Source organism: Xanthomonas vasicola, from assembly GCF_000772705.2.
Taxonomy (GTDB): Bacteria; Pseudomonadota; Gammaproteobacteria; order Xanthomonadales; family Xanthomonadaceae; genus Xanthomonas; species Xanthomonas vasicola.
Window position 1 is genome coordinate 1 of sequence record NZ_JSBW02000039.1, and the last position, 57,671, is coordinate 57,671.

The window sequence follows — 57,671 nt, forward strand, 5'->3', positions numbered from 1 at the left end:
AACACCTCACGCCGCGTCCGCTTGCGCTTGCCGTTGTACTCCGCATCGCCGAAGGTCAGTTGCATCGTCGTTGTCCGTTGCGTCTGTGTGATTGTCGCAGGATCAAGGGGAGTTGTTCAGAGTTTCCCTAGACGAAGCCACCAGCCATCTGGATGTCACCCGCGAACGCCTGGTCAACGAGGCGGTGAAGCACTTGCAACTGACCAAGGTGATCGTGGCGCACCGCCCTGAAACCATTGCCAGCGCCGACCGCATCCTGGTGATGGAGCATGGACGGATCGTGCAAGAAGTGAAGTTGCAGCAATCGCCCGAAATACCACATCCTGAAGATCACGTCTTGAGTGCGTGAGGACAGCCACACTCGTTGGCGCGCGATGTTCCAGCCGCTGTACGCCGTGCGCACCTGCGCGGTTCACCATCAGACCCGCCCATCATGCAACAGGCGCCGACTGAGACAGCCGACGCCTGTTGGGTGTCACGCAGTCACAGGCATCACTTGGGCAACGGCGAGCGCCCCTGGATCGAAAACGGCGCTGCACTGCCAGCGGCGCCGGTACCCGGCTGCCCGCCGCCGACGAACAACGTGTAGTTGCCGGCTTCTACCGCGCGCTGCCCGCTGCGATCCACGTCGCTCAACGCGCGTGCATCCAGATTGAAGGTCAGCGTGCGTTGCTCGCCCGCTGCAAGATGCACGCGCTGAAAACCGACCAGGCTGCGCAACGGCGACTGCGGGCGGTCCGGATATTGCAGATACACCTGCGCCACTTCGTCGCCGGCACGCGTGCCGGTGTTGCGCACGGTAGTGGTCACCTGCAGTGGATTGCCGGCTTGCAGCGCGGTGGTGGACAGCTGCGGTGCGTCGTAGGCAAAGCGGGTGTAGCTCAGGCCATAGCCGAACGGAAACAACGGCTCGCCCTTGAAATAGCGGTAGGTGCGGCCCTTCATGTCGTAACTGACGTAGGCGGGCAAATCCTTGGTGGAGCGATAGAACGTCACCGGCAGGCGACCGCCGGGGTTGTCATCGCCGGCCAGCATGCGCGCGATCGCGGTGCCGCCGGACTGGCCCGGGTACCACGCGGCCACGATCGCATCGGCATGCGTCTTGGCCCAGTTCAGGGCCACCGCGCTGCCGCTCATCAGCACCACCACCAGCGGCTTGCCCGAGGCCTTTGCCCGTTCGAGCAGTGCTTGCTGCGGGGCGGGCAGGGCGATGTCGTTGCGGTCGCCGCCGTCGAAGCCAGGCACATCGATCCGCAACTCCTCGCCTTCCACATCTGGCGACAACCCGACGAAGGCAACCACTGCATCGGATTGCGCCACAGCCTGCTCGGCTTCGGCTAATTGCGCTGCCGCAGGCGCCAGCCATTCCAGACGCACGCCCTGGTCCTGGCCGCGGTGTTCCATTTCCAGGCGAATCTTGCGCGGGCGGGTATCGTCAAAATGCAGCACAGTTTCCACGCTGCGGCCGTCGGCGTTGTGCATGCCGGCCGGCACGTGCTTGTCTTCGGCGTTCCCGGCAACCACCAGCTTGTCGTCGATATACAGCCGCACCGGATCGTGCCCGCTGCAATCGAAGCAACGCGCCACGCGCACCGCCAGGGTGTAATCGCCAGCGCTGGGTGGCAGCAGTTCGCCGCTCCAGCGCACCGCATAACGGTCGGCCGGTATGCCCTTTGCCGGGGCGACCTGATCCCAGTTGAAGCTCACCGTGCGATCCTGCCGCACCATGCGCGCAGCACCGCGCATATCGACGTTGTCGAAATACTCGCCACGCAAGCCCGGCTTGCCATCGCCGCGCAATGCCGTTTCCGGGATCATGCCGGGCACGCCGGCAGCCAACGGTGCGCCTTGTGCGTAGCGCACCTGCTGCGCACCGAAGCGCTGACGCAGGCCCAGCAACGGCGTCACCGGCGCGGACGAGGTGCCCTGGTAATTGGCCTCCAACGCCGCCAGTGCGTCCGCATTCGGGCCGATCACCGCCAGCCGCGTGCCGGCGTTGAGCGGCAACGTGTTGGCATCGTTCTTCAGCAGCACGATCGACTCTGCAGCCGCCTGCAAGGCCAGCGCACGGTGCGCCGCGTTGTCCACGTCCTTCGCGCCAAGGCGCGCGTACGGATCCTTGCGTGGCGCTTCCAGCTCGCCCAGGCGATAGCGGGCGGCAAACAGGCGCACCAGCGATTGGTCGAGCAAGGCTTCGTCCACTTCGCCGCGCGCGATCGCCGTGCCGAGTTCGCGATAGGCATGCCCGCAGTTGAGATCGTGCCCGGCCTTCAGCGCGGCAGCGGACGAGCCGGCGTTGTCCGGGCGGAAATAATGGAACTGGGTTATGTCGTCCACTGCATCGCAGTCGGACACCACAAAGCCCTTGAAGCCCCAGTCGCCACGCACGCGGCCGTTGAGCAACCAGTCGGCGGCGCACGCCGGCGTGCCGTGCAGCGAGTTGTACGCACACATCACCGAGCCGGCCTGGCCCTGGACCAGCGCGGCGCGGAACGCCGGCGTATAGGTCGCTTCCACATCGTGCGGCGACACATCGACATCGAAGCCATGCCGGCCCGGCTCGGGGCCGCTGTGCACGGCGAGGTGCTTGGGCGTGGCGATCGTGCGTGGATGGTTGAGATCCTCGCCCTGCAGGCCGCGGATAAACCCCACTGCCATCTGTCCGGTGAGGAACGGATCTTCGCCGTAGGTTTCCATGCCACGGCCCCAACGCGGGTCGCGGAAGATGTTGATGTTGGGCGACCAGATGGTGAGACCGGCGTAGCGCTTGTGGTCCTTGCCCGGACCGCCGGCCTGGTTGAACTTGGCGCGCGCTTCGGTAGAGACCACCGTGCCCACTTGCTGCATCAGGTTGGTATTCCAGCTCGCCGCCAGGCCAATGGCCTGCGGAAACACCGTGGCGTGACCGTTGCGGGCGATGCCGTGCAGGCCTTCGCTCCACCACTCGTAGGCGGGGATGCCCAGGCGCGGAATTGCCGGCGCATCGTTCATGGCCTGCGCCACTTTTTCCTCGCGGCTCATGTGCGCCACCAGGGCAGCGGCACGTTGTTCGGGCGTTGCATCGGTGTTTCTTGCGGCCACTGCCGGTGCAGCGATGAGCGGCAGGGCCAGGCCCACACTGAGTGCAGCGGCAAGACGGCACGGAAAGACGGACAACGACATCGGTGTACTCCTGCGCGGCGGCCATGGCCGTTACGCGTTGCGCTTGGGTCGCCCGCAGGGATGCTGCAGGCAGTGGTCATTACGAATCGCTGACTGGTTTGTGTGCGACGCATTGCATGAAGCCGTCAGCGCTACATGCGGTGTTCGCGGATGACGCAGCATGCTTACGTGCGTGCTGTGTCATCTTCTGAGACCTGTTGCCGGCGGTTTTACTTTGCTTCGGCCGGCTCCGGCGGTGCGCCAGCCAGCGTGGCAGCCAGATCGCGCACCTGCAGCGTGGATTGCAACTGCGCCAGCGCCGCCTTGCTGCTCACGTGCACGGTCAGCGGCTCGCCCGGTAGCAGATCGAAGGCGTTGTCCGACAGCGTGGCATCCACCTCGCCGAACGATAGCCACACCTCGCGCGCCAGCGTGTTGCTGGTCAGGGTGAGCGCGTAGCCATCGCCATCGGCGCGCCACTTGCTGTCGATCTTCGCGGCCGGCAAGGCAAGTTGCTTGGCCGGCGCGAAGAACACCACTTCACGCGACAGCAGTGTGTTGCCGTCGAGCAGCTCGAACACCGCATAGGTGCGCTTTGGGTCGGCGCTGCCCAGCAATTGCCTGTCGCTGAAGTTGCCCACCTGCAGGCTGCTCAATGCTTTGACGCTGGCTTTTTCTTCGCGCTTGCTGAGCACCTTGCCATCCATGTCCATCACCCGCATGCGCCAGCGTGCGGCCAGTGGGGTGGTTCGGTCGGACACCAGCGACACTTCGGTTTGCCCCTTGTCGTTGCGTAACGCGGCGACCATTTCCGGCGCATAGAAGCGGCGTGCGTGGTAATGCAGTGCCTTCCAGCGGCCGTAGTAGTCCACGCTGGACCACGACGCACCCGGCCACACATCGTTGAGCTGCCAGTACAGCGAGCCCATCGATTGCGGACGCGAGGCACGCAGATGCGAAGCCGCGATGTTGATCCCTTCAGCCTGCATCAGCTGGCTCAGGTAGACGAAGCTTTCAAAATCCTTGGGCTCACCGAATTGGCGGCGGATGTACAGCATCAGCCGCTTGTTGCCGTTGCCCTTGTCGAACTTCTGATGCACGCGCATCACCGGCGATTCCGGATCCATGTCGCCGGGCTCGGCGAACGCGCGCACGGTGCGCATGTCCGGGAACGACTGCAGCCCGTATTCGGACATGAAGCGCGGGGTGACGTTGAGATATTCGGTGACCGGCAGGGCAGGGCCGCCCCAGACCTTCCAGTAATGCATATCGCCATCATTGGCCTGGTCAGCGGCGCCGTCGAAATCGGTGCCCGGCGAGGTGGCCCAGTACGGCACGTCGCTATCGTAGGTGGCCACCACTTCGCGGAACACGGTGCCGAACAAGGTGGTCATGCCGCGCTCGATGCGGGCGCGTTCTTCCGGGTCCACCGACTGCTTGAACTTGACCCGGTCGCCCCAGTTTTCCCAGCCGGTCTGCACTTCGTTGTTGCCGCACCACAGCACAATGCTGGGGTGGTCGCGCAGTCGCTTGACCTGTTCGATCGCCTCCTGCCGCGTGTTCTCGCGGAACTCCACGTCATACGGCGGCACCGCGCCACCGAACATGAAGTCCTGCCAGATCATGATGCCCAGCTCGTCGGCCACGTCGTAGAAGTAGTCGTCCTGGTAATGCCCGCCGCCCCACATGCGCAGCATGTTCATGTTGGCATCGCGCGCGTCTTGCAAGGTGCTGCGCATGCGCTCGTGCGTCACGCGCGCGGGGAAGGCATCCAGCGGAATGAGATTGGCGCCCTTGGCGAAGATCGGGATGCCGTTGACCACGATCTCCATGCTCTTGCCGAACTTATCTTTTTCGCGGCGCAGCTCCACCGAACGCAGGCCGGTGACACGCTTGATCTGCTGGCTGTCGCCATCGGCGTCGCGCACGCTGGCTACGAAGGTGTAGCGGTCTTGCGCGCCATAACCGGCCGGAAACCAGCGCTTGGGCTTGGCGATGCGCACGGCCAGATCGATGCGGTTCTGGCCGGGGTCGACTACCGCATTCTGAGTGAACTGGCCCACCTTCTGCCCATCCGGGCTCAGCACATCCAGCGTCACCTGCACCGGGCCGCTGCGGCCGGCCTGCAGTTCCAACTGCGCCTGCAATTGCGCGCTTTCGACATCCACGCGCTGCTGGGCAATATGCAGCCCGTCCACACGCACGGCGTCCCACGCTTCCACGCGTACATCCTTCCAGATGCCGGCGTTGACCATGCGCGGGCCCCAGTCCCAGCCGAAGTTGTACGGCGCCTTGCGCACATAGGTAGAGCTGTGGCGTGCCTCGGGTTCGTCGCCGAAGGCCGAATCATAAGCGCCGGGCAATGCGTACGGCTGCTTGGCCAGCCACGGCTGGATCTTCTTGATCGGCGAGTACAGCGTGACCTCCAGCACGTTGTCGCCGCGTTTGAGCAAGGACTTCGCATCCACGCGCCACTGCCGGAACATGTTGTCGGCGCTGAGCAGTTTTTTGCCGTTGAGGGTGACCTCGGCAAACGTGTCCAGACCGTCGAACACCAGTTGCACATGTTCGCGCTTGAGCGTGGCCGCATCCACGTTGAAGTGGGTCTGGTACTGCCAATCGCTCAGGCCGGCCCACTGGATCTTGCCTTCGTTATCGCGATAGAACGGGTCAGGCACGATCTTGGCGGCGATCAGATCGGTCTGCACCGCACCTGGCACCTGCGCCGGCAACCACGTCGCTGCTTTCGGATACGTCTTGCCCTGCTCCTGGCCCGGCACCAGCCGAACCTGCCAGCCGGTGTCCAGCGTCACGGCCGAAGGCGGCGCGGCCCAGGCCTGCGAGATGGCAAAGGCCAGGGCAAGCCCGAGATGGGCGGGGGCGGGAACAAAACGATGACGGGACAGGGGCATGCGTCACTCTCCTAGGATGGCTCAGCGCGTGGCGGCGGGGGGCGCCTGCGCGGTGGTTTCAATCAATTGCACGGCGCCGATTGCATACAAGGGCCCGCGGATCGGCGCGGTGAAGCGTAAGCAGAGATCGTGGATGCCGGTGCGTGCAGGCAGTGCGGTTTCCAGGGTGAATTGCTCGCCCAGGGTGTCGCTGCGCGGCAGCTGCACGCTGGCGATCACCTCGCCATCGCAGCCCTGACGCACGTCCAGCTCACCGCCACGGGTTTTGGCCGGGTACTGCGCGACCTTGGATTGCTCGTGCGCCAGACCGAAGTTGTTGGGCAGGCGTGCGGCTTCGATGCGGATGGCGCCGATGCCGTCCAGGCGCGCCTGCGGATACATGCGGCAGGCATGGAACAGGTCCACGTTGTACACCGGCGTGTCGGCGCCGGTCATCTCCGGCAACAGCGGCAGACGCAAGCCGAGCGCGCCGGTTTCCACGCAGTGCTGCAAGCCTTGCGTGTCCACGCGCAGCAAGCCGGCGCGATCGAAGGTGCGGCCGCGTGTGGCCGCCAGCGGCGTGCCGTTGTCATCGAACGCAGTGGCCTTGACCGTGGTCGGCAATTGAATCGTAAACGGCGCGTTGTAGCGCGGCGATGCCGGCGTGGGCTCGCTACCGTCGATGGTGTAGTGCAGGGTGCCAGCGCCGGCTTGCGTGCTTAGCACCACCTTGGCCGGGCCGCCGGCGAGCACCGGGTTGGGGCCGCTTTCCAGAGCGATATCGGCGGCAAATGCGCCGTCGCTGTAGTCGATGCCCAGCGCCTTGTAGCGCTGCAGCTGTGCCGGCATGCGTGCCAAAAAACTGTTCCAGTTGCGTACTGCCGGTGCCGACCAGGTCACTTCTGCCACCGCAGACAGCCGCGGGAACAGCGCGTGATCCACATGCCAGCGTGACGGGATGTATTCGGACCACAACGCGCCTTGTGCGCCCAGCACGTGCTTGGCCTGGTCGGCACTGAGCTCGGCCGGCACCGGGTCGAATGCGTAGACCTTGGACAGCGGCAACACCGTCAGGCGACCGTTCGGTTCGTCACTGCGCGTGGTCTGCAGATTGTCCAGATACAGCCAGTCGCCCGGCGCCAGCACCACGTCGTGGCCTTGCTTGGCAGCGGTCACCGCACCTTCGACGCCACGCCACGACATCACCGACGCACTCGCCGGTACGCCGCCTTCCAGAATTTCATCCCAGCCGATCATGCGCCGGCCGTGTTGGGTGAGGTAGGCCGCCAGCTGTTCGTTGAACCAGCCTTGCATCGCATGCGCGTCCTTGATCCCGAGCTTGCGCATCTGTGCGCGCACCGCCGGCGAGGCTTCCCATTGATCCTTGACCGCCTCATCGCCACCGATGTGGATGTAGGTCGACGGGAACAAGGTCAGCACTTCATCCAGCACATTGGTGATGAAGCTCAGGCTGCGTTCGCTGGTGTTGAACAGATACGGGTTGACGCCCCAGTCAACGCCTACTTGCGTGCGAGCGCCTGGCACGCCCACTTCTTCCGGATAGGCGGCAACGGCTGCCTGCGCATGCCCGGGCATGTCCAGTTCGGGCAGCACGGTGATATGCAGGCGCGCTGCATAGGCGACGATCTCGCTGATCTGTTCCTGGGTGTAGAAGCCGCCATACCGCTGCGGCGTGCCGTGCTGGCCGGCGCCGGGCGGTGTGCGCCATGCGCCTACCTCGGTGAGCTTGGGATAGCGCTTGATCTCGATACGCCAGCCCTGGTCGTCGGTGAGATGCCAATGAAGCACGTTGAGCTTGTGCAGCGCCATCGTGTCGAGCACATGTTTGACCGTGGGCACATCATGAAAATGGCGGGCCACATCCAGATGCTGACCGCGCCAACTGAAACGCGGCCAGTCGCGGATCGCCACCGACGGCAGCTGGACCTCGCCCTTGCGCGCATCCGGTGTCATCAATTGCCAGGCGCTGATCGCGCCGTACAACAAACCGGCACCATCGCGCGCGGCAATGCGCACGCCCTTGGCATCGACATCCAGGCTGTAGCCTTCCTTGTGCGCCACCGGCGCCTGCGCGCTGCGCTCCAGGCGGATGCTGCCCGGGGATGCGCTGGTTTCGGCGCGCACTTCCAATCGCAGCCCGCGGGTGCGCTGCAGCAGGTCGGCCAGATGTTCGGCACTGCGGCGTGCATCGGCATCGCCGGGCACGATCGAGATCACCGTACCGGTGCCCACAGTGAAGCTGCCGCTGCCGCGTTTGACTTCGGCGGCTTCAGGAATCAGCGGCAACGGTGGACTCGCGGTGTTTGCTGTTGCAGCGGCAGGTGCGCTCGCCGTGGCAACGGCCAAAGCAGTGCCTGGTGCACGTTGACCACAGCCGGCCAGCGACGCTGCTGCGAACACGAGCGTAAGCAGGCGCGAGGACAGTGGCGCGACGGGTGTCAGGCGTGCGGTGGGTGCGGAGGTCGACATCATGCAATCACATCCCGAAGTGGCAGCGGTACACGGCAGCCACGCACAGTAGCAAAGCCGTGTCGGAAGACGCAGGGACGGGCGCACGCTTCGTCCCGGTGCGCAGCGTAGCGGCTACGTTGTAGAGCGACCAACACGACGTCATCGGTCACCGCAACACGGGCGCGGATAGCGCAGGAGCCGGGTGCAGTACCTGCAGTCCGATTTCACCACTGTCCGCACCCATGCGTGTGTGCAGTGGTACGTCATCTTGCTTGGAGCGGCGACCAAAACCTCGCGCGCAGTTGTCAGCTGGGCGTGGACGACGTGCTTAGAACCGGAATGTACGAGAGGTGCACACCGATTCCGAGCACCGGCCGCGCCCGCCTAACGGGTGCGCAGCCGTCTCGCTGGCTGCGCTTAGCGCTGCGCAGTCGGCAGCTCGTCCCATACCTTCGGGTCTTCGGCGCCCAGCACCCAGCAGCTGAAACCTTCCAGGCCGTACTGCTTGGTCAGTTCGTAACGCGCCTTGAAGCTGCGTGCGTCCGGGCGGAACACCCACTCGCGCATGTCGTCGCGATAGAAGTAGAACCACGATTCCTGCTCGACCGGATCCCACTGCACGGTGGCGTTCTGTTCCTGCGCCAGCGGGAACGACTCGTCTGCATCGATATACGTCGCGGTAATATTCGACGCCTCGGTGCCGTCTTCCTTCACCGGGTTGCCGGTATACCAGCGATAGCCGTAGGTGGCGATGCCCAGCGACAGTTTTTCTTTCGGTACCTGGGTGATGGCGTAATCCAGATGCTTCTTCATCCACACCATGCCATCGACCGGGCCGGGCGTGGTCCAGCGGGTGTGCTGGTCGTAGGTCATCAGGCTGACCAGATCCACCGCCTGGCCCAGGGCCTTCAGGTCATACGCGCCGCGCCAGTATTCCCACATCCACTTGGAGAACTGACCGCCTTCGGCATAGCCCGGTGCATTAGGCACCACGGCGACCGACATCTTGAAACCGGCTTTATGCAACGCGTCTGCGGTCTGCTTGACCATCAGCGTGTAAGCGTCGCGGTCGGTCCAGGCAATGTTTTCGAAATCGAACTGGAAGCCGTAGTACTTGTGCTGCTTGCCGTGAATCAGCAGCGATTCGATCATGCGCTTCTTGGCAGCTTCGTCATGCATCAGCTTGTGGAATCCTTCGCGACCGGTTGTCATCGACAGGATCGGCATCACCCGCAGCTTGTGCTGCTTGGCGATGTCGTACAGATACATGTTGGGGGTGCCATTGACCAGGCCGTTCTGGTCCACGCCGTACCAGGTGGGCACCACCACATCGATCTTGTCGACGTTGGCGATGAACGCGTTGGTCGATTTCTGCGTGTTCATCAGATAGAACAACGCAGTGGGATTTTTGGCCAGGGCCAGGGCCGGGGCGCAGGCAAATGCCAGCGCAAGCAACATCCAGGTCAATCGCTTACTCATGAAAGACAACATCCGTCAGGGAGTGGGAGAAGAAAGGTCGATGCGGAACACATAGGCGCTCTCGCCAACCGGCTTGACCGGCAGTCGCAGATGCAGGCCATCGGCGCGTTGCTCGAACGGGATCTTCTTGCCGTTGGCCAGCAAGGTCACCGCGCGCACGCCATCGGCGGCGTTGAGCGAGCGGATCACCGCTTCGCCATGACTTGGCCAACCGAGTTCGATCGCATACAGCGCGCCATCGCGCGTGGTGAAGCGAAAATCCTCGGCTGTGTACGGCTTGGTCTTGATGTCCTGGAAGGTGCCGCCCACCACTTCGGTGGGGCCTTCGCCATACACGCGCCACGGCTTACTGTCGTAAATCGCGCCGCCGTTGGTCTTAAGCCACTTGCCGATCGCCAGCAGGATGCCGCGCTCGGTGTCCGGGATCGAGCCATCCGCACGCGGGCCGATGTTGAGCATCAGGTTGCCATTCTTGGCCACCACGTCGACCAGCATGTGGATGATGAACGTGGGCGATTTGTAGGTGTCGTTTTCGATGTAACCCCACGAGGCGTTGCTTACCGAGGTGTCGGTCTGCCAATGCGTGGGATGGATGCCGGTGAGCTGGCCGCGCTCGATATCCAGCGTGCCGGCGCCTTCGGGAAATGCGCCGAGCTTGTAGTTCACCACCACGCCGCGGTCGGCGTCGGTACGCGCCGCGCCCTGGTTGTAGTAATACGCCAGCATCGTCGGCAGGCTGCGACGAAAAGTGGGGTGTGCAATCCACCAGTCGAAATAGATCAGGTCCGGTTGATATGTGTCGATCAACTCGGTGGTGCGCGCCAACCAATCGTCCAGCCAAGCCTGCGATACCGGCGTCCAGTCGTTGGCCACATCGGCATCGTCCTTGCCCGGCAAACGCACTTGCGCCGGGCCATATAGCGCTGCGTAACGCGGGTCGTTGACGTCCGAATCGAACTTGCGCCCGCCGTCGAAGAACCAGTTGTGTTCGGCGCGGTGCGACGACAACCCGAAGTGCAATCCCTGCGCGCGAATCGCCTTGGACAACTCGCCCAACAGGTCGCGCTTGGGCCCCATCTTCATCGCGGTCCAGTCGGACAACTTGGAGTCGTACAGCGCGAAGCCGTCGTGGTGCTCGGCCACAGGCACCACATAGCGCGCGCCGGATTCGCGGAACAGTTTGGCCCAGCCATTCGGGTCGAACTTGGGCGCGGTGAACTTGGGAATCAGATCCTTGTAGCCGAAGCTCGCCTGCGGCCCATAGGTTGCCACGTGGTGGGCGAATTCCTTGGAACCTTCCAGGTACATGTTGCGCGAATACCACTCGCTGCCGAACGCTGGCACCGAGAACACGCCCCAATGGATGAAGATGCCGAACTTGGCGTTGTCGTACCACGCCGGCGACTGATACGCCTTCAGTGCCGCCCAATCGGGACGGAACGGACCGGTGCGTGCGCCGGCTTCGGCTTCGCGCACCAGACGCTGGCGCTCGGGTGCATAAGCGGCGGTGGCATCGAGCCACTGCTGGTCGATGACTTCGGGGCTGAGCGTGGTGGCGGTCGGAGCGGTGGGCGATTGCGCTGCATTGACCTGCAGCGCGGGCAGCGCGAGCAGTAGAGCGAACGCAAGCGTTCCACTCCTGGGTGCAGCTCCGGCGTGGCGGCGGGATGGAGCCGCGAGCGGGCGGCTATCGGTCGTCATGGGAACTGCACTCCTGTAAGCGAAACGCGTTGGTCATGCTGCGGCCGCGCGTGGATGGCAAAGCGGACCTGGCCATGCTCCCTCAGCGGCGAAGGGGCGTGGCCAGTACCACTCCTTGGTGCGACATCGACCTGCCGCTGCGGTCAGCGACAGGTCCCAAAAAAAGCGCGCCACCGTGGAGGGTCGGTGGCGCGCCGGTACTACATCAGAACTTGAAGTTCAGCTGGGCCTGATAGCCGCGGCCGTTCTTGTAGAACGCCGTCGGGGTGTCCCTGGTTCCGCTGTACAAGCGGTAGGTGGAATCCAGCAGGTTGGTGGCGCCGAAGGTGAGGCCCATGTAGTCGGTGATCTGATACGAGGCGGTCAGATCCAGCTGCTTGTAGCTGTCTGCAAAGTCTTCCGAGCCCAGGCGTCCGATCTGGGTGAAGTACTTGGAGCGGTAGCTGTAGTTCACACGCACCGTCCAGTCGCCGTGTTCCCAATACGGGATCACGTTGTAGGTGTCGCGCGACAGGTAGGGCAGGTTCAAGCCGGAGCTCGCATCGGATTTGGCAAACGTGTAGTTCGCCTGCAATCCGAAGCCCAGGCCGAAGGTCTGCTGGTAGTTGATCGATGCGCCCTTGACCTTGGCATCGGACGCGTTGGTGGGGGTCGTGATCTGATATATGCCTTCCTCGTTCCTCCCGTCCCTCGGCCGGAACTCAGCGACCGTCGTGCTCACGATGTAGGAGCTGATATCCCGATAGAACACCTCGCCAGACAACATGCTCGATGGGGCGAAGTACCACTCGGCCGCCAGGTCGTAGTTGGTGGACTCGTAAGGCTTCAGGTCCGGATTACCGCCGCTGGCAGTCAGATTGCCGTTGCCGCTGTTGACGGTGAACGACCCGGCAAGATCGGCATAACGTGGACGCGCCAGGACCTTGGCGGCCGAGAAGCGCAGCACAGCGTCGTCGGTCACGTCGTAGGCGATGTTGAAGCTCGGCAACGCCTTGCGGTACTCATGCGTCTGCGCAACGCGAGAGAAGTTGTCGCCATTGTCGGCACTTTGCCAATATTCGGACTTGTCGGTCGTATCGAGCAGGCGCACACCCACGTTACCGCGCCACTGGCCTGACTCGAAGTTCAACTGCGTGTAGACGTTCTGGGTGATTTCCTTCACGTCGAACGAGGCGCCGTGGTCGATGCTGTATGGCCCCTGCGGCTGCGAGAGCAGATAACGACGCACAGCACCAAGATCGGCAGTCGGCCATGTGGTCAGATCGCCACTGGCGCCCAGACCGTCGTACAGGCTGCTCCGCGTGCTGCCGGGGTTGAACTGCGTCAACGAAACCGGATCGGTGGTGTTGATGCGGTTGCCGCGCGCGTCCACGCCGTTGTCGTGATTGATGTACTTGTAGCCGAACTGCAGCTTGTTGAACGGACCCCAGGTCAGGTCACGCGCCGCATCCCACTGGAAGTATTTTTCTTCGTCCTTGCTCTTCTGGTAATAGATGCCGCCCGCCTGCATCACGCCGTCCGCCGTCGAACCTGCAGGCAGTCCTGCGGTATTGCCCGGAAGTGTCCAGTTGGAAGCACCACCGTTATCGTAGTTCACCGCGGTGTGCGAGCCGTCGAAGGCGTAGTTATAGCCACCATCGGCCATCAGGAACTTCATCAGGTATTCGGGGTTCTTGCCGCCCGTTGCCTGGGTGTCGCCAACCTGGGTGGTGAACACCCACTTTTCGCCAGACCAGTCGTGACGCAGGTTCAGGCTCTTGGTGGTGACGGTGCTCTCGCGGTAGTTGGTGTCCATCTGCGCATACGGCTGATCGTTGACGCCGCCTTGCGTGTTGTCGGACACGGTGGCCGAGGTGACCACGCCGTTCTCTACATTGGCGCGGGTCACCTTTTCCAGATCGTCGTTGCAGCCCGGGCACACATAACGCGCTTGGCTGAAGTTGTTGTACTTGCCCTTGATATAGACGCCGGTGAGGTTGAACTCGTTCTGCTCGTCGGGCTTCCACTGCAACGCACCCTGCAGGCCGCTGCGCTCGCGGGTCTGCTGGAAGAAGGCGCTGCTGATACCTGCCGGCACACGCGCGGTGGCCACATCGCTGCCGTCGCCGGTGATGGTGGCAGTCGGCGGAATGCCCTCGCCTTTATCGTTTCGGCCAGTGGTGTAGCCGAAGTATTCGATACCGGCGCGCGCCAGGTCCTGCTTGTCGTGCGTAGCGGAGATCAACGCACCGAAGGTTTCGTCGTCGTTCTTCCAGCTCCACAGCGCCGAACCACGCGGATTACCTTCTTCGGAGCGGTCGTTGTAGTTGTAGCCAACCGAGCCGCGGATGGTGTTCTTGGGTAGGTCCAGCGGCTTGCGGGTGTGTACGATCACGGTGCCGCCGATCGAGCCTTCGTCGATGCGCGCTTCGGGGGTCTTGTAGACCTCCATCAGGCCGATGATTTCCGGCGACAGCAGCGTGTAGTTGAAGGTACGGCCGCTGGTGTCGGTCGGGTTGCCGCCCCAGTCGCCCGAGGCGATGGTCTGCCCGTTCAGCAGCACGCGGTTCAACGCCGGGTCGGTGCCGTTGATGCTGACCTTTTCGCCTTCGCCAAACTGGCGGTCGACGCTGATGCCCGGAATATGCGCCAGCGATTCGGCCGCATTGGTATCCGGGAACTTGCCGATGTCTTCGGCGCTGATCGCATCGACGATGGAGTTGGCCGAGCGCTTGACCGCCTGGCTCTTCTCCAGCGACGCGCGGTAGCCCGTGACGGTGATGGTATCGAGCTCGGTCGTGCTCGAGGCCGTGGTGGTCGGGGCTTGTTGTTCTTGTCCGGCAGCCATTGCAGAGCCGGAGCAGTACAGAGCGGCGGTGATACAGAGTGCTAACGTCGTGGTGCGGCTGTGCATGGCTAAACCTCATTGGTTAGTGCTGTGGGCGCGCTGCCCTGCAGTAGGACGCAACGCGCTCGGCGTGGCCGGCAAAACAACACGCCCTGACCGATCGCGGTGATTCCGCTGGCACGCTTCTCTAGAAGCAGGTGCATGCGATTCGCGTGGTAAAGGAGGTGTCCCCCGTGTGGTGAAGCGGTGGAGCTAAACGCACATCAGCGAGTGGAAACGTCTGGTGACGCGCAACTCGCGAATCCGGAACGCCAGGCGAGGGAATGCCCGTTCTTCAGTACCGAACAGTCCATGGCCCCTCCTGCCAGAACCCCGATTTGAATCGAGTCTCGCGTAGCGCTGACAGCGTTGTCAACACGTCGTAACAGATCTCTGATGCGGCTGCGATTGCGCTGCAATGCAGCATTTTCAGGGAGAAGTCGCTTTTTTGCCGCAGCGCCTGCGCAGTGTTCTTGCGGGCGCGACTGCTGCCATCGGCTAGTTCTATCGTAAACGCCACGACAGCACCCGGACTTGACGAATTTATGCAGAAATCGCCATTGCGCGCGCGGATTTTTGGCAAATGATGCGCATCGCTGTATTTGCGCCGAATCCCGGTTGCCACAGTTGCGTTACGAGACGATTGCTGACAACGTTGTCTACCCGTTTGCCGTTCGTCGGGCAATGGGCGACAACGCCAGCCGCCGCCACTGATGAGGAGAATGCGTGAGCGCAAGCAGTCCAATGGAAGCGGTGGCTTTTCCGCGCTCCGAAACCTTCGTTGCCGCAGATGTGGGCGGGACGCACGTGCGCCTGGCGCTGGTGCGCGAAAGCAATGACGCGGGTAAGCCGGTCACCGTGCTGGACTACCGCAAGTATCGCTGCGCCGAGTATCCGGGCCTTGCCGACATCATGGCCGCGTTCTTCGCGGAGGTGGGCTGCGCACCGGTGCGCCGGGGCGTGATCGCCAGCGCCGGCTATGCATTGGAAGACGGCAGCGTGATCACCGCCAATCTGCCCTGGGTGCTGGCGCCCGAGCAGATTCGCCGCCAGCTCGGTATGCAGGCCTTGCATCTGGTTAACGATTTCGAAGCAGTCGCCTACGCGGCCAATTACATGATCGGCAACCAGGTCATGCAGTTGTCCGGCCCCGCGCAAGGTGCCGCGGGCCCGGCATTAGTACTTGGTCCGGGGACCGGCCTGGGCGCAGCGCTGTGGATACCCAACGGTGCGCACCCGGTGGTGCTGCCGACCGAGGCTGGCCATGCCGCACTGGCGCCAGCCAGCGATCTGGAAATAGCACTGCTGCAGGAACTGCGGCGCACGCGTACCCACGTGGGCACCGAAACGCTGCTGTCTGGCCCGGGACTATTGAATCTGTACACCGCGCTGGCCGCACTGCGCGGCGATACGGTGGTGCATGCCAACCCAGTCGAGATCACCGCTGCCGCATTGGCCGGCAACGATGCACTGGCGCACGATGCCTTGCAGGCGTTCTGCGGGTTCATGGGCAGCGTGGTCGGCGACCTGATGTTGCTGTATGGCGTGCGCAGCGGCGTCTATCTGGCTGGCGGCTTCCTGCCGCAGATCGCCAGCTTTATTGCCGACAGCGATTTCGTCGCACGCCTGCTCGACAAGGGTGCCTTGCGCCCGGCGCTGGAACAGGTACCGGTGAGCATCGTTGAGCACGGCCAGCTCGGCGTCATTGGTGCAGCCAGCTGGTTTCTGCAGCACGGCCGCTGAGTGCACACATATCGGCAGGTGCGCAAGCCGGCTGCACAAACCGATCACCTCCACATCCGGTAGGAGCGCACCTGGGCGCGATGAGGCGTTACCGATAAGGCCCTGTTGCGCCCAGGTGCGCTCCTACGATGTCATGGCGCTATAGATCCCCGAACCGCGACTGCAACGCCGCGATGGCCGCGAGGCCGGCGGTTTCCGTGCGCAGGATGCGTGGCCCCAATTGCAGGCCAGTGAAGCCGGCATCGGCAAGCAGGGCGCGATCGCGTGGCGACCAGCCACCTTCTGGCCCGATCGCCACCACAATGTGTTGCTGGACGCTCGATGCCAGCGTGCCCAGACGGTGCTCGCCCTGCGGGTCCAGGGTCAGTCGTAGCGCATGCGCGTCACTGGCCTGCGCTGCTTCCTGCAGACCCAGCGGCGCGGCAACAGTGGGAATGCGTGCGCGGCCAGACTGCTCGCAGGCCGACACCACCACGCTGCGCCAATGGGCAATGCGCTTTTCGGTGCGCGCCGCATCGAGCTTCACCTCGGTGCGCTCGGCAATCACCGGCACGATCGCCGCAACGCCCAACTCGGTGGCCTTCTGCAGGATCAGATCCATCTTCTCGCCGCGCGCGATGCCCTGCATCAAGGTGATCCGCAGCGGCGATTCGTTGGAGAGCGGCTCGACGCATTCGACCAGCGCACGTGCGTCGCGCTTGCCCGCCAAGGTGATGCGCGCGTGGTAATCGCTGCCGTCGCCGTTGAACAGGATGCAGGCATCGCCCTCGCGCAGCCGCAGCACGCGCAGCAGGTGGTTGGCCGACTCTTCCGGCAGCGCCACTTCCTGGTCGCAGTGCAGTGGCAGTGCGACATGCGAGCGGGTCAGGCGCATGCGACGGCCTCGGTGATGGCGTGGCGGGTGGTCTCGGCCAACAACACAAGTTGCGCCTCGTCCACGCAATACGGCGGCATCCAGTACAGCACGTCGCCGAGCGGGCGCAGCACCACACCTTTATCTAGCGCCGCGCGATACGCCTTCAAGCCAACGCGCGCGGCAGATGCAAACGGTGTGCGCTTGTCGCCGCCCTGGGTCAGTTCGAATGCCACAATCATGCCGGCCTGGCGTACGTCCGCCACCGCCGGGTGTTCGCCGATTTGCGCAGCGAGCTCGCGCATGCGCGCTGCGACGGGCTGGTTGCGCGCAATCACGTTGTCGTCAGCGAAGATTTTTAATGTCGCCAGCGCCGCCGCACATGCCAGCGGGTTGCCGGTGTAGCTGTGCGAATGCAGGAACGCACGCTCGCGCGAATCGTCCAAAAAGGCGTCGTATAACTGCTGCGTGGCCAACACTGCCGACAATGGCATGAAACCGCCGGTCAGTCCCTTCGACAGGCACAACAGGTCTGGCATGATCCCGGCCTGTTCGCAGGCAAACAAGGTGCCGGTGCGGCCAAAGCCGACGGCGATTTCGTCGGCGATCAAGAACGCGCCATGAGCATCGCACAGCTCGCGTGCGCGGCGCAGATACGCCGGGTGGTACATGCGCATGCCGCCTGCACACTGCACCCGCGGCTCCAGGATCAGTGCGCAGATTTCGCCAGGCGAGCGTTCGAACAATGCCTGCAGCGCATCGGCCGCCTGCAGTGCGTAGTCTTCGGCGCTCTGCCCGGGCTCGGCCAGATACGCATCGGGCGAGGGGGCGAACATCGACTCCAGCAACAGCGGCGCATACACGCGCCGGTACAACGGAATATCGCCAACCGACAGCGCGCCGATGGTTTCGCCGTGGTAACCGTTCTCCAGCGCAATGAAGCGCGTGCGCCGGTGCTCGCCACGATTGTGGAAGTAGTGGAAGGCCATCTTCAGCGCCACTTCCACGCCGGCCGATCCGTTGTCGGCATAGAACACCTTCGATAACGGCGCGCGCCCGGCCTGGCGTGGTGCGATGTCCAGGAGCTGCTCGGCCAGTTGCACGGCTGGCGCATGCGTGAAGCCGGCCAGCATCACCTGCTCCAGTTCGCCGGCCTGGCGCGCGATCGCCGCACCGATGCGCGATTCGGTATGGCCGAACAGGTTGGTCCACCAACTGCTCACCGCATCCAGATAACGGCGGCCGTCATGGCCCACCAGCCATGCGCCTTCGCCACGTGCGATCGGCACCAGCGGCAGCGTGTGCGGGTGCTCACGCATCTGCGTGCAGGGGTGCCACACCACAGCAAGATCGCGTTGCCGCCAATGTTCGGCAGTTTGTGCGGCTGCAGGGTCTGCTAGGATTTCGGGTTCATGAATATGTCGATGCATCTGCCCATTCTATCGGCTCGCTCCGCGGCTGCGTGCGACGCATGAGCTCGCGCCTGCCGATCATCCACAAGATCACCGATCTGGGCGACGGGCCGTTCCGTCGCCAGCAACTGGATCTGGAATTTTCCAACGGCGAGCGCCGCATCTACGAACGTCAACTCAGCCAGGGTCATGGGGCCGTGGTGGTGGTGCCGATGCTCGATGCGCAAACCGTGCTGCTGGTGCGCGAATATGCCGCCGGCGTGCATCGCTACGAGCTGGGTCTGGTCAAGGGCCGCATCGACGCCGGCGAAACCCCTGAGCACGCCGCCGACCGCGAGCTCAAGGAAGAAGCCGGCTACGGCGCGCGCCAGGTCCAGGTGCTGCGTGCGATGACGCTTGCTCCTACTTATATGAGTCACCAATCCTGGTTGGTGCTGGCACGCGACCTCTACCCCGAGCGCCTGGTCGGCGACGAGCCGGAAGAGATGGACGTGGTGCCGTGGCCGATCGCTCGTCTGGACGAATTGATGCTGCGCGAAGATTTCTCCGAAGGCCGCTCGCTGGCCGCCTTGTTCATTGCGCGCGAGTGGCTGGAGCGCAACCCATGATCCGCATCCCGATGGAACTGCGCGAAACCGTGATCGCCATCGCGCGCGATGCCGGCGCCGCAATCATGGAGGTCTACGCGCAGGACTTCGCGGTGGAGATCAAGGACGACGCCAGCCCGCTGACCCAGGCCGACCTTGCCGCCAACCGCGTCATCGTTGAAGGCCTGCGCCGGGTCACCCCGGACGTGCCGGTGCTCTCGGAAGAATCCGCGCACGTGGCCTGGGAAGAACGCCAGTACTGGACCAGTTACTGGCTGGTGGACCCGCTCGATGGCACCCGCGAGTTCGTCAAGCGCAATGGCGAGTTCAGCGTCAACATCGCACTCATTCATATGGGCGCGCCGGTGCTCGGGGTGGTGCAGGCGCCGGTCGATGGGCGGGTGTGGTACGCCGCACGCGGCGAGAACGCCTTCCGCCGCGATGGCGACCGCGACGAGATGCTGCACACGCGCACCCCGGCGGCCACGCCGTTGCGGGTGGCGGCCAGCCGGTCGCACCGCGACGCGCGCACCGCCGCCGCGCTGGAGCGCATGGGCGAGATCGACGTGGTTGCGCAAGGCTCGTCGTTAAAATTCTGCCGCATCGCCGAAGGCGACCTGGACGTGTACCCACGCTTTGGCCCCACCTCCGAATGGGATACCGCCGCTGGCCAGTGCGTGCTGCATGCGGCCGGCGGCGTATTGCTTGCCGGCGGCAGCGGCAAACCGTTCCGCTACAACCGCCGCGACACCTTGCTCAATGGCGACTTCATCGCACTGGGCGATCCCAATCTGCCCTGGCGCGATTGGTTGGCGTGAGCGGTGTGGGTGGAGGAAGGCGCGAAACCGTGCTGGCGTGCTGCGCTGCCACGCATGCGTTGGTTTGCTGTGGCCACGCCGTGCTGCGCGAGATGCGGATGACCTGAAAGGTACACTTCGGTACCGGCGCTCAGCTGCATGCCGGGTCGCGCTGCAGCAGGCGATGACATCGTCTCGCGTGCGACATGTCGCCGCGAGCGCACTCATTTTTAAAGGTTCCAGGAACACACGATGTCTCAGACACCGCCGACCGGCGACATCCAGCAGCTGTTGCAGTTGATGGCGCGCCTGCGCGATCGCGAACACGGCTGCCCGTGGGATGTGCAGCAGACCTTCGCCAGCATCGCACCGTACACCATCGAAGAAGCCTACGAAGTGGCCGATGCGATCGACCGCAACGACTTGACTGGCCTGCGCGACGAATTGGGCGACCTGTTGCTGCAGGTGGTCTTCCATTCGCAAATGGCGGCCGAGCAGGGGGCGTTCGGCTTCGCCGACGTGGTCGCCACGCTCAGCGACAAACTGGTGCGTCGCCACCCGCATGTGTTCGCTGCGCAACAGGCGCCCGATGCACTGGCGGTGAGCGCCAACTGGGAGCAGATCAAACGCGAAGAACGTCGCGCTGCTGGCAGCCAGGACGACTCCGCACTTGCCGGCATCGCGCGTGGGCTGCCCGAATGGCAGCGTTCCACCAAACTGCAGTCGCGTGCGGCGCGGGTCGGTTTCGATTGGCCTGGCCCGGTGCCGGTACTGGAAAAACTGCAGGAAGAAATCGAAGAGCTGCGGGTGGAATTCGCACGTGGCCCGGTGGCCGACAACCAGGCCCGGCTGGAAGACGAACTGGGCGATGTGTTGTTCGTCTGCGCCAATGTGGCGCGGCATGCCAAGGTCGATGTCGGCGCCGCGCTGCGACACGCCAATCTCAAATTCGAACGTCGCTTCCGTGCGATGGAGGTGCAGGCGCATGCGGCCGGCACCACGTTGAACGCGTTGTCGCTGAGCGAGCAGGAAGCGCTGTGGCAACAGGTCAAGCGTAACGAGCGTAGCGGTGAGGCGTCGGCCATCAACAGTTCGGCAGTCAAGAGTTCCGCGAGCGAGGCACCGGCCATGCATGCGCCGGCTTCCCAAGTGCAGCCTGCGGACAACGCTGGCGCCGGTATGTCCGCCGTCGGCAAGTCAACTGCCGATAGCGCAGACGCGCATCCGGCTTCGCTCGATACTCCGGACACCGACACACCACCTCCCGCATGAACCTCGCGCCGGCCACGCTGCTGCTGTTTGCCGCGACGGCGCTCGCCGAGCTGGTCGGTTGCTACCTTCCTTATCTATGGCTGCGCAAGGGTGGCAGCGTGTGGTTGCTGCTGCCCACCGCGCTGAGCCTTGCCATCTTCGTGTGGCTGTTGAGCTTGCATCCGGAAGCCAGCGGTCGCGTGTATGCGGCCTATGGCGGCGTCTACATCGCCAGCGCGCTGCTGTGGTTGTGGTGGGTGGATGGCGTCACGCCGACGCGCTGGGATCTGCTCGGCGCCGCCTGTTGTCTGTGTGGCATGGCGATCATCATGTTTGCACCGCGTAGCGCCTGACTGCACTCGCGCAAACGCGCGCATGTTGCCGGTGTTGCCACAGCCGCCGCCCACAGTGGCTGCGCCTGTTACGCATGGCTGGAATCAGAGCGGCTAACAAAACGTTCGTGCTGATGCCGAAGAGTCCAGCGGCATCATCGGCTCGATTGCCGGTATCGCCGAGTTGGCCAAGGAAGCGATCGGCAAGCCCGACGCACCTGCCGTGCGCGTGCTGCCGATACCGCCGTGCGCAGGAGCCTGAGCGGTGCGCTGGGATGTGGCGATCTGGCCAGTGCTGGCGCTGTTGCCGATTGCGGCCGAACTCTAGTGCCGGGTGCCTTCCTGCTGTGGATGGGGATCGCGGCCCGCAGCGGTGTGCGTGTTGATGCTGGTGTTGCCGGACATCGCGTTGCTGGTGCAGATCGTGGCCTTCGTGGTGCTCAGCTTCGTGTCGGTGCAGGTGTATCGCACTTGGTTTCGCGGCAACGGCCACGAGAGCGATTTCCCGTTGCTCAATCGACGCGCCGAGCAGTTGATCGGCCGTCGCGTGCTGCTCGATCAGGGCATCCACGATGGTCGCGGGCGCGCCAAGGTCGATGATGCGTTGTGTGTGGTCGCAGGTCCCGATCTGCCGGCCGGCACGCCGGTGCGCATCGTCGGTGTCGATGGCATGACCTTGCTGGTGCAGCCGGCCAGTTGAGGAGCGCGGGCAGGGCACGCGCCGCCTTGTCCGTGCAAGTATTGTTGCAGCACGGCGTAGCATCGCGCTGCGTCAATGGCCTCCAATCAGTGCAAACGCGCTGCTGCGCGCACGCCGTTCCCCCAAGCGAGGCAGGCCGGCGATAATGGGGCCTTTCCTCGGACCGGCGCTCATGACCCAAAAGACCATCCTCAACGACACCCATCGTGCGCTCGGCGCCAAGATGGTCGACTTCGGCGGTTGGGATATGCCGATCCATTACGGTTCGCAGTTGGACGAGCACCACCAGGTGCGCCGCGACGCCGGCATGTTCGACGTCAGCCACATGACCGTGGTCGACCTGCACGGCGCGCGCGTGCGCGAATTCCTGCGCTACCTGCTCGCCAACTCTGTGGACAAGCTCAAGGTCTCCGGCAAGGCGCTGTACACCTGCATGCTCAATCCGCAGGGTGGGGTGATCGACGACCTCATCGTCTATTACATGAGCGAAGACTTCTTCCGGTTGGTGGTCAACGCCGCCACCCGCGAAAAGGACTTGCAGTGGATCGGCGAGCAGGCCGCACGCTTCGACGTGCGCGTGGAAGAGCGCAGCGACTTCGCGATGATTGCCGTGCAAGGCCCCAACGCACGCGCCAAGGTCATCGACCTGCTGGATCCGGCCGACACCGCAGCGGCGAGCAAGCTCGGCCGTTTCGCAGCGCTGCAGACACATTCGCGTGATGGCATCGACTTATTTCTTGCGCGCACCGGCTACACCGGCGAAGACGGTTTCGAAATCGTCTTGCCGCAGGACGCCGCCGTTGCGTTCTGGAATGCATTGCTCACGCAAGGCGTCAAGCCGGCAGGTCTGGGCGCACGTGATACCTTGCGTCTTGAAGCGGGCATGAATCTTTACGGCCAGGACATGGACGATGCAGTTACCCCGTACGAGGCTGCGCTGGCCTGGACGATTGCCCTGGACGAAGGTCGCGATTTCATCGGCCGCAGCGTGCTCGAATCACAAAAGGCGCAGGGCGCACCGCGTCAGCTGATCGGTGTGGTGATGGACGAGAAGGGCGTGCTGCGGCATGGACAGACCGTGCTCACCGCCAGCGGCGAAGGCGAGATTCTCTCGGGCACGTTCTCGCCGACGCTCGGCAAGGCGATCGCCTTCGCGCGCGTGCCGGCCGGCAGCATCGAGCAGCTGCGGGTGGACATCCGTGGCAAGCAGGTGCCGTTGCGCGCGGTGAAGTTTCCGTTCGTGCGCGATGGCCAGGCGCAGCCCGGCGTCCTGGGCGACTGAATCGTGCGGCGCGTGCATTCCGTGCACGCTGCTGCTTGTGCTTCCGCATCACCACCACACCGCCGCGTGCACCTGTCTTGTCGCGCGGTCTAAACTAGCCGCCTGTCCTCAACCCTTATCCTTCCCGGAGCACACCCATGAGCGAGATCCCTGGCGACCTCAAGTTCCTCAAATCCCACGAGTGGGCCCGCGTCGAAAGCAGCGGCCGCGTGACCGTTGGTATTTCCGACCATGCGCAGGGCTTGCTGGGTGACCTGGTTTACGTCGAACTGCCGGGCGTCGGCGACACCGTGCAGGTCGGCAACGGCGCTGCGGTGGTGGAATCGGTCAAGGCTGCCTCCGACGTCTACAGTCCGGTCAGCGGCACCGTCGTCGAGGTCAACAGTGCGTTGAGCGACAAGCCGGAAACCATCAACGAAGATGCCTATGGCGAGGGTTGGATCTTCGTCGTCGAGATCGACGACAAGGAACAGCTCAACGACCTGCTGGATCCGGACGCCTATGCCGAGCTGCTCGAAGACGACGATCACTGATCAGGTTTCGCTGCCGCCAATATCCGATGGCCGCTCTCAGAGCGGCCATTTTTTTTGGCGCGCTGTCGCTCTCGATGCACGACCTCGGTGCGGTCATGCCACGCGCGCCGGACTTGGGTTCTGAGATAGAGGCGTGTCGTTTGGTCTGTCGACGGCGATGCCGCTGGTCACACGTCGATACGGCGCGCGTGTTGGCGGCAACGATCAAACCTGCATCCAGTGCTCATTACCTGCACGCGCCGGATTTCTGACGTGAGTCGTTCGTGAGGGTCTGGCGTGCACTCGGTGAAAAATTTTCCGATGAGTTGCCCGTCGCGTTCCTTCGACGATGGATGCGATGCATGCCGTAGTCGATGCGCGCGGACGCATGCATGGCGATCGAAGCGCGCAATAAGTTTGCGCATTTCTGCTCATGCGACCTCGGAAGTGCAGCCGTGGGAAAAAAAATTTTCAGCTGGCGGACAGGCGGCAAGCAGTGCCTCCGCACCGGTTTCGCTAGCGTGCCATTGAAGCGCTCAAGCGGTTGCGAAGGCGCACTGCTAAAAAAAAACAGCGGAAAAGAAGTGCTTTTTTGAAAACGCTGTTGGGCGAATATGCTTTTTGGTCAGGCCTGTACGCCGGCGCACACGGTCTTTCGCTGCCCTGGATGCGGCACGCGGCGATGCCTGGCAAAAAAAAAAATGCGAAAGAGTGTTGACAGTAAAAAAAAGCGTGATTAGGTTTCGCCCAGCAGACATTGCTGCTGAAGAGAGTGAGCAGAATCGACATCGCGCCGACAAGCTTGTTCCGGATGTCCACCGAAGCGATAACCACGGTGGAGTCGGGCCCGCTTCTCTCCAAGAAAGCAGCTGTCGTTCCGACTACGCACCCGTGTCGCCGCTCGATGCGGGTGTTTCTGTATCCGTTCCGTCGCGCATTACCTGCGGACGGTTCCCGACGACGGCATGCCGTCGTGGGGTTTGGTTCAACTGGGCGTTACAACTCCATAGTTCACTGACGAGGAGCCAATTACATGGCCACTGCAAAAGCTGCGAAAAAGAAACCCACCGCCAAAAAGGCTGTGAAAAAGACTGCCGCCAAGAAGGCCGTCAAGAAGGTCGCCAAAAAGGCAACCGCTAAGAAGGCAGTGAAGAAGACTGCTGCCAAGAAGGCCGTCAAGAAGACTGCAAAGAAGGCAACCGCCAAGAAGGCAGTGAAGAAGACTGCGAAGAAGGCAACCAAGAAAACTGCCGCCAAGAAGGCAGTGAAGAAGACTGCAAAGAAGGCGACCAAGAAAACTGCCGCCAAGAAGGCAGTGAAGAAGACCGCCAAGAAAGCGGTCAAGAAGACCGCCAAAAAGGCAGTAGCGAAGAAGGCGACCAAGAAGTCCGCCACCAAGAAAACCGCTGCCAAGAAGCCTGCAGTGAAGAAGGTCGCCAAGAAGAAGCCGGCCGCTCGCAAGAAGAAGGCCGCTCCGGTCGCGCTGCCCGCAACCCCGGCACCGCTGATCTGATCTTGTAATACCCGATCGCCGTAGACATCGAGCTCTCTCCCCGACGCCCAGCGGGGAGGGAGCTTTTTTATGTGCCTGGCACTGGCGTGGTCAGTGCGGCGCGTGGCCAGGTCGGTGTAGCCTGCGGCTGGCCCAACGCCTGCGGCCCGGAACGCAGCCTGGACACCGGCGTGGTGCGGGCACTGTGGATGACCCCCAAGAACTGCGCGCCTCGAACGAGCGTTGAGTGTTGCTCGCCGGCAGGCGGCGCAGGTTTCGTCATCGAAGCGACGTGGCTCATTCCAGGTTCTCCGCACTGTTTTCCAAGTTCTCGGCACTGTGCCGCCAATGGCATGCCGGCCGGCGGCGTGGATGCTGCCGCGAAATTGTTTGACTCTTCTGACCAAGCTCAGGCCACTGCACCAGTGCCTTGGCACGACGGCAAGAGGCGATAAGCAGGGACGACGCAAAGCGCCGCTGCGCGCTACGCGATGCAGGTTCGACTGAACTGAAAAAGTGTCGGCAAGGCATCGGGTCGGAGGGTAGAGACCTTGCTGCGGATCAAGCAGCGAGCCCCAGCGCTGACGACTAGAGTTTCTTCCTCAGCGTGTCGAACCTGTTTGCTCAGCTGCACAGCTGCTGGCAACGGGCTATGTACGGCAGCCAAAGACCTGAGCGTATTGATCGTCCACAGCATTGCTCTACCGCGCTCAAGGGGCACGCCTTCCGTAAGCCGACCGATGTGCATCGGATACGCAGAAACAACAAAGGCGGCCGAAGCCGCCTTTGTCTACAGTCACCGACATGAGGTCAGTGCAGTACGTTTACTCAGCGCGGCGAGGCCACCGATTTGCCGGAGGACGCGCCCTTGCCAGCCGGGTCGGGCTTCTCTGCCAGCATGTTCTCGCTGCCGAAGTCACCGTCCACATCGATGTCCAACCAACGCTTCGCCGGCAGGCCGAGTGCGCGGTCCAGGATGGTCGGCAGCATGCCCGAGGGCAGGCCGCTTTCGCCGTTCCACAGGATCGCAATACCTAGGTCGCGCTCTGGCAGCAACGCGACCAGGCCGCGATAACCCTGCACCGCACCGGCATGGAACACCACTTGATGGCCGGCGTAATCGAACACGCGCCAGCCCAAGGCGTAGCTGGCAGCGTCTACACGCTCATGGCGCCAACCGGAGCGCATTTCGCCCGGCGTGGAAATCAACGGCGCGTGCAGCGTTGCCAGCAGCGGCGCAGGCAGTACGTCGGTGCGATGACCGGTGTGCGCGAGCAGCCACTGCGCCATGTCACTGGCGCTGGCGTTGACGCCCGCAGCCGGGGCAAGGCGGTAGTAGGTCGGCTTGGGCGTCAGCGACACCCAGCCATTGCGGCTGCGCACGTGCGGGCGGGCCCAGTGCGGACTGGCCTGGATACCGGCCAGACCCATACTGGCATCGTTCATGCCCAGCGGCTTGAAGATGCGGCGCTCTACCGATTGCTCGTAGAAGCTGCCCGATGCGGCGAACACCACATCGCCGACCAGGCTGAAGGCAACGTTCTGATACGCGTAGCAATCGCCAGGTGCGCAGCGCAGCGGCGCAGCCGCCAGCTTGTGGCTGAGCGAGTAGTAGTCAACGTTGGATTCGATATCGCGGTCGTAGGCATTGCGGGTGAGGCCCACGCGATGGCTGAGCACTTCGGCCACGGTGAGTTGACGGGTAGCGGCGTTGTCGCTGAGATGGAAGCCCGGCACGTAGTCGACCACCTTGCTGTCCCAGCGCAGCACGCCATCGTTGACCAGCAGGCCGGCCATGGTCCCGGCGAAGGCTTTGGACAACGAGGCCAGACGAAATACGGTGTGGCCATCGACCGGCTGCGGATGATTGACGTCGGTGACGCCATAGCCGCGCGCGCTGAGCACCTTGCCGCCCTGCACGATGGCCATGGCCATCCCGGGCACGCGGTTGCCGTAGGTCAACTGGTCTGCCATCGACTCGAACGCCGCCACGTCGAAGCCGGCGGCAGGTGCCAACACCTGGTTGGCCGGCAGCGAGGTGCGATAGGGCAACGGTGCGGTGGGCGACTGCGCCGCAGTGGCCGCCTGCAACGCAGCGGCGGTGGGCGCGGGTGTCTGCGCGGTGGAGGAGAGGGCCAGGGGCAATAACGCCCCGAACAGCCCGATAGCCAACGGTCGGAACCGTCGGCGCGTGCGCATTTCTTTCATGGTTGTCCCGCCTGTTCCGCTGCCTCCGGCGATTCTAGCGCCGCGCTTTGCAATAGCACAAACTGCCGGAAGATGAATGGGCATCGTATTGATCCTATTGATGATTTTAGATTCAGAAATCGAATATTCCGGTGCCGCCGAAGCGTCGCTACGCGCTGGTCCACTACCCTGCTGCAAGCAGCATGCCGGTGCGGAGGTCATCTGGGCCGCAATGTCCTGCGACTGGTCGCTGGTGGCGCCGCCTCGCATCGGCTAACTTGCGCGCTTCTTTCGCGGGTGCTGCCGCTGCCATGTCCATGCCGTCGGGCCCGCTTGTGCGGGCGGCCGTTACACGATGACTAATTCCTCGACGCCGCAATCTGCGGCTGGCCGTTTGAGCGCCGCGCTGCGAAGCTCGCCGCCTTTGGCGTGGTCGTTTCTCTACTTTTTCTGCCTGCTCAGTGGCTACTACGTGTTGCGCCCGGTGCGCGAAGCGATGGGTGCCTCGGCCGATGTGGAGACGCTGTTTCCCACTGACATGATCGCGTTCTTCGCCGCGCGCGGCATGCCGCTCAAGGACTTCACCCTGCAGGTGCTGTTTACCTGCACCTTTCTGATCATGGTGCTGCTGCAGCCGGTCTACGGCGCGCTGGTCAGCCGCTATCCGCGGCGGGTGTTCCTGCCGATGGTGTACGGCTTTTTCATTGCGACCTTGCTGCTGTTCTACGTGTTGTTCGACAGTGGCGTGCCAGGCCGCGGCATGGCGTTCTTCTTGTGGGTGACGGTCTTCAACCTGTTTGCGGTGGCGGTGTTCTGGAGCTTCATGGCCGATATCTTCAGCAATGCCGAAGCGCGTAGCTATTACGGTTATATCGGTGCGGCCGGCACCCTGGGCGCGTTTGTCGGACCAATTCTCACCCGCACACTGGTGGAGCGCATCGGCATTGCGCATCTGATGTTGGTGTCGGCCGGGTTTTTAACCGTGTGCGTGGCGTGCGTGTTGCGTTTGCGGCTGTGGGCGGTTGCGCGCGAACAGGAGCGCCAGCTGAGCTCCGGCGAAGTGCCGATGGGCGGCGACGTGCTCGGTGGTCTCACGCTCATCGTGCGTGAGCCGCTGCTGCGCTGGCTGGCCTTCATGGTGTTGTTCGGCGTGGGCGTTGGTACCTTGCTCTATAACGAGCAGGCAGCGCTGGTGCGGCGGCTTTACACAGACGCAGCGGCGGCCACCGCGTATTACTCCAGCATCGATCTGGCGATCAACACACTGGCGCTGGTGCTGCAATTGCTGGTGACACGCGCGCTGCTATCGCGCTTCGGCATCGCGCCGGCGTTGTTGATCCCGGGTGTGGCGATCATGCTGGGCTATGCGGTGCTGGCGGCGTCGCCATTGCCGATGATGATTGCGATCGTGCAGGTGATTACGCGCTCCAGCGAGTTCGCACTGGCCAAGCCCGCACGCGAGACGCTGTACACGCGGGTGGATCGCGAGTGGCGCTACAAGGCCGGCGCGGCGATCGACACGGTGGTCTATCGAGGTGGCGATCTCACCTTTGTCTGGGTGCACAAGCTGGTGTCTGCGTTCGGTTCCAGTGCGGTGTTCGGTGTCGGGCTGCTCGTGGCGACCGGCATGACGGTTGGCGCGTTCGGCCTGCTACGCGAAGCACGCAAGCTACCTGCAGAGCGCGATGTGGGCACGGACAAACGCGTTGCCGATTGAATGCGGCAGCAGCAGAACGTGGCGATTGGTTGTCGGGTGAGCCGTTGGCGTGTACTTCGGAACGGAACTGCAGCAACAACCTGCCGGATGCATTGCACGGGAGATGCGTCGCGTGCGGAGCACCAGGCGGCAGGGGCTGAGCACTGAGGGCATGCCGAGGCACGGCGTTACGGCCTGGCATCGGTCAGGCACATGGATTGCTTCTCACGCCAGCAGCGATGAAGCGAATGTTCCTGCGCCATAGTCCAGGCGTGCCGAACAGCACGAGCGCAATCGCGGCTATGCTGGTGCCACTCTTTGCCAAGGCGGTCTGCCATGCCCCTGTTCGCCATCATTGCCGGCCTGTGCGTCGCACTGCTGCACGTCTACATCCTCGTATTGGAAATGGTGTTGTGGACACACCCGCTGGGCTTGAAGACCTTCCGCAATAGCCTAGAGAAGGCGCAGGCCACCCGCGTGCTGGCAGCCAACCAGGGGCTCTACAACGGCTTCCTGGCCGCTGGCCTGTTCTGGGGTGCACTGGCCGCGCGCGCCGACGTGCTGAGCTTCTTCCTGGGCTGTGTGGTGGTGGCAGGTTGCTATGGCGCTTACAGCGTCAACCGCCGCATCTTCTTCGTGCAGGCGCTGCCGGCATTGATTGCCCTGGCGCTGGTGTGACTGCCGCGCTGACCTACCCGCGGCAGGATGTTCGCTGCGCGTAGGAGCGGGCATGCCCGCGATGAAGCGTCACTCTTAGCCCATCGCAAGCTAGCGAGTCTCAGCGGACGGCGTGCGCAGGGCAGCCACGCGTTGTGCCGATGCGTACTCGCCTGACAAGGGGCGAAGGTGGGCCACGTAGCCAGGGTGTTTCTTCCTGCCGCGACCACAACCGCTTCAATCGCCTGCGTGCGATCACGGCGGGTCGGGCCACCGGTTATCCGCTAGGGAATGCCATCGCCTGTGCGCTGCAGGCGGCGCAGGACATTGTGAATGCTGCCGGTAGTTGCGCCAGCATCAACACCCGTCCCCACAAACAACGACGGCGAGCCGAAGCTCGCCGTCGTCCGCTGCTGTGAGCCTGGCGCAAGCCTTACGCGGCTTCGCGTGGCTGCTGTGCCTGCGGCTTGTCGTAGAAGCTGGCCGCACGCAACTCATGCGGATCGAAGTCGTCTACGGTAATGGTGTCCATCATGATCTCGCGCAGTTCTTCGAGCAGCTTGCGCTCTTCCATGCTGATCACGCCTTCGGCCACGGCTTCGTCCAGCTGCGCCGGGAACTCCAGTGCTTCGATGCCCTTGGTCTTGAGTGCCTTGAGGAACTTGCGCTCCACCGGCTCGGCCATCACTGCCTTGGTCAGGTAGCTGGCGATGCGGCCACCCGGATTGTTGGCGCACGGAGTCAGGAACACGCCCTGTGCCAAACGGTCGCGCGCTTCGTTCGGCGTCATCAACAGCGAAGCCACACGATGGCCCAGACGGTCGCCAGGCGCTTCGGCACGACGGCCCAGCGGGAAGATCAGCACCCACATCAACCAGCCGACCGGACGGATCGGGAAGTTGCGCAGCGCGGCCGACAGTGCGGTTTCGATCTTGTGCACGCTGTCGTGGAAGGCCCAGGCCAGCAACGGTTGATCGCTCGCCGGCGCCCCCTCGTCGTGGTAACGCTTGAGGATGGCGCTGGTCAGGTAGATATGGCTCAGCACATCGCCCAGGCGACCGGACAGGGACTCCTTGAACTTCAGCTTGCCGCCCAGCATTAGCATCGACACGTCGGCCATCAACGCCAGGTTGGCCGAATAACGATCCAGCTTGCGGAAGAAGCGGCGGGTGTACGCATCACCCGGCGCCGCACCGATGCGCGCACCGGTCAGGCCGAACCAGAACGAGCGCACAGCGTTGGAAATACCGAAGCGGATGTGACCAAACAGATTGTGGTCGAACGCTTCCAGACCACGACGGGTATCGGGATCCTGCGCGGCCTGCATTTCCTTCAACACCCACGGATGGCACAGGATGGCGCCCTGGCCGAAGATCAGCAGACTGCGGGTCATGATGTTGGCGCCTTCCACAGTCACGCCGATCGGCGCGGCCTGCCAGGCGCGGCCGGCAAAGTTGCGCGGCCCCAGGATGATGCCCTTGCCGCCGATCACGTCCATCATGTCGCTCACGACTTCGCGGCCCATCGTGGTGCAATGGTACTTGGCGATCGCCGACGGCACTGACGGCACGTCGCCGCGATCCACCGCCGCGGCGGTGGCCTGCGACAACGCACTGATGGCATAGGCCTTGCCGCCGATACGGGCCAGCGCTTCTTCCACGCCCTCGAAACGGCCGACCGACAGGCCGAATTGCTTGCGAATACGCGCGTACGCACCGGTGACCACCGCAGCGGCCTTGCTGCCGCCGCTGGCGGTGGAGGGCAGGGTGATCGAGCGGCCAACAGCCAGACACTCGTTGAGCATGTTCCAGCCCTTGCCAACCATCTCCACGCCACCGATCAGCTGGCTCAGCGGGATGAACACCTCTTCGCCATGAATTGGGCCATTCTGGAACGGCGAATTCAGCGGGAAGTGGCGCCGGCCGATTTCCACGCCGGGGGTTTCGCGCGGCAGCAGCGCCAGGGTGATGCCGATGTCCTTTTTGTCGCCGATCAGACCGTCCGGATCGTAGGCGCGGAACGCCAGGCCGATCAGCGAAGCGACCGGTGCCAGGGTGATGTAGCGCTTGTCGAAGGTTAGCTTGACGCCCAACACGTTGGCGCCATTCCACTCGCCCTTGCAGACGATACCGTAGTCCGGAATCGAGGTGGCATCGGAGCCGGCGAACGGACCGGTCAGGCCGAAACACGGCACTTCCGCACCGACCGCCAGGCGTGGCAGGTAATAGTCTTTCTGCTCGGGGGTGCCGTAGTGCAGCAGCAGCTCACCGGGGCCGAGCGAGTTGGGCACGCCGACGGTGGAGCTGACCACGCTGGAGATCGAGGACAGCTTCTGGATCACCTTGTGGTGCGCCAGCGCGCTGAAACCCAGCCCGCCGTACTGCTTGGGAATGATCATGCCGAAGAACTTGTTCTTCTTGATGAAGTCCCAGAGCTCCGGCGGCAGGTCGGCGTGGACATGGGTAATTTCCCAGTCGTTGATCATCTTACATAGCTCTTCCACCGGGCCATCCAGGAAGGCCTGCTCTTCGGCGGTGAGTTCGGGCTTGGGATAGTTCAGTAGCTTCTGCCAATCCGGATCGCCGGTGAACAGCTCGCCTTCGAAACCGACCGAGCCGGTTTCCAGGGCGATGCGCTCGGTTTGCGACAGCGGCGGCAGCACCTTGCGGAAGAAGCCCATCAGCGGCGTGGTCAGCAGTGGCTTGCGCAGGAACGGCAGCAGCACAGGTGCGGAGACCAGCACCACCAGTGCGGCGGCCACGATGGTGGCGGTGAGATTGGCACCCAGCAGCCAGCACGCCACCAGCACACAGGCGCTGATCGCAACCCACGTGGCAAGGCGCATCCGGTGATAGGCAGCGATACCCGCCGCCAGGATGACGAGGAGGAACGGTGCAATGATGCTCATGGTCTTGCTCCAGTGACATGCTCGGTAGTGTTGGACGCTGCGATGGTGCAAGCCGCCGGCAGTGCGTCCAGATAATGCAACACGGTGGCGGTAAATGTGGTGTTGTCGTCGCCTGCCAGCATGTGCGTGGCATCGGGCAGATGCACATGCTGCGCATGCGGCGCGATGGAGAGGAATTCGGCGATGTTGGCTGGCGTCACCAGATCGCTGCGTCCGCCGCTGATGAGCAACATCGGGCAACGCACCTGTGCTGCCGCATCCAGCAACGCACGCTGCTGTAGCTGGGCGTCCTGGCCGGCCAGCTCGTCGACCAAACGTGGATCCCAGTGCCAGTACCAACGCCCATCGGCGCGCTGCCGCAGCAATGCCTGCAATTGCCTTGCCGTTTTGCGCGGGCGGTGCGGCAGATATGCAGCGATCGCATCTGTGGCTGCATCCAGCGATGCGAAGCCGTCCGGATGCGCGGTCATGAAGCGCAGGATGCGCTCTACACCGGTGGTGTCCCAGCGAGGCGTGATGTCGACCAGCACGATGGCGCGGAACAGTCCCGGCCAGCGCGCTTCTGCCAGTAACCCGAACAACCCCCCCATCGACGCGGCAACCAGCACCGGTGGCTCGGGCTGCTCGCCGGCCAGCACGATCAGATCGTCGGTGAATTGCGTTGCCGAGTAGGGCAGGTCCGCAGCATTGACGCTCGAGTCGCCATGCCCACGCGCGTCGTATGACAGGGTGCGGTAGCCCTTTTCAGCCAGCGTCGTGGCAGTGGCTTCCCAGGCATGTCGGGTCTGTCCGAAGCCATGCGCGAACAATACCGACGGCGCGTGTTCGGCCCCCCGCATCGACACGGCAAGCACAGCATCACCAGTGTTGACGCTGGACACTGACGCAATGGGGGCGAGGCTAGCGAGTGAAATGACCATACTTAATGGTATGGTCGCATGCCGGGGTTGTCAATACTCAATCGTATGGACGGTTAAGCCATTGAATCGTGGCGCTTGTATGTCAATTACGTGATGCATACTGCAACTGACTCAAGCGTATGGTTAAATCGCGCTATGAACGACACCATCGACTCCTCCAGCCTCACCACGCCCCGCGCCAGCTCTGGTCGCGGCAACCGCCTTAGCGCGGACGATTGGGCACAGGCCGCGCTCGACCTGATTGCCGAACAAGGCGTGGGCGCGGTTGCAGTCGAGCCGCTGGCACGCCGGCTCGGCGTCACAAAAGGTAGCTTTTACTGGCACTTCCCCTCGCGCGACGCGCTGCTGCAGGCCGCCCTTGAGCGCTGGGAAATCTTCGAGCAAAAAGAAGTGTTCGGCAGTCTGGAAGACGTTCCCGACCCCAGCGCACGCTTACGCGCGTTGTTCCAGCTGGTTGCCCACGAAGTCAAACCGCACGTCATCTACAGCGAACTGCTCAAGGCACTCGACCACCCCGCCGTACGCCCGGTCATCGACCGCGTCTCGCAACGCCGCCTCGATTACCTCATCGCCTCCTTCCGGCAGGCCGGCCTCTCTCGCACCGACGCCCAACACCGCGCCCGCCTGGCGTACGCCGCCTACGTCGGCTTTTTGCAGCTTTCACTGCAATTGCAACAGCCCAAGCAGGCCCGCGAAGATTTCGAAGCCTATGTTGAGCATGTGATTCAGACGTTGATTCCGGTGTGAGCTGATCGTTGTGGCTCAGCTCGAACGATTTGCCAAATCTTGGGTCACCATAAAAAACGGCCCCTTAAGTAAGGGGCCGTTTTTCACACTTGTTTCCGATTTAAATCAGAAACGCTGCTGGTACTTCATGTACATGAAGCGCCCAATGTCGTAGCCACCGTAGTAGGAGTAGCCAGAGTTGGGTTGACCATAAGCGGGAGCCGCGTAGTGTTCGAAGATGTTGTTCGCACCCACGGCAACCGTCGCGTTCCACGGAAGAGCATAAGCCACTTGCAGATCGTGGAAGGTATTTGAACCCAGCTCGTTCATCCCAACCGTTGAACCCTGGAACTCAGGAGCGGTGAAGTCAGGAAGGCTGCAACGATCGGTTGCGAAGCAACGCTCCTTGGTGCGCGAGTAGTAACGCGCGCTCCAGGTCACAGACCAATCGTCCCACTGCCAGTTCACCGAGAGATTCGAGCGAACGCGGAAGTTACCACCGTACCCGTTCTGCTGACTCGGCGGATTGGTGCTGTTGTCGGCCTTTAGCTCGTTCTTAGACACGTAGGTGTTCAACAGCGATGTGGTGAAGTTGCCCCACTGCGTCTCGAAGCGATAATTAAGATCGAAGTCGAAGCCTTCAGTTTCAACATAGCCTGCATTGCGTAGACCGAACGACAGGCTGGTGATGTTGCCGGTTGCGTTACGGGTAAAGCCGACGCAACGCGACTCGATACCGCGCAGGTAGCAATCATCCAACAGGTCGGTCGGCGTGTCCCCAACGATGGTGTTTTCGATACGGATATTCCACCAATCCAACGAGGCGTTCAGGCCGGTGATAAAGCCGGGGCTCCATACCAGTCCAAGCGTCTTGGATGTTGAGGTTTCCGGAGTCAGCGTAGGAGTCGAGCCGGATACGAAAGGCACATTCGTCTGTTCGCCAGGTCCCGGTGCTGGAGCGACGCCTGACGCATTAAGTTGACGGAAACCCGCCGGTACATCGGCTAGGCATCGCGGGTTGCCGGCGGCTGGGCCGAACGAGGTATCGCACGGATCGGTGTAGTTTTCGAAGCTCTGCGACAGGCCACCAAACAAGTCTGCAACGGTCGGCGCGCGGAAGCCTTCCGACCATGTTCCACGAACCAACACAGATTCAAACGGCTTCCACTTGAATCCGAATTTGCTGTTTGTCGTATTGCCGAAAGTGTCGTAATCCGAATAGCGCGATGCCAGCGTGACGCTTAATTCTTTGGCGCCAGGAAGGTCTGCCAGCAACGGAACCTGCAACTCTGCATAGACCTCGTTGAGGTTATAGCCACCGCGCGTCGGGCCGGCAGCCAGATCCGTCGAGATACCTGTCTGTGCGAGTGCATCCGGCGAGAAAGAGCCATTTTCTTCGCGACGTTCCACGCCCACCGCTACGCCCAGATCACCGGCCGGCAGCGAGGCAAGGATGCCGGAGACGCTTGCGAAGTAGTTCTTAGTCGTGGTTTCGGACAGCGCTTGGCCTGGCTGATACAGGTAAGCCTTCACATTGGGGTCATTCAAGCCATTCGGAGCGTTGTAGCCGAACGGAACCAGCGGATTCCAGGGCGTGCATGCCCCGGGGCCGAAGCCAAGGGTGATCGGGCTCGCGGCAGTGCCGCACTGTGCCACACCATCAGAGTTGATGAACGATGGGCCAGTAGCTTGCCCGACAGCATAGGTGTTGAGATTACCCGTGCTGATCTGGGTGCCCTTGTTCTGGTTGTAGAGGAAGCCGGCTTCCCAATCCCAGTACTTCTCGCCCAAATTGAAACTACCGGTAAACTTGCCGGTGAATCGCGAGGTGGTCAGATTGTTCTGGACTTCGCGCGGAACTTCCCAGCCACGCCGAACATATTGGACGGCCTGCGGGTCTACGCCAGCAGGCAGCGTGCCGGTCGCCTGATTTCCCAGGGGATTGAAGACGCTATCGATGGAGAGGCCGCCACTGCTCAAGTCGAAGTTGGCGCTCTGCATGGGGTAACCGGCATTCTGTGCGAACGACTCGCGGTCGGTATACAGCACGCTGGTATCAAACGCGACATTGTCGGTGAAATCGAAGTGTCCGTTGAGGAACGCCGACTTACGCTTAATTCCGCTGTATACCGTGGATTCCAGTGAAGGATTGGAAGTATCTGTGCTGTTAAGCGCGCGATAGCTAGAGAAGTCAGCCGGATCTAGCCCCGCAACGTCGCGGCGCAGGGTGCGCGTGGAGGTGCCGCCAGCAGCATTGGTGTAGGCAAAACGACCAAATTCAGTCGTTCCGGAAAGACCGCCCGGACGCGGATCTGTCTTTTCTCCAGTCGGGAATCGGGCGCGGCTAAACCAGCGGTTACGTGCCCAAACCGGATCTTCGTTGGTGTATTCGACGCCGGCAGTCAGCGAGCCGCGATCACCACGAAAGCCCATCGTGAAGTCATACACGTCACGCTGACCGTCACCTTGGCCCCATTGGCCAATGTAGACGTTAGCTTCAGCGCCTTCGAAATCCTTGCGGGTGATGATGTTGATGACGCCAGCAATCGCGTCCGACCCGTAAATTGTCGACGCACCGTCCTTAAGAACTTCAATGCGCTCAACCATTACCGACGGAATCGACGCCACATCTTGCAGGCCACCGTTGGTGATGCCCAGACGGTGCCCGTCCACCAAGATTAGAGTGCGGTTAGCGCCCAGGTTTCGCAGGTCGATGTAATAACCGCCGACATTCTCGCCGGAGCTCAAGGGCGAGGTGCGGCTGATGGCCGGCGAGCCCGCAGTAGGGATATTCTGCAGAATGTCTGCAACCGACTTAAAGCCCTGCTTCTCGATTTGATCGCGGCTGATCAGCAGCACAGGTTGCGCGGTCTCGCTGTCGACCTGACGGATGCGCGAGCCAGTTACCTCGATCTTGTCGAGGTTGGTTGCACCGGTTTCCTGGGCGATGGCGGTACCGGTACCGCCCACGCTCACGACAAGCGCGAGGACAACTGCATCGCGCAGCTTGTTGGACTTGCAATTCATTAGCTCTCTCTCCAAGTGATCTTGGGTACTGCCAAGGGTTGTTTGCCTGGCGGGGGTTCCGAAAGAAGCGGATCCAAAACGTCAGGGTGAACCGATGGTATATGCGTTGCGACAGAAATTAAAGTCCCGTTAATGAAAAAGAAGAGAGTTGTGAAGGCAGTGGTCGGACGGACGATCTAAAACGAAAAACGCCACCGGCTGCAAGCCGGTGGCGTTTGGAGAAGTTTAATGGAATCAGTGACTTACAGGTCTTGCTCGTATCTGACATACGGCACGGTCCCGTCGCTATTGCTCTCGTTGCTTGGTGCGAACGGGTTCTTGCCGCGGGAGATGACGTTCTCGGCACCGACGGTGAGCTGGCCGCTCCAGGGGGTGCGCCAGGTCAGGCCCAGGCCGAGGCCTTCCCATTTTTCGGGCTGACCGGGCACGTCGACGACGCGGCCAATGACGTTGGCGCTGAAGGCGCCGTAGCCGCCACCCACGCTAAGTGTCTTGGTATCCCACTGGTCTGCGATCGCGGGTGAGACGTCGGCCAACGGTACCAGTCGTGCCCGGGCGTAGGTGCCACCGATCGAGACGAAGCCTTCGCGGCCAATGTTTTTCTGGCCGAAAACGGTTAGATCGTTCTGCTCGACGCGGGTCAGTGGGGCCTTGCCGGCGCCAATGAGCCAGGCCGGCAGGGTGTCGCGACCGGTAGCGGCGGTGACGCCAACGCGAGCGCCGCCGCGATTGAAACCCAGCGTGCCGGAGACACGGCGCGATGCGGCGGCGCTGTCTTCTTCATCATCGCCAATGCCTGCAAGCAGGCAATGGCTGGCCAGTCCATTGATATTGGTGCCGCGACTGCTGTTGCAGATCAGGCCCAGCGAGTCGCCTGAGGTCAGGCCGAACGCTGCATCCAGCGAATTACGGCCAAAGTGCCAGCGGGCACCGGCCTTCTGCTCGCCAGTAGGCTCTAGGTACAGAAAGGCTTCGACCTTGCCGCTGCCCTTGTTCCACACCGGCAGGATGGTGCTCTCGCGGAACTGTTGCGAAGGCGCCGACTGCGCGTGCACGCCTGTGGCTGCCGCGAGGGCAACCATCAAAGCTAGCGGGAGGCGCAGTAGGTGTCGCATACCAGAGGTCAGACCCAGCGGCAGTTGTTAAGTTCCCGAGAGCGGGCAGGTAGGATGCTAGGGCTTTTATGATTATTTAACAAGTGGTTGTGTCCCCCCAAACGCAACCGCCATCGCTATCTATTGCAACCTTTCCGGCGCTTCCTGCAGCGGCTGCGCTGCGCTGAAAAGTACGTCCAGTGCGGTCAACGGAAAGTGATACTCACGGCCGCAGAATTCGCAACGCACCTCGACTTCGCCTGTCGCCTCGGCGGCCGCGCGTGCCTCTTCTTCGCCCAGCGATTGCAGCATCGAGGCGACCCGTTCGCGCGAGCAGGAGCAGCCGAAACTGAGCGGCTTGCTGCCGAGCAACTGCGGCTCTTCTTCGTGGAACAGGCGGTGGAGCAGGTCTTGGCCGGCCACCGAGAGCAGCTCCGGTGCGCCCAAGGTGTCGAACAAGGCGCCGATTCGGGTCCAGCCGTCGTTATCACCTTCATCGCCGGGGAGCTTCTGCAACAACAGACCGGCGGCCTGATCCGGTCCTGCGGCCAGCAACAGGCGCGTCGGTAGCTGTTCGGACTGCTGGAAATAGGTTTCGAAGGCTTCGGCCAGGTCCGGTGCCTGCATGCCGACAAGACTCTGGTAGCGCTGCGGCTCACGCGGGTCCAGGCCGGGGTTTTCGATGGTGATTGCCAACAGGGCGGCTTCGCCCAGCTCGCGCAAATCAGTCGGCGCATCGACGCCGTCAGCCAGCTGCACGATGCCGCGTAAGGTGCCGGCGGCGGTGCATTCGGCAAACAGGGTGCGCAAGGTGTCGTTGCCGCGTAACTGCACCGAAAGGCGTCCGTCGACCTTGGTGTGGCCGGTGAACAGGGCAGCGGCCACGGCCGCTTCGCCAAGCAATTGGCGCGCGGCAGGCGGGTACTCAGCGGCTCCCTGGATGTCGTGCCAGGCCTTGGTCAGGCGCACGTGGACGCCGCGCACGCCGGCGGCGGGCAGCAGGAAACGGGAAAGCTGATCGTGATCGGTCATGGGAACATCGGACGTAAGTGACGCGTGTTGCCGGATAATGCGGCAGGCATCGGGATTGAAGGTCGTAGCGAACAATGGGGACGGATGCATGGGATGACAAGCAAGCGGCGCCATCGCGGCCCAGGCGCTGGCTGCGCTGGGTCTTGGCGGCACCGCTGCTGTTTGCCGCGGCGAGTGTGCTGCAGGTGCTGGTCTTGCGGGTGGTCGATCCACCGATCAGCAGCATGATGGTGGGGCGTTATCTGGAAGCCTGGGGTGAGGGCGATTGGAGTTTTTCGCTGCATCAGCAGTGGCGTGATTACGACAAGATCGCCGCCAGCCTGCCAATTTCGGTGGTAGCTGCGGAGGATCAGCAATTCCCGATGCACCACGGGTTTGATCTGCAGGCGATCGAGAAAGCGCGCGATCACAATGCCCGCGGCGGGCGCGTGCGTGGCGCCAGCACCATCAGCCAGCAGGTCGCCAAGAATGTGTTCCTGTGGCAGGGCCGCAGTTGGGTGCGTAAGGGCCTGGAAGCTTGGTACACGGTGTTGATCGAGCTGTTCTGGCCCAAGCAACGTATCTTGGAGATATATCTCAACGTGGCCGAATTTGGCGACGGGGTGTACGGCGCGCAAGCGGCTGCCCAGCAGTTTTGGGGCAAGGATGCGGCAGGCTTGTCGCCGACCGAATCGGCGCGCCTGGCGGCGGTGTTGCCATCGCCACGGCGTTACGACGCGCGCCGTCCCGGTGCATTCGTGCAGCGGCGTACCGCATGGATCCAGCGGCAGGCGCTCCAGTTGGGCGGCCCTGCGTATCTACAGGCACCATAAGGGTGAGCACTATCGATACTGTCCAACTGCCGGTCGCCACTGAGCGCCTGACCGTGGTCATCGCGGCCTTCAACGAAGAAACCAGCATTCCCCTGCTGCATCCGCGCCTGTGCGCAGTATTGGCGCAATTGCATGGGTTGCAGACGCATGTGCTGTATGTTGACGACGGCAGCACCGACAGCACCTGGGACGTATTGCATGCGCTTACCGAAGCCGATGCCAACGTCAGTGCGGTGCGGCTATCGCGCAATTTCGGCAAGGAGTTAGCGATTTCTGCGGGGCTGGATCATGTGCTGCCGGGTGCGGTGGTACTGCTGGATGCCGATGGCCAGGATCCGCCGGAATTGATACCGGAATTCGTTGCGCTGTGGCGCAGCGGCTACGACAACATCTTCGGCACGCGGGTGTTTCGCGAGGGCGAGAGTTGGCTCAAGCGTAGCGCCGCGCATGCGTTCTACCGGGTGATCCGGCGCTTGTCGCGCACCCCGATTCCTGCCGATACCGGCGATTTTCGCTTGCTGTCGCCGCGTGTGGTGGCTGCTTTGCAACAGCTGCGCGAGCGCCACCGTTTCATGAAGGGGTTGTTCGGCTGGGTCGGATTTCGTCAGGTAGCGCTGCCGTATCGGCGTGCGCCGCGTTTGTCCGGAAACAGCAAGTTCACCGTATGGAGGCTGTGGAATTTCGCACTCGACGGCATCACCAGTTTTTCGACGGTGCCGCTGCGGGCGGCCACGTATCTGGGCTTGCTCACTGCGTTGTGTGCGTTCCTGTTCGGCGGTTGGGTCGTCATCAAGGCCGCGCTGGTGGGCGACCCGGTGGCGGGTTGGCCGACCATGATGTCGGTCATCTTATTTCTGGGTGGCATCCAGCTGATTGCCTTGGGGCTGATTGGCGAATACCTGGGCCGCTTGTACGACGAGGCCAAGCAGCGCCCACTGTATGTGGTTGATACCCACCGCGGTGCGGTGGGGGGGAGGCTGTGGGGTGACCAGACCAAGCGCGGAGCGGGCCATGCAGACCGTACGACAGCTGTTGGGGGCTAACAGGTTGAGGTGTTCGCGGTTGCGGCCGATGCCGCGGTGATCGAGGCGATCCGCCTGATGGCCGAAAAGGCCATCGGCGCGGTGTTGGTGATGGATGGGCCGCGCCTGATCGGCATCGTTTCTGAACGCGACTACGCGCGCAAAGTGGTGCTGCGTGATCGCGCATCTTCGACCACCAGCGTCGCCGGGATCATGAGCGCCGAGGTGGTGACGGTGTCGCCGTCGGACACGGTGGAGCGCTGCATGCAACTGATGAGCGACGGACGCTTCCGGCATCTGCCGGTGGTCGAAAACAGCCGCGTGCAAGGTCTGATTTCGATCGGCGACCTGGTCAAGGCAGTGATCGAAGCGCAGCCGCAGGATATCGACCAACTGCAGCGTTATATCGCCAGTCGATGCTGCAGCGCGTTACTGCGCGTACTTGCCGCCGCAATCGCTGTCCTTGCCGGGGCCTGGTTCAAAGGTCGCAAGCAGGGCAGCCGGTGGGGCGATGCTGCCCAGTGCAACCGCAATCGCGCCGCGCATGCCCAGTGCCTTGAAGTCGGGGCGGAAGCTGGGGTCTTTGAAGGTGCCGCCGATCCGCAGCGGCGAGCGCAGGCTCAGGATGCTGCGGTCTTTCGGGCGCGGGCGTAGCAGCAGATCGAGGGTTTCATTCTTGAGGCTGATATTGCCTTCGCCGACGATGATGGTGTCGGTGCTGTCGAAGGCCAGCGCACGCGATTGCATCAGCCCGTCTTGCACGCCGAAGTCGCCGAAGATGCAGCGCACCGGGATCTGCCGGTCTTTGGTGATCAGGTATTTCAACGATTCCGCGATGTCCAGGCCGGCCAGTTCCATGATCAGATTGCCGACATGTCCGCGGCCCATGCCGACCCCGATGCTGCCATCGGCGCTGCCAAGCATGGCTGCAATCGAGTTGCCGCGGCCGCGCAGATCCAACTCACCGCCGATCGCGCCAGAGGCCTGTTTGGCGAGCGTGGCGTCAGGAAATAGCTGATCCAGACGAATGCCGCGGATGCCGGCTTTCAGCTGGGTGGTGATCACGGCGTTGCGCGCATCCATGTGGATGGTGGAGCGGATATCGCCGCCAGCGACGCCGAAGTTCAAGGGATCCAGCTGCAGCACGCCATCCTTCAACGTCAGCGCGGCGTCCATGTCGTCCAATGGCCATGACGGCGCGTTGATGCGCTGCGCGCGCCAACGCACCTGCGCGTCCATTGCACGCAATTTGGACAAGTCGTACGGCGTGGTCGGCAGAACGCGCGCGCTGGCGGCAAGTTGCGCGGCCTGCTTTTTCTGCTCGGCATTCGCCGATTCATTGGCTCCGGTCTTGGGCGGCGCACCGACGAAGCCGGCCAGATCGTCGAAATCCAGCCGTTTGGAGGCCAGGTCCGCACGCAGGATGGGGCGCTTGTTACGTAGGTCGATTTCTGCAGTGCCAGAAAGATCGCTATCGCCGGCAGTGCCGGTGAACTTCTCGTAGCGCCAGACATCGCCATCGCGGCGCAAGCGGCCGTCCAGCTTGTAGGGTGGCGTGGATGGCATCGCGACGCCGATCAGCGGATACAGTTCTTCCATATCCTGGCCGCTGAGCGCCATCTGCAGGTCGAATACACGGAACTGGAACGGATTGGTCAACGTGCCGCGCACATGCGTCCGCGTAGCGCCGGCGCTGCCGCGAAGATCAATGCGGAAAGGGTGTTCGCTTTGGCTCAATTCCAACGGTGACGCAGTATTGCCCTTGAGCGAGAACGGGTAGCCCTTCCAGCGGCCTTTGCCGTCGATGCCGATCGGGGCGGCGCGTTGGTCGCTGCTGGGAGGTGCCAGGCTGTTAATGACGACATCCACATCCGAGCGGCTGGCGTCGTCGATATATTGCAGACGCCCGTTGTTCACCAATAGGCGACCCAGGCGCGGCATGCTGCCGTCGCTATCGGACTGGTCGAAGACCCAGTTGCCCGGGTGACTGTCGTTGCCGGCTTCCAGCAACAGCGTGGGGTGTTCCAGCCGGATTTCCGGCAACTGCAGCTTGCCGCGCAGCAGCGGCCAGAGTTCGACATCGATCTCGGCCGCGTTCAACTCGGCCATCGCACCGCGCTTGGACCACGATGCATTGCCCAGGCTCAATCGCTCGCCGCGTACCGTGATGGTGCGGCCCAGATCGACATCCAGATGACCGAGATGAAATTCGCGCCCGGTCTTCGCACTGACCGCACGTTCGACCGGCCCGCGCAACCAGTTCCAGTCGAACAGCAACATGAAGATCGCCACCAGCACGGCAACAATGCCGATCCCGATCCACCAGCGTCGACGGCGCGATGCGTGCGAGGGCGAAGCAGCAGCGGAGGCGGGCGCGTTTTTCACGTGCGCAATGGTTGGCGATGGCTCGTGCACGGCGCGCGAACGCGCCGAAGGTCACCGATCACATCACCTGCGCAATCACCGCAACGAAGTGGCAAGCGCTACCGGCAAGCACGAACAAGTGCCAGATCGCATGGAAGTAACGCTGGTTGTCGCGTTGATAGAAATACGTGCCCAGCGTGTAGAAGAGCCCACCGGCCAGCAGCCAACACAGCGACCAGCTGTCGACCGAGCGCAGCAACGGCTCGACCGCCACGATGATCATCCAGCCCATGGCCAGATACAGCACCGTCGATAGCAATCGGAAGCGGCCGGTGAAAAACAGTTTGAAGATCACCCCGGCGGCGGCGATCGTCCAGATGGCAGCGAACAATCCCCAGCCCCATGGGCCGCGTAGATTGATCAACGTAAACGGGGTGTAGGTGCCGGCGATCAACAGATAGATCGCGCAATGATCCAGCACCTGCAGGCGCGCCTTGGCGCCCGGATGCGGAATGGCATGAAACAGCGTGGAGGCGACGTAGAGCAACACCAGCGTGGCACTGAACACGATGGCGGTGGCCAATTTCCAGCCATCGCCATAGATGGCGGCCAGCGTAATCAGCACCGAACCACCGGCCAATGCGGCAATGGCACCCAGGCCGTGGGTCACGGCGCTGGCAATTTCGTCGCGCAGGTCGGTCGAGTGGGAGGCGTCTGCGTTCATGCCAAAAAGGTACCGTAATTGCGAGCAATTCGCATCGCCGGCGGTGGCGCACGCTTGCCGACGGTTACGCGCAGGTCAATCGATTGCCTTGGCATGCGCATGTTCGCGAGTGGCCGAGAAACGCACCTCCGGCGCGCGTTCCTGGGCCAGCTGCAAGTTGACCCGGGTCGGTGCCAGATAGACCAGTTGGCCAGCCGCATCGATGCCCAGGTTGCCGGCATTTTTCTCGCGGAATTCTTCCAGTTTCTTGGCGTTGTCGCAGTGCACCCAGCGTGCGGTGGTGACGCTCACCGGCTCGAAGATCGCATCCACGCCGTATTCGTCCTTGAGCCGGTACGCCACCACGTCGAACTGCAGTACGCCAACCGCGCCCAAGATCAGATCGTTGCTCATCAGCGGGCGGAAGAACTGGGTGGCGCCTTCTTCGGACAGCTGCGCCAGGCCCTTCTGCAATTGTTTGAGCTTGAGTGGGTCGCGCAGACGCGCGCGGCGGAACAGCTCCGGTGCGAAGTTGGGAATGCCGGTGAACGACAGCGGTTCGCCTTCGGTGAAGGTGTCGCCGATGGAGATGGTGCCGTGGTTGTGGATGCCGATGACATCGCCCGGCCACGCCTCGGCGGCGATCTCGCGATCGGAGGCCATGAAGGTCAGCGCATTGGCGAGCTTGACGTCCTTGCCGCTGCGCACGTGCAGCGTTTTCATGCCGGCGGTGAACTTGCCGGAGCACACGCGCATGAACGCCACGCGGTCGCGATGCTGCGGGTCCATGTTGGCCTGAATCTTGAACACGAAGCCGCTCAGTTTGGCTTCGGTGGGCTCCACGCGACGGCCAGTGGTCTCGCGCGTTTGCGGCGGCGGTGCGTGTTCGATGAAGAAATCCAGCAGCGGCTGCACGCCGAAATTGTTGACGCCCGAACCGAAGAACACCGGGGTCTGCTGGCCGGCGCGATACGCATCCAGATCGAACGGATTGCTGGCGCCCTGCACCAGTTCCAGTTCGTCGCGCAGTTCGGCCAGCATCTGCTCGCCGATCTTTTCGACCAAGCCGGGCGCATCTAGCGACGGAAAGATGGTCGAATCCTGGCGAGTGAAATTGCGCCCCTGTTCGTACAGATGCACTTCGCCGGTGATCAGGTGCACCACGCCCTTGAGGCGCTGGCCCATGCCGATCGGCCAGGTGACCGGTGCGCACTGGATGCCGAGCACGGTTTCCACTTCGTCCAGCAGATCGATCGGGTTCTTGCCCTCGCGGTCGAGCTTGTTGATGAAGGTCATGATGGGGGTGTCGCGCAGCCGGCAGACTTCCATCAACTTGATGGTGCGTTCTTCCACGCCCTTGGCTACGTCGATGACCATCAGTGCCGAGTCCACCGCGGTGAGCACGCGGTAGGTGTCCTCGCCGAAATCGGCGTGGCCTGGGGTGTCGAGCAGGTTGACGATCTTGCCCTCGTACGGGAACTGCATCACCGAGGAGGTCACCGAGATGCCGCGCTCTTTTTCCAACGCCATCCAGTCCGAGGTGGCATGGCGTGCGGCCTTGCGGCCCTTCACCGAGCCGGCCATCTGGATCGCGCCGCCGAACAGCAACAGCTTTTCAGTCAGCGTGGTCTTGCCGGCATCGGGGTGGGAAATGATGGCGAAGGTGCGGCGGCGCGCGGCTTCGTTGGAGACATCGGACATGGGCGGTGCGCGCCCGGTCGGACGCCTGCGGAAACTGAGGAAGCCGATGATTATAGCGGCTTCGCTGCACTACGCCTTTTGGGCAGAGTTGGCGCCCTCGATATCGGCTGGCGCCGTGGCCGGGGCCAAGCCTCACGGGGCTGGCGAGGGAAACTGCAGTTCGCCCTGCGGGCCGAGCATGCGGAACGGGAGCGAGACCAAACGCATGTCGGCATTGCGCTGGATTGCGAAATGCAGGTGCGGCGCGGTGCTGAAGCCGGTATTGCCGGATGCGCCGAGCCGCTCGCCGATGCATAGCGCCTGGCCCGGGCGCACGGCCACGCCGTCGGGCGCCAGGTGGGCATAAATGGCCATGCTGCCATCGGCGTGCAGCACGCGCACCAGGTTGCCGCCGCCGGCTGCGGGGTCGTTCGGGCTGTTGTCGACGACATCGCGCTGCACCTGCATGACCACGCCGCCGCGCGCTGCCAGGACCGGCGTGCCCGGCGGCATTGCGAAGTCGACCGCGTACCAGTTGGGCGGATCGGCATGGCTGAAGTGTCCGCCAAAGCCCTGCGCAACCTGCACCGGCACGCCGCGGAATGGCAGCTGATAGAGCACGGGCTGCGGGGTAGCCCGCGGATCGCCCGGCACCACGTCGAGCATGAGCCCAAGCCCGCCCAGGGTGCGCTGGTTGCTGGCTGGATACAGCCGGGTCACTAAGCGGCGCTCATGCGCGGCCAATTCGAACGTCAGCGGCAATTGCGGCATGGCGCGGTAATCCTCGCTGGGCGGTGCGCTAAGGCGCAGTTGCGCCGGCCCGGCCACTGGATTGGTGACCCAGGCCAGGTAGACCGGGGCCTGCCATTCCAGTTGCAGCGCAGCGCCTGTACCGATGGTGGCCGGCGCGGATTGTGAGGGCAGTGACTGCGTTGCGGCAACGCCGGGCCAGTGCCAACGCCAACGCTGCTGTGCGTCTACCGGGCGCGCGCAGGCCAGTAGCAAAACGAACGTCACGTTCAAGGCCGACAGGGCAGTGCGAGGCACGAGGTGAGGCACGCCATCGACTCAAACAAAAGGGGCGCAAGTATGCGGCCCATCACCGGTCGGAGTGGTATCGAATGAAAATATATCTTTCCATCCGCATGAAGAGATTGACATTGCAACAATCCGCTGGCATCTTGACCTCACCATCGAGACCGGCGGAGGGACAGGCCCTTTGATGCCGGGGCAGCCAGCGAGCGCGCAAGCGTCCGCGTTTGGTGCCAAATCCTGCGGGGACCCCGCGTCCGCCGAAAGATGGTTCGAATCGTGCCTTGTGCACGTCGAACGCGAGCTCCGCGAAGCTCGATGGCCGATCCACCCTGGATACCGCCATGAGCCTCGTGAATACAGCATCGCCGTCTACCAACGATTTCGACATCCCCGCCACCAGCGACCAAGCCATCACTGCCGTGCGCGGCGAACTCGTCATCGCTTTGCCGATGCGCCACGCCGGCATGCGCGAGTTGCGGCTGCGCTATGAATTGATCGGCGCGACTAATGCGCCGGTGGTGTTCGTGGCTGGCGGCATTTCTGCGCACCGTCATCTGGCCGCCAGTGCGCTGTTTCCCGAGAAGGGTTGGGTGGATGGGCTGGTCGGTAGCGGCCGCGCGCTGGATCCTGCCGCGCGGCGTCTGCTGGCCTTCGATTTTCTCGGCGCCGATGGCAGCCTGGACGCGCCGATTGATACCGCCGATCAGGCCGATGCGATCGCTGCGTTGCTGGACGCGCTAGGCATCGGACGATTGCTCGGTTTTGTCGGCTATTCCTACGGCGCGCTGGTTGGATTGCAGTTCGCCATCCGCCATGCGGCCCGCGTCGGCACTCTGGTTGCAGTGAGCGGTGCGCATCGCGCCCACCCCTATGCCGCAGCCTGGCGTGCATTGCAGCGCCGCGCGGTGGCGCTGGGTCAGCTGCAATGCGCGGAACATCATGGCCTAGCGTTGGCACGACAGTTCGCCATGCTCAGCTACCGCACGCCGGAAGAATTCAGCGAGCGCTTCGATGCGCCGCCGGAAGTGATCAATGGCCGCGTGCGCGTGGCCGCCGAGGACTATCTGGACGCCGCCGGTGCGCAATACGTGGCGCGTACGCCAGTCAACGCATATCTGCGTCTGTCCGAATCCATCGACCTGCATCGCATCGACCCCGCGCAGGTGCGCGTGCCCACCGTCGTGGTGGCGGTGGAGGGCGACCGCCTGGTGCCGCTGGCCGACATGGTCAGCCTGGTCGAAGGTCTGGGCCGGCGCGGCAGCTTGCGCGTATTGCGCTCGCCATATGGCCACGACGCCTTTCTCAAAGAAATCGACCGCATCGACGCAATTCTCACTACCGCCCTTCGCAGCACCGGAGAAACCGCATGAGCTTTCGTGACCCCACCGACGCCCCCTGTACTGCTGCCACTGCCGCCGTGCGTGCCGGTATCGACCGCGATACCGCCTACGGCGCGGTGACCCCGCCGATCGTGCTGTCGTCGAATTTTTCGTTCGATGGTTTCGGCAACAAGCGCCAGTACGACTACACCCGCAGCGGTAACCCGACCCGCGACCTGCTCGGCGAAGCGTTGGCCGAACTGGAAGGCGGCGCGGGCGGAGTGATCACCTCCACCGGCATGGGCGCGATCAATCTGGTGCTCAATGCGCTGCTGCAGCCCGGCGATACGCTGGTGGTGCCGCACGATGCGTACGGCGGCAGCTGGCGCCTGTTCAATGCGCTGGCCAAGAAAGGTCACTTTGCGCTGATCACCGCCGACTTGACCGACCCGCGTTCGCTGGCCGATGCGTTGGCGCAGTCGCCCAGGTTGGTGCTGATCGAAACCCCGTCCAATCCGCTGCTGCGCATCACCGATCTGCGCTTTGTCATCGAAGCTGCAAAGAAGGTCGGCGCGTTGACGGTGGTTGACAATACCTTTTTGTCGCCGGCACTGCAGAAGCCGCTGGAGTTCGGTGCCGATGTGGTGCTGCATTCCACCACCAAGTACATCAACGGCCATAGCGATGTGGTGGGCGGTGCGGTGGTGGCGCGCGACGCGGAGCTGCATCAGCAACTGGTGTGGTGGGCCAATGCGTTGGGCCTGACCGGCTCGCCGTTCGATGCCTTCCTCACCCTGCGCGGGTTGCGCACGCTGGACGCACGTCTGCGCGTGCATCAGGAAAATGCCGATGCGATCGCCGAATTGCTGGATGGGCATACGGTAGTGAATCAAGTGTATTTCCCGGGGTTGGCGTCGCATCCTGGTCATGCGCTGGCTGCGCGTCAGCAGAAGGGTTTCGGCGCGATGATGAGCTTCGAGTTGGAAGGCGGCGAAGCGGCAGTGCGCGCGTTCGTCGATGGCCTGCGCTACTTCACCCTGGCCGAATCGCTGGGCGGGGTGGAAAGCCTGATCGCGCATCCGGCCTCGATGACGCATGCGGCGATGACCGCCGAAGCGCGTGCAGCAGCCGGCATTTCCGATGGCTTGCTGAGGCTGTCGATCGGGATCGAATCGGCCGAAGATCTGCTGATCGATCTGCGCGCCGGTCTGGCCCGCGCAGAAGCCACCTTGACCCCCACCAACCGTAAACAGGTCGACGCGTGAGCACGGTGCTGCCTGTTTCGCGCCGCGCTCTGGTCGCTGCGGTAACGCCCACTCCGCGGCTGGCGTTGCTGGGCACCGGCACCGTGGGGCGCGCCTTCGTGACGCGCTACACCGCGTTGCAGCAGCGCCAACTGCGTTTGCCGCGCTTCGATTGGCTGGCCAATTCGCGTATTGCGCAGGATTGCGGTGTGAGTGCCGAGCAGGCGTTGCAACAGGCCAATGCCGCACCGCGTGGGCAGGCGGTCTTGCAGCCGTGGGCAGAAACTACCGCGCTGCGTGCCGGCGATGTGTTGGTAGACGCCACTGCCAGCGATGTTGTCGCCGATTGGCATGTCAAATGGTTGCTGCGCGGTGTGCATGTGGTCACCGCCAATAAACTGGGCCAGGGCACCGCGTTGTCGCGTGCGCAGGCGCTGCATGCTGCGCGTCATGCCAGTGGCGCGCATTACGGCGACAGCGCCACCGTGGGCGCCGGGTTGCCGGTGTTGAGCAGCGTGCGTGCATTGGTCGCGGGCGGCGATAACATCCATTCGATCGAAGGCGTGTTGTCTGGCTCATTGGCATGGCTGTTTCATTGCTACGGCGGCAGTGGTGCGTTTTCCGATTGCGTGCGCGAGGCGATGGCGGCCGGTTATACCGAGCCGGATCCGCGCATCGATTTGTCGGGCGAGGATGTGCGGCGGAAGTTGCTGATCCTGGCGCGCGCCGCGGGTTGGCAGCTGGAAGCCGAGCAGGTGCATGTGGAATCGCTGGTGCCGGCCGCCATCTCCAAGCTGCCGCTTACCGAGCTGGATGCGCAGTTGGGCGCGCTGGATGCAGTGGTGGGCGCACGTTTGCAACAGGCGCGTGCGGCAGGACGTTGCCTGCGCTTCGTTGGACGTGTGGATGCACATGGGGCGAGCGTGGGCTTGCGCGAGTTGGCGCTGGATCATCCCTTGGCCGGCGGTGCCGGTACCGACAATCGGGTCGCGATCAGCAGCGACCGGTATCGCGCGCAGCCGCTGTTGATCCAGGGGCCAGGCGCCGGTGCCGAAGTGACTGCGGCGGCGCTGCTGGATGATGTGTTGCGTATCGTGGCTGGGTGATGGGTTGAGCGATGAGCGGCTGAGCTTTGCAGGCAGCTGCTCCCGTCGGCGGGACAGACGATTTATTGCCGATCTTCTTGTCGCGCGATAGCACTGGGCAAAGTGCTTTAGTCGTAAAACGGGCGGCCATCGGGTTGTACTGGAAAGCCTGCACTCGGCGATCTAGAAGTTGAGCCGCTGTTTTGATAACCGCAGAACACATGCTTGTTTGATCTGTACTTTGTTGCTTGGCGCGGACGTGACTGCGGGCAAGCACCGCAGTGTCGAGCCGCAACCCTCCTATATTGCGGTTGCGGCCATGCACCAGCGGTGACACTGCAACTGCGTGGCACGTTCAACTCCATGAAACGCCGTTATTGCGCAATCGCCTTCAACAAGGCCGCATTGAACCGCTTGGGGTCCTGCACCTGCGGCGAATGCCCGAGGTCGGCGAATTCGACCAGCGTCGCGTTTGGAATGGCCGCAGCCGCGCGCTTGCCCAGCGTGGGGTAGTCACCAACGCGCGCCTTGACCTCCGGCGGTGCGGTGTCCTTGCCGATCGCGGTGCGGTCCTTGAGGCCGATGAACAGCGTAGTGGGTACCGTGAGCTTGGGCAGCTCGTACACCACCGGCTGGTTGAACACCATGTCGTAGGTCAGTGCCTGATTCCAAGCCACCGCCTGCTTGCCGGGCCCCAGCGACATGCCGGCCTGCATGCGCGCCCAGCGTTCGAACTCCGGCTTCCACTGGCCGGCGTAATAGACCTCCATCTGATATTTCTTGATCCGCTCGAAGCTGATCTTCAGCTCGTTGTCGTACCAGGCGTCGACGCTGCGCCACGGAATGCCTTCGGCCTTCCAGTCTTCCAGGCCGATCGGGTCGACCAAGGCGAGGTGCTCGGTGCCCTGCGGATACATCAACGCGTAGCGGATCGCGAGCATGCCGCCCATCGAATGCCCGATCACCACCGCATGCTCGATACCTAGTTTATTGAGCAGCGCGTGCGTGTTGTCGGCTAGCTGGGCGAACGAAAACTGATACGCCGCTGGCTTGCTGGATTTGCAGAACCCCACCTGGTCCGGCGCGATAACGCGATAGCCAGCCTTGCTGAGCGCTGCGATGCTGTCTTCCCAGGTCGCAGCGCAAAAGTTCTTGCCGTGCAGCAGCACTGCGGTGCGCCCGTTGGGCTTGCCGCTGGGCGCGACATCCAGATAGGCCATTTCCAGCGGCTGCTGTTGCGAGGTGAAGGCGTAGGTCTTGACCGGATAGGGATAGCCGAAGCCTTCCAGGCGCGGGCCGTAACTGCGTTCTTGTGCCATCAAGGGGCCGCAGGCCATGGCGAGGGCGAGGGCGAGGGCGAGGGCGAGGGCGAGGGTGCAGACAAGCTGTCGCATTGCGATCTCCATCGGAATCCAGCCTTCGACGGTACATGCATGTGTGTAGCGGCGACGTACAACTCGATCAGGCATGCTGTAGCGCGCTACAACTTGGGTCAGTTCGTCGCATCGCCAGGCGGGGGTTGCCTACACATGCGTTTGAGCGAAATGTTGTCCAGTTGGCAGCGCCGTTGCAATGAACGCGTTTTCGTAGCAGAGCGCGCTGCTGTCAGTAATGCGCGCTCTGCGTGCGATCAATGAAAGCCAGGCAATGCGCGCTCAGCATTCGATGACGTTTACCGCCAAGCCACCGCGGCTGGTTTCCTTGTACTTGTCCTGCATGTCGCGGCCGGTATCGCGCATGGTTTTGATGACCTTGTCCAGCGAGACCTTGTGCTTGCCGTCGCCGCGCATGGCCATGCGGCTGGCATTGATGGCTTTCACTGCGCCCATCGCGTTGCGTTCGATGCATGGGATTTGCACCAAGCCGCCGATCGGATCGCAGGTCAGGCCCAGGTTGTGTTCCATGCCGATCTCCGCAGCGTTTTCGATCTGACCCGGGTTGCCGCCAAGCGCGGCGACCAAGCCGCCGGCGGCCATTGAACAGGCCACGCCCACTTCGCCCTGGCAGCCGACTTCGGCGCCGGAAATCGAGGCGTTTTCCTTGTACAGGATGCCGATGGCAGCAGCGGTCAGCAGGAAATCGAAAATGCGTTGTTCCGATGCACCGGAGCAGAAACGGTCAAAGTAATGCAGCACCGCCGGGATGATGCCGGCCGCGCCGTTAGTTGGCGCGGTGACGACACGGCCGCCGGCAGCGTTTTCTTCATTGACTGCGAGTGCGTACAAGTTGACCCAATCCAGCGTCGTCAACGGATCGCGCATGGCCGCTTCCGGCTTGGAAGAGAGTTCGCGGTACAGCGCTGGCGCGCGCCGCGAGACATTCAGGCCGCCGGGCAAGGTGCCTTCCTGACGGATGCCACGCTCCACGCAGGACTGCATTGCATTCCATAACTCGCGCAGGCCTGCACGGATCTCGTCTTCGCTGCGCCAGCTCTTTTCGTTTTCGAACATCAGTGCGGCAATGCTCAGGCCGCTGCGCGCGCACTGCGCCAGCAGTTCGTCGCCACTGAGGAACGGGTAGGGTAGCGGCGTTTCGTCGGCCACGATGCGATCGTCGGCAGCATCGTCCTGGTTGACCACGAAGCCACCGCCCACCGAGTAGTAATCACGTGTGGCGATCACCGCTTCATCGGCATCGTAGGCGCTAAAGCGCATGCCGTTGGTGTGGTACGGCAGCTTCTGCCGCTTGTTCATCGGCAGGTCGCGCTTTTCGTCGAAGGCGATCTCGTGCTGGCCCATCAAGCTGATGCGCTTGCTGGTGCGGATGCGCTCCAGCGTGGCCGGGATGATGTCCGGGTCGATCAGGTTGGGGCGGTGGCCCTCCAGCCCGAGCAGCACCGCCTTGTCGGTGCCATGGCCGCGGCCGGTCAGGGCGAGCGAGCCGAACACTTCGGCGCGGATACGTACCACTTCCTGCAGGCGCCCGGCATCGAGCAGCCAGCGATGCACAAAACGCTCGGCGGCGCGCATCGGCCCCACGGTGTGGGAAGAACTCGGACCGATACCGATCTTGAACAGGTCGAACGTGCTGACAGCCATGCGTGCCGAAGAGGTGAGCGTAAAGGCGGCTATTCTAGTCGTTCGGCGATTGCGGCACGGCTGCAGCGCAGCATGAGAGCTCGGCGGATGCCCCTGACCTTGTTTCAACGCGACGATTGCCACCTGTGCGACCAAGCCGTGGAAGTGCTGGCGCAGGCGGGCGCGGGCGATTTCGACAGCGTGTTTATCGATGACGATGCGGCGCTTGAGGCCGCTTATGGCGCGCGTGTGCCGGTGCTGCGCGATGCCGGCGGGCGCGAGCTGGAGTGGCCGTTCAATCATGTCGGCCTACGTGTTTGGCTGGATGGATCAGTGGTGCCGGTGAGGTGACCACTCCAGCGTGGCTCGCAGGCATTGCGAATGGTGCGTTTGCACTGATGCCTGCAGCGCGGATGCAATGAAGTAGAGCTTCAGATGCCAGTGTCACCTCGCAAGGCACGCCGTCGTGGTCGCCATCCATTTGCGTGCCTGGGCAATGCTGCAGCACGTATCGGGCATCGGCGCAGGAGCTCATCTGTGAACAGTGGGTGCGCCCGCCGCAACTGAACTGGCTGGCGGCGGCAGGTGCAGCTGCTGGACGGGCAGGCGAGGCGAGCCGCTCCGCTACCGGTGCAGGCGTCAGTACTGCGCTCAGTGTGGCGCGCTGTTGAAATGCAAAGGCGCCTCCACCGAGGACGGCCATCACGACCAAGACCTTGCTCAGCCCGATCCGCCCCTGCCTAATTCTTCGTGCGACGTACTGCTTCGCGTCGCGATGTTATGTCTGGATGCAGGTGTTCCTGCGCGCACGATGCGCACCGCACGGGTGCGTCCGTCTGTACCGGGCTTGGTCTCAAAAGAGAGCGCCTCACCGATGCGCGGCGCTTCGAAGCCGCGCTGGAATGGGGAGATATGCACGAACTGATCATCTCCGGGCTGGGCAGGGGTGAGGCCGAAACCGCGATCGGTACTCCAGCGGGTCAAGGTTCCATGTGTGCGCATCCGCGGCGTCCCTGAAGTGAGCCGAGAGTCTAGCTGTCCTTCGCTGTCACTCGACCCGCGGGCACAAAAAAGCGGCGGACCCGACGAGGTAGTCCGCCGCTCAGTGGCTGCGTCCGGTTGCGGCCTGTGGCGTTACTTCGCCTTCAACACGACCTTGGTGCTGATCGCGGTTTCGTTGGGAATGGTCTTGGTGTCGGCCCAGTCGCCGCCGCCTACGCCGAAGTCCAGCCGCTTGACCACGGCCTTGCCCGCCAACACCGGCTGCGCGCCAGGCGTCCAGGTAAAGGTCAGCGTGACCGGCTTGCTAACCCCGCGCAGTTCCAGGGTGCCGTCTGCGGCGTATTGATTACCGCCCAGGGCACGGAACTTGTCGGCGCGATAGCGCGCAGTGGCGAACTTGGCGACGTTGAAGAAATCCGGGCCCTGCAGGGTGGAATCGCGGTCGTTGTTGCCACTGACCGCGCTGGCCAGCGGAATGCGCACGTCGAGCTTGGCGCCGGCAAGATTGGCCGGATCGAAACTCAGCGTGGTGTCGAAGCCGGGGAACTTGCCGGTAAACACTTCGCCGTCGTACTTGCTGGCGAATACCAGGCTAGAGCCCGGCGCCTGCACGTAATCGGCGGCCAGTGCCGGCGCCGCGGCGAACGTGGCAACCAGCGAGGCCGCGACCAGCATCGGAGAAACAAACAACTTGGACGACATGGGAAATCCTTATGGTTTGGGAGAGAGCCAGCCGCGCGGCAACATCCGCGCCAGGGTGGCATCACGCTGGAACAGGTGGTGGTAGAACGCAGCGCCGGCATGCGCCAGCACCACGGCAATCAGCAACCAGAAGCCCCACTCATGGATGAAGTGCGCGTTGGCGCGCAGCTGCTCGTCCGGCGGGCTGAGCTTGGGCACATTGAACAGGCCGAACCAGCGGAACGGCCGCAGGCCGCTGGTGGAGTCGTACAACCAGCCCGATAGCGGCATGGCGAAGATCATGGCGTACAGCAGCCAGTGGGTGAGCCCGGCGATGCGCTCCTGCCAGCGCGGCGTGCCGGCGACCGGCGGCGGTGCGCCCGCATACATGCGCCAGCCCAGCCGCACGATCACCAAGGCCAAAACCGTCAAGCCCACTGATTTGTGCGCGGTGTAGACCCAGAAGTATTTCGGCGTCTTGGGCAGCTCGCCCATGGTCAGGCCGACGATGCCCAGGGCCAGGATCAATAATGCAATTAACCAGTGCAGAGTCTGGCTGACACCACCCCAGCGTTCGACATTCTTCAGGCTCATGTTCCCGATTCCTTGCTGGCGGCAGTGTCCGGCGTCGTGGGCGCGGCTTGCGGCTCGGGCGTCTCGTCGTCGGCCCGACCTTCGCGCACAGCTTCGGCTTCGATGCGCAGTTCGACGCTGTCGCCGATCATCGATTTCCACGCATCGATCCCGAACTCGGAACGGCTCAGCGTGGCGGTGGCGGAGAAACCGGCGGTACGGCGGAACGGCGGGAGTGGATGGCGCTTGAGCGCGTTGAGGGTGACGTCCAGGGTGACCGGGCGGGTGACCCCATGCAGGGTCAGATTTCCGGTGACCTTGGCATGGTTTTCGCCGCTGGCCTCCACGTGCGTGGAGACGAAATGCGCGTCGGGAAAGCGCTCGGCGTCGAGTAGGTTGCGTGCCAGTGTGGCCTCGTTCCACTTGGCATCGCCCAGGTCTGCCCGGTGCAGCGGCACGGTGACATCCAGCCGGGCAGCGGCCCAGTCGTCCGGGTCGAAGACCAGTGTGCCGCTACTTCCGGAAACGGTGCCCAATGCTTTTGAAAAGCCAGCATGTTCCACCGCGAACAGCACCCGGGTGTGCACCGTATCCAGCGCGTAGCGCACCGGGGCGGCGGTAGCGACCAGGCTGGTCAAGGCCAGGGCGGGAAGAAGCAACAGGCGGGCGAGGGTCGTCATAGGCGGATTCTAGACACATCCCGACAAGGCGCGCTTGGCTTGCGCTCGCAACGTTCCGTTGCGAGGATGCTGGCTGGACGTGGAAGGGATTCCCACATGCGTGTGTTCATTGTTGTACTGGCCTTGTTGTCGGCGATTTGGCCGTGCGCGGCAAAGATTCCGGAAGTGCCGCGCTTTCGGATCGTGGGACCCAGCGAAGGATTGCCTTCGACGATGGTGATTGCCATCAGCCAGGACCGCGCCGGTTACCTGTGGCTTGCAACGTTCGATGGTCTGGTGCGTTACGACGGCGCGGGATTCAGGACCTGGCGTCACGATCCGGCCGACCCTGCATCGTTGCCCTGCAATGCGGTGCAGGCATTGCATATCGATGCGCAGGACCGGGTCTGGGTGGGCTGCGGCAAGACGTTGAGTGTCTTGGATGCCGGCCGCAGTCGCTTTCGTCATTATCACGCTATCGACTACCCACTGCTGAAGAACGGCGAGATCTTCAGCATCGCCACATTCGATGGCGCTATCTGGGCCGGCACCACCACTGGTGCGCTTGTACGCATCGATGCCAGCGGACGGATGTCGTCGGTGAATCTGGGCGAGCTAGAAGGCGCGCTGGATCAGGCCATGGTCATGAATCTGACGGTGGATGATCGGCACCGCCTGTGGATCGGTACCAGCAATGGCCTGGCCTATTACGACGGC

General features: G+C 63.2%; 44 protein-coding genes, 1 other RNA gene, 4 pseudogenes and 1 riboswitch (1 of these 50 running past the window's edge). Of the genes and pseudogenes, 24 read left to right on the forward strand and 25 right to left on the reverse strand.

Annotation, left to right across the window (positions count from 1 at the left end; all coding sequences use genetic code 11):
• Window positions 1–127: 127 nt before the first annotated feature.
• Window positions 128–349: pseudogene (locus tag NX05_RS09475) on the forward strand (peptidase domain-containing ABC transporter); the annotation flags it as partial.
• Window positions 350–492: 143 nt separating this feature from the next.
• On the opposite strand, the gene NX05_RS09480 reads toward NX05_RS09475, so the two are convergent.
• The 7 genes from NX05_RS09480 to NX05_RS09505 all read right to left on the reverse strand — a co-directional run bounded on the left by NX05_RS09480 (window position 493) and on the right by NX05_RS09505 (window position 14,577).
• Window positions 493–3,162 (reverse strand): glycoside hydrolase family 3 protein, encoded by a 2,670-nt coding sequence (locus NX05_RS09480; RefSeq protein ID WP_039433164.1) that lies wholly within the window; start codon window positions 3,160–3,162, stop codon window positions 493–495.
• A 209-nt stretch (window positions 3,163–3,371) separates the two neighbouring features.
• The gene (locus tag NX05_RS24190) at window positions 3,372–6,053 is read right to left on the reverse strand and encodes a beta-mannosidase (RefSeq protein ID WP_039433166.1); all 2,682 of its coding nucleotides are present in this window, start codon (window positions 6,051–6,053) and stop codon (window positions 3,372–3,374) included.
• Window positions 6,054–6,074: 21 nt separating this feature from the next.
• Window positions 6,075–8,525, reverse strand: coding sequence for a family 20 glycosylhydrolase (locus tag NX05_RS09490; protein ID WP_039433168.1), 2,451 nt, complete (start codon window positions 8,523–8,525; stop codon window positions 6,075–6,077).
• A gap of 258 nt (window positions 8,526–8,783) precedes the next feature.
• Window positions 8,784–8,860, reverse strand: a non-coding RNA gene (locus NX05_RS22250) — sX9 sRNA.
• Window positions 8,861–8,921: 61 nt separating this feature from the next.
• Window positions 8,922–9,995, reverse strand: a complete 1,074-nt coding sequence (locus NX05_RS09495; RefSeq protein ID WP_017119485.1) for a glycosyl hydrolase family 18 protein — start codon at window positions 9,993–9,995, stop codon at window positions 8,922–8,924.
• A gap of 3 nt (window positions 9,996–9,998) precedes the next feature.
• Entirely contained in the window at window positions 9,999–11,684 is a 1,686-nt protein-coding gene (locus NX05_RS09500; protein ID WP_039433173.1) for an alpha-L-fucosidase, read from the reverse strand.
• A gap of 205 nt (window positions 11,685–11,889) precedes the next feature.
• On the reverse strand, window positions 11,890–14,577 hold the full coding sequence (locus NX05_RS09505) for a TonB-dependent receptor (RefSeq protein WP_039433175.1): 2,688 nt from the start codon (window positions 14,575–14,577) through the stop codon (window positions 11,890–11,892).
• Window positions 14,578–15,294: 717 nt separating this feature from the next.
• On the opposite strand from NX05_RS09505, the gene NX05_RS09510 reads away from it, so the two are divergent.
• Window positions 15,295–16,293: a glucokinase family protein gene (locus NX05_RS09510; RefSeq protein ID WP_172645737.1), complete on the forward strand. Its 999-nt coding sequence runs from the start codon at window positions 15,295–15,297 to the stop codon at window positions 16,291–16,293.
• A 139-nt stretch (window positions 16,294–16,432) separates the two neighbouring features.
• Here the strand turns inward: NX05_RS09510 and NX05_RS09515 are convergent, their stop codons facing one another.
• The gene (locus tag NX05_RS09515) at window positions 16,433–17,167 is read right to left on the reverse strand and encodes a 16S rRNA (uracil(1498)-N(3))-methyltransferase (protein ID WP_039433179.1); all 735 of its coding nucleotides are present in this window, start codon (window positions 17,165–17,167) and stop codon (window positions 16,433–16,435) included.
• A complete protein-coding gene (gene bioA / locus NX05_RS09520) occupies window positions 17,158–18,576 on the reverse strand; it encodes an adenosylmethionine--8-amino-7-oxononanoate transaminase (RefSeq protein WP_010375982.1) in 1,419 nt (472 codons plus the stop codon). Before bioA ends, NX05_RS09515 begins: the two co-directional genes overlap by 10 nt.
• Before the next feature lie 41 nt (window positions 18,577–18,617).
• Here bioA and nudE point away from each other — a divergent pair, with 41 nt between their 5' ends.
• From nudE to NX05_RS25350, 11 genes and pseudogenes are all read left to right on the forward strand, one after another.
• Window positions 18,618–19,166 carry an ADP compounds hydrolase NudE gene (nudE, locus tag NX05_RS09525; protein ID WP_010368671.1) on the forward strand — a complete coding sequence of 183 codons (549 nt, stop codon included), beginning with the start codon at window positions 18,618–18,620 and terminating at the stop codon, window positions 19,164–19,166.
• On the forward strand, window positions 19,163–19,963 hold the full coding sequence (gene cysQ / locus NX05_RS09530) for a 3'(2'),5'-bisphosphate nucleotidase CysQ (RefSeq protein ID WP_010368673.1): 801 nt from the start codon (window positions 19,163–19,165) through the stop codon (window positions 19,961–19,963). Before nudE ends, cysQ begins: the two co-directional genes overlap by 4 nt.
• Before the next feature lie 231 nt (window positions 19,964–20,194).
• Window positions 20,195–21,214 carry a nucleoside triphosphate pyrophosphohydrolase gene (gene mazG / locus NX05_RS09535; RefSeq protein WP_039433185.1) on the forward strand — a complete coding sequence of 340 codons (1,020 nt, stop codon included), beginning with the start codon at window positions 20,195–20,197 and terminating at the stop codon, window positions 21,212–21,214.
• Window positions 21,211–21,546, forward strand: coding sequence for a YnfA family protein (locus NX05_RS09540; RefSeq protein WP_017121350.1), 336 nt, complete (start codon window positions 21,211–21,213; stop codon window positions 21,544–21,546). Before mazG ends, NX05_RS09540 begins: the two co-directional genes overlap by 4 nt.
• 89 nt (window positions 21,547–21,635) lie before the next feature.
• Window positions 21,636–21,787, forward strand: a pseudogene (locus NX05_RS23720) (SPFH domain-containing protein); the annotation flags it as partial.
• Window positions 21,788–21,790: 3 nt separating this feature from the next.
• Window positions 21,791–22,225: pseudogene (locus NX05_RS09545) on the forward strand (NfeD family protein).
• Between the two features lie 172 nt (window positions 22,226–22,397).
• Window positions 22,398–23,507 carry a glycine cleavage system aminomethyltransferase GcvT gene (gene gcvT / locus NX05_RS09550; RefSeq protein WP_039433188.1) on the forward strand — a complete coding sequence of 370 codons (1,110 nt, stop codon included), beginning with the start codon at window positions 22,398–22,400 and terminating at the stop codon, window positions 23,505–23,507.
• A 137-nt stretch (window positions 23,508–23,644) separates the two neighbouring features.
• Complete coding sequence (gcvH, locus tag NX05_RS09555) at window positions 23,645–24,040, forward strand: glycine cleavage system protein GcvH (protein ID WP_010368686.1); 396 nt, start codon at window positions 23,645–23,647, stop codon at window positions 24,038–24,040.
• Window positions 24,041–24,411: 371 nt separating this feature from the next.
• Complete coding sequence (locus NX05_RS23725; protein ID WP_155282148.1) at window positions 24,412–24,615, forward strand: hypothetical protein; 204 nt, start codon at window positions 24,412–24,414, stop codon at window positions 24,613–24,615.
• A gap of 437 nt (window positions 24,616–25,052) precedes the next feature.
• A complete protein-coding gene (locus tag NX05_RS09560) occupies window positions 25,053–25,532 on the forward strand; it encodes a hypothetical protein (RefSeq protein ID WP_010368688.1) in 480 nt (159 codons plus the stop codon).
• A 146-nt stretch (window positions 25,533–25,678) separates the two neighbouring features.
• Window positions 25,679–25,755: pseudogene (locus NX05_RS25350) on the forward strand (NUDIX hydrolase); the annotation flags it as partial.
• Window positions 25,756–26,339: 584 nt separating this feature from the next.
• Here NX05_RS25350 and NX05_RS09565 read toward each other — a convergent pair.
• Window positions 26,340–27,719, reverse strand: a complete 1,380-nt coding sequence (locus tag NX05_RS09565; protein WP_039433189.1) for a serine hydrolase domain-containing protein — start codon at window positions 27,717–27,719, stop codon at window positions 26,340–26,342.
• 76 nt (window positions 27,720–27,795) lie between these two features.
• On the opposite strand from NX05_RS09565, the gene NX05_RS09570 reads away from it, so the two are divergent.
• The 3 genes from NX05_RS09570 to NX05_RS09580 all read left to right on the forward strand — a co-directional run bounded on the left by NX05_RS09570 (window position 27,796) and on the right by NX05_RS09580 (window position 30,072).
• Window positions 27,796–27,975, forward strand: a complete 180-nt coding sequence (locus NX05_RS09570; protein WP_039433191.1) for a hypothetical protein — start codon at window positions 27,796–27,798, stop codon at window positions 27,973–27,975.
• 78 nt (window positions 27,976–28,053) lie between these two features.
• Window positions 28,054–29,415: an NTP/NDP exchange transporter gene (locus NX05_RS09575; RefSeq protein ID WP_039433193.1), complete on the forward strand. Its 1,362-nt coding sequence runs from the start codon at window positions 28,054–28,056 to the stop codon at window positions 29,413–29,415.
• 315 nt (window positions 29,416–29,730) lie between these two features.
• On the forward strand, window positions 29,731–30,072 hold the full coding sequence (locus NX05_RS09580) for a DUF1304 domain-containing protein (protein ID WP_039433195.1): 342 nt from the start codon (window positions 29,731–29,733) through the stop codon (window positions 30,070–30,072).
• 412 nt (window positions 30,073–30,484) lie between these two features.
• Here the strand turns inward: NX05_RS09580 and NX05_RS09585 are convergent, their stop codons facing one another.
• Window positions 30,485–32,959 carry an acyl-CoA dehydrogenase gene (locus NX05_RS09585; RefSeq protein WP_017118909.1) on the reverse strand — a complete coding sequence of 825 codons (2,475 nt, stop codon included), beginning with the start codon at window positions 32,957–32,959 and terminating at the stop codon, window positions 30,485–30,487.
• Window positions 32,956–33,879: an alpha/beta fold hydrolase gene (locus NX05_RS09590; RefSeq protein ID WP_039433201.1), complete on the reverse strand. Its 924-nt coding sequence runs from the start codon at window positions 33,877–33,879 to the stop codon at window positions 32,956–32,958. The genes NX05_RS09585 and NX05_RS09590 overlap by 4 nt, the downstream gene beginning before the upstream one ends.
• Before the next feature lie 135 nt (window positions 33,880–34,014).
• Here NX05_RS09590 and NX05_RS09595 point away from each other — a divergent pair, with 135 nt between their 5' ends.
• The gene (locus NX05_RS09595) at window positions 34,015–34,626 is read left to right on the forward strand and encodes a TetR/AcrR family transcriptional regulator (protein WP_039433202.1); all 612 of its coding nucleotides are present in this window, start codon (window positions 34,015–34,017) and stop codon (window positions 34,624–34,626) included.
• A 105-nt stretch (window positions 34,627–34,731) separates the two neighbouring features.
• On the opposite strand, the gene NX05_RS09600 is transcribed toward NX05_RS09595, so the two are convergent.
• From NX05_RS09600 to hslO, 3 genes are all read right to left on the reverse strand, one after another.
• Complete coding sequence (locus tag NX05_RS09600; protein ID WP_039433204.1) at window positions 34,732–37,632, reverse strand: TonB-dependent receptor domain-containing protein; 2,901 nt, start codon at window positions 37,630–37,632, stop codon at window positions 34,732–34,734.
• Between the two features lie 242 nt (window positions 37,633–37,874).
• Complete coding sequence (locus tag NX05_RS09605; RefSeq protein WP_010368714.1) at window positions 37,875–38,714, reverse strand: XOO1806 family protein; 840 nt, start codon at window positions 38,712–38,714, stop codon at window positions 37,875–37,877.
• Window positions 38,715–38,867: 153 nt separating this feature from the next.
• Window positions 38,868–39,758, reverse strand: coding sequence for an Hsp33 family molecular chaperone HslO (gene hslO / locus NX05_RS09610; RefSeq protein WP_010368716.1), 891 nt, complete (start codon window positions 39,756–39,758; stop codon window positions 38,868–38,870).
• Between the two features lie 74 nt (window positions 39,759–39,832).
• On the opposite strand from hslO, the gene mtgA reads away from it, so the two are divergent.
• Window positions 39,833–40,570 (forward strand): monofunctional biosynthetic peptidoglycan transglycosylase, encoded by a 738-nt coding sequence (mtgA, locus tag NX05_RS09615; protein ID WP_010368718.1) that lies wholly within the window; start codon window positions 39,833–39,835, stop codon window positions 40,568–40,570.
• A 2-nt stretch (window positions 40,571–40,572) separates the two neighbouring features.
• Window positions 40,573–41,613, forward strand: coding sequence for a glycosyltransferase family 2 protein (locus NX05_RS09620; RefSeq protein ID WP_039433206.1), 1,041 nt, complete (start codon window positions 40,573–40,575; stop codon window positions 41,611–41,613).
• A gap of 408 nt (window positions 41,614–42,021) precedes the next feature.
• Here the strand turns inward: NX05_RS09620 and NX05_RS09625 are convergent, their stop codons facing one another.
• From NX05_RS09625 to NX05_RS09640, 4 genes are all read right to left on the reverse strand, one after another.
• Window positions 42,022–43,977 (reverse strand): AsmA family protein, encoded by a 1,956-nt coding sequence (locus tag NX05_RS09625; protein WP_039433332.1) that lies wholly within the window; start codon window positions 43,975–43,977, stop codon window positions 42,022–42,024.
• A gap of 58 nt (window positions 43,978–44,035) precedes the next feature.
• On the reverse strand, window positions 44,036–44,680 hold the full coding sequence (trhA, locus tag NX05_RS09630; protein ID WP_010368729.1) for a PAQR family membrane homeostasis protein TrhA: 645 nt from the start codon (window positions 44,678–44,680) through the stop codon (window positions 44,036–44,038).
• Between the two features lie 75 nt (window positions 44,681–44,755).
• The gene (locus NX05_RS09635; protein ID WP_039433208.1) at window positions 44,756–46,360 is read right to left on the reverse strand and encodes a peptide chain release factor 3; all 1,605 of its coding nucleotides are present in this window, start codon (window positions 46,358–46,360) and stop codon (window positions 44,756–44,758) included.
• A gap of 132 nt (window positions 46,361–46,492) precedes the next feature.
• Complete coding sequence (locus tag NX05_RS09640) at window positions 46,493–47,398, reverse strand: M23 family metallopeptidase (protein WP_052239568.1); 906 nt, start codon at window positions 47,396–47,398, stop codon at window positions 46,493–46,495.
• A gap of 128 nt (window positions 47,399–47,526) precedes the next feature.
• Window positions 47,527–47,645: riboswitch (SAM riboswitch) on the forward strand.
• 70 nt (window positions 47,646–47,715) lie between these two features.
• Between NX05_RS09640 and metX the strand changes: the two genes are divergently transcribed.
• Genes metX through NX05_RS09655 form a run of 3 tightly spaced genes read left to right on the forward strand, consistent with a single transcriptional unit; the run spans window position 47,716 to window position 51,043 of the window.
• A complete protein-coding gene (gene metX, locus NX05_RS09645; protein ID WP_039433218.1) occupies window positions 47,716–48,744 on the forward strand; it encodes a homoserine O-succinyltransferase MetX in 1,029 nt (342 codons plus the stop codon).
• Entirely contained in the window at window positions 48,741–49,958 is a 1,218-nt protein-coding gene (locus NX05_RS09650) for an O-succinylhomoserine (thiol)-lyase (RefSeq protein WP_039433219.1), read from the forward strand. Before metX ends, NX05_RS09650 begins: the two co-directional genes overlap by 4 nt.
• A complete protein-coding gene (locus tag NX05_RS09655; RefSeq protein WP_039433220.1) occupies window positions 49,955–51,043 on the forward strand; it encodes a homoserine dehydrogenase family protein in 1,089 nt (362 codons plus the stop codon). Before NX05_RS09650 ends, NX05_RS09655 begins: the two co-directional genes overlap by 4 nt.
• Before the next feature lie 353 nt (window positions 51,044–51,396).
• On the opposite strand, the gene NX05_RS09660 is transcribed toward NX05_RS09655, so the two are convergent.
• Both NX05_RS09660 and NX05_RS09665 read right to left on the reverse strand, forming a co-directional pair.
• The gene (locus tag NX05_RS09660; protein WP_039433221.1) at window positions 51,397–52,428 is read right to left on the reverse strand and encodes an alpha/beta fold hydrolase; all 1,032 of its coding nucleotides are present in this window, start codon (window positions 52,426–52,428) and stop codon (window positions 51,397–51,399) included.
• 249 nt (window positions 52,429–52,677) lie between these two features.
• Complete coding sequence (locus NX05_RS09665) at window positions 52,678–54,060, reverse strand: L-serine ammonia-lyase (protein ID WP_010368746.1); 1,383 nt, start codon at window positions 54,058–54,060, stop codon at window positions 52,678–52,680.
• An 87-nt stretch (window positions 54,061–54,147) separates the two neighbouring features.
• Here NX05_RS09665 and NX05_RS09670 point away from each other — a divergent pair, with 87 nt between their 5' ends.
• A complete protein-coding gene (locus tag NX05_RS09670; protein WP_010368748.1) occupies window positions 54,148–54,390 on the forward strand; it encodes a glutaredoxin family protein in 243 nt (80 codons plus the stop codon).
• Here the strand turns inward: NX05_RS09670 and NX05_RS25240 are convergent.
• From NX05_RS25240 to NX05_RS09685, 4 genes are all read right to left on the reverse strand, one after another.
• On the reverse strand, window positions 54,335–54,742 hold the full coding sequence (locus NX05_RS25240) for an excalibur calcium-binding domain-containing protein (protein WP_315897516.1): 408 nt from the start codon (window positions 54,740–54,742) through the stop codon (window positions 54,335–54,337). The two genes, NX05_RS09670 and NX05_RS25240, sit on opposite strands and share 56 nt — an antisense overlap.
• Window positions 54,743–55,173: 431 nt before the next feature.
• The gene (locus NX05_RS09675; RefSeq protein ID WP_039433222.1) at window positions 55,174–55,743 is read right to left on the reverse strand and encodes a YceI family protein; all 570 of its coding nucleotides are present in this window, start codon (window positions 55,741–55,743) and stop codon (window positions 55,174–55,176) included.
• A 9-nt stretch (window positions 55,744–55,752) separates the two neighbouring features.
• A complete protein-coding gene (locus tag NX05_RS09680; RefSeq protein ID WP_010375926.1) occupies window positions 55,753–56,316 on the reverse strand; it encodes a cytochrome b in 564 nt (187 codons plus the stop codon).
• Complete coding sequence (locus NX05_RS09685; protein WP_010368757.1) at window positions 56,313–56,975, reverse strand: YceI family protein; 663 nt, start codon at window positions 56,973–56,975, stop codon at window positions 56,313–56,315. Before NX05_RS09685 ends, NX05_RS09680 begins: the two co-directional genes overlap by 4 nt.
• A 96-nt stretch (window positions 56,976–57,071) precedes the next feature.
• Here NX05_RS09685 and NX05_RS09690 point away from each other — a divergent pair, with 96 nt between their 5' ends.
• Window positions 57,072–57,671: the start of a hybrid sensor histidine kinase/response regulator gene (locus NX05_RS09690; RefSeq protein ID WP_017113326.1), read on the forward strand. The gene runs 2,976 nt beyond the window's last position; 600 of the gene's 3,576 nt are visible here — the first part of the coding sequence; its start codon is at window positions 57,072–57,074; its stop codon lies beyond the right edge, outside the window.

Excerpts from the sequence above, each read along its gene's own strand:
- NX05_RS09480 (WP_039433164.1), bottom strand. The coding sequence starts at position 3,162 with ATGTCGTTGTCCGTCTTTCCGTGCCGTCTTGCCGCTGCACTCAGTGTG.
- NX05_RS24190 (WP_039433166.1), bottom strand. The coding sequence starts at position 6,053 with ATGCCCCTGTCCCGTCATCGTTTTGTTCCCGCCCCCGCCCATCTCGGG.
- NX05_RS09490 (WP_039433168.1), bottom strand. The coding sequence starts at position 8,525 with ATGATGTCGACCTCCGCACCCACCGCACGCCTGACACCCGTCGCGCCA.
- NX05_RS09495 (WP_017119485.1), bottom strand. The coding sequence starts at position 9,995 with ATGTTGTCTTTCATGAGTAAGCGATTGACCTGGATGTTGCTTGCGCTG.
- NX05_RS09500 (WP_039433173.1), bottom strand. The coding sequence starts at position 11,684 with ATGACGACCGATAGCCGCCCGCTCGCGGCTCCATCCCGCCGCCACGCC.
- NX05_RS09505 (WP_039433175.1), bottom strand. The coding sequence starts at position 14,577 with ATGCACAGCCGCACCACGACGTTAGCACTCTGTATCACCGCCGCTCTG.
- NX05_RS09510 (WP_172645737.1), top strand. The coding sequence starts at position 15,295 with ATGGAAGCGGTGGCTTTTCCGCGCTCCGAAACCTTCGTTGCCGCAGAT.
- NX05_RS09515 (WP_039433179.1), bottom strand. The coding sequence starts at position 17,167 with ATGCGCCTGACCCGCTCGCATGTCGCACTGCCACTGCACTGCGACCAG.
- bioA (WP_010375982.1), bottom strand. The coding sequence starts at position 18,576 with ATGCATCGACATATTCATGAACCCGAAATCCTAGCAGACCCTGCAGCC.
- nudE (WP_010368671.1), top strand. The coding sequence starts at position 18,618 with ATGAGCTCGCGCCTGCCGATCATCCACAAGATCACCGATCTGGGCGAC.
- cysQ (WP_010368673.1), top strand. The coding sequence starts at position 19,163 with ATGATCCGCATCCCGATGGAACTGCGCGAAACCGTGATCGCCATCGCG.
- mazG (WP_039433185.1), top strand. The coding sequence starts at position 20,195 with ATGTCTCAGACACCGCCGACCGGCGACATCCAGCAGCTGTTGCAGTTG.
- NX05_RS09540 (WP_017121350.1), top strand. The coding sequence starts at position 21,211 with ATGAACCTCGCGCCGGCCACGCTGCTGCTGTTTGCCGCGACGGCGCTC.
- gcvT (WP_039433188.1), top strand. The coding sequence starts at position 22,398 with ATGACCCAAAAGACCATCCTCAACGACACCCATCGTGCGCTCGGCGCC.
- gcvH (WP_010368686.1), top strand. The coding sequence starts at position 23,645 with ATGAGCGAGATCCCTGGCGACCTCAAGTTCCTCAAATCCCACGAGTGG.
- NX05_RS23725 (WP_155282148.1), top strand. The coding sequence starts at position 24,412 with ATGGCGATCGAAGCGCGCAATAAGTTTGCGCATTTCTGCTCATGCGAC.
- NX05_RS09560 (WP_010368688.1), top strand. The coding sequence starts at position 25,053 with ATGGCCACTGCAAAAGCTGCGAAAAAGAAACCCACCGCCAAAAAGGCT.
- NX05_RS09565 (WP_039433189.1), bottom strand. The coding sequence starts at position 27,719 with ATGAAAGAAATGCGCACGCGCCGACGGTTCCGACCGTTGGCTATCGGG.
- NX05_RS09570 (WP_039433191.1), top strand. The coding sequence starts at position 27,796 with ATGGGCATCGTATTGATCCTATTGATGATTTTAGATTCAGAAATCGAA.
- NX05_RS09575 (WP_039433193.1), top strand. The coding sequence starts at position 28,054 with ATGACTAATTCCTCGACGCCGCAATCTGCGGCTGGCCGTTTGAGCGCC.
- NX05_RS09580 (WP_039433195.1), top strand. The coding sequence starts at position 29,731 with ATGCCCCTGTTCGCCATCATTGCCGGCCTGTGCGTCGCACTGCTGCAC.
- NX05_RS09585 (WP_017118909.1), bottom strand. The coding sequence starts at position 32,959 with ATGAGCATCATTGCACCGTTCCTCCTCGTCATCCTGGCGGCGGGTATC.
- NX05_RS09590 (WP_039433201.1), bottom strand. The coding sequence starts at position 33,879 with ATGGTCATTTCACTCGCTAGCCTCGCCCCCATTGCGTCAGTGTCCAGC.
- NX05_RS09595 (WP_039433202.1), top strand. The coding sequence starts at position 34,015 with ATGAACGACACCATCGACTCCTCCAGCCTCACCACGCCCCGCGCCAGC.
- NX05_RS09600 (WP_039433204.1), bottom strand. The coding sequence starts at position 37,632 with ATGAATTGCAAGTCCAACAAGCTGCGCGATGCAGTTGTCCTCGCGCTT.
- NX05_RS09605 (WP_010368714.1), bottom strand. The coding sequence starts at position 38,714 with ATGGTTGCCCTCGCGGCAGCCACAGGCGTGCACGCGCAGTCGGCGCCT.
- hslO (WP_010368716.1), bottom strand. The coding sequence starts at position 39,758 with ATGACCGATCACGATCAGCTTTCCCGTTTCCTGCTGCCCGCCGCCGGC.
- mtgA (WP_010368718.1), top strand. The coding sequence starts at position 39,833 with ATGGGGACGGATGCATGGGATGACAAGCAAGCGGCGCCATCGCGGCCC.
- trhA (WP_010368729.1), bottom strand. The coding sequence starts at position 44,680 with ATGAACGCAGACGCCTCCCACTCGACCGACCTGCGCGACGAAATTGCC.
- NX05_RS09635 (WP_039433208.1), bottom strand. The coding sequence starts at position 46,360 with ATGTCCGATGTCTCCAACGAAGCCGCGCGCCGCCGCACCTTCGCCATC.
- metX (WP_039433218.1), top strand. The coding sequence starts at position 47,716 with ATGAGCCTCGTGAATACAGCATCGCCGTCTACCAACGATTTCGACATC.
- NX05_RS09650 (WP_039433219.1), top strand. The coding sequence starts at position 48,741 with ATGAGCTTTCGTGACCCCACCGACGCCCCCTGTACTGCTGCCACTGCC.
- NX05_RS09660 (WP_039433221.1), bottom strand. The coding sequence starts at position 52,428 with ATGGAGATCGCAATGCGACAGCTTGTCTGCACCCTCGCCCTCGCCCTC.
- NX05_RS09665 (WP_010368746.1), bottom strand. The coding sequence starts at position 54,060 with ATGGCTGTCAGCACGTTCGACCTGTTCAAGATCGGTATCGGTCCGAGT.
- NX05_RS09670 (WP_010368748.1), top strand. The coding sequence starts at position 54,148 with ATGCCCCTGACCTTGTTTCAACGCGACGATTGCCACCTGTGCGACCAA.
- NX05_RS25240 (WP_315897516.1), bottom strand. The coding sequence starts at position 54,742 with ATGGCCGTCCTCGGTGGAGGCGCCTTTGCATTTCAACAGCGCGCCACA.
- NX05_RS09675 (WP_039433222.1), bottom strand. The coding sequence starts at position 55,743 with ATGTCGTCCAAGTTGTTTGTTTCTCCGATGCTGGTCGCGGCCTCGCTG.
- NX05_RS09680 (WP_010375926.1), bottom strand. The coding sequence starts at position 56,316 with ATGAGCCTGAAGAATGTCGAACGCTGGGGTGGTGTCAGCCAGACTCTG.
- NX05_RS09685 (WP_010368757.1), bottom strand. The coding sequence starts at position 56,975 with ATGACGACCCTCGCCCGCCTGTTGCTTCTTCCCGCCCTGGCCTTGACC.